Origin of the sequence: Lactobacillus sp. PV037, assembly GCF_014522345.1 — a bacterium.
GTDB lineage: Bacteria > Bacillota > Bacilli > Lactobacillales > Lactobacillaceae > Lactobacillus.
In genome coordinates this window covers 1,326,443-1,384,113 of sequence record NZ_CP041987.1, presented here as the reverse complement: position 1 = coordinate 1,384,113, position 57,671 = coordinate 1,326,443, and the positions used below count along the sequence as shown (strand labels likewise).

The window sequence follows — 57,671 nt, the reverse complement described above, 5'->3', positions numbered from 1 at the left end:
ATCGTGGTAACTGATACTATTAAGCATAGTAAATATCCAGATCGAATGGTACGATTATCTGTTGATCGTTTACTTGCAAAGGGAATTGATTATATTTATAACGATAAATCAATTCACCAAATTTTTGATGAACAAAATAGAATTAATGATTAAGCAAAAAGCTTGGGATGAAAATCTCAAGCTTTTTCTTTTAGAAAAATTTGTTTCTTGCCTTATTAATCTCTATAATTAAACTATTACACTAACAAAAATATAGTAGGAAGGTGAGAAATACATATGGCTAAAAAGGAAACTCAAAAATTAAATCGTTCCCTGAAAAGCCGTCATGTAATGATGATTGCAATTGGAGGGGCTATTGGAACTGGGCTGTTTTTAGGCTCGGGTTCAGCCATTAAAAGTAGTGGACCTTCAATTATTTTATCTTATTTGGTAGTAGGAATTATAACTTTCTTTATGATGCGTGCCTTGGGAGAATTAATTCTTTCTTCTCCTAATCAATCGTCATTTATTAGTTCAATTAAGACCTATTTGGGGGACAGAGTAGAATTTGTAGCTGGTTGGACCTACTGGGCATGTTGGCTCAGTTTAGCGATGGCAGATTTAACAGCAACAGGAATATATTTAAAATATTGGTTTCCTGATTTACCTCAATGGGTGGGACCGTTAGTAATTATTTTAATTTTATTATTAATAAATCGTCTAAATGTTGGACTCTTTGGTGAGCTAGAAAGCTGGTTCTCCATGATTAAGGTATTAGCAATTGTAGCCTTAATTGGTGCCGGACTAATTATGATTTTTCTTCATATGCATGTTGGTGGAAATACAGTATCTTTAACTAATATTGTTTCTCATGGGGGATTTTTCCCCAAGGGGTTCAGTGGCTTTTTAACTTCATTTCAAATGGTGATTTTTGCCTTTGTAGGAATTGAAATTGTAGGTTTAACAGCAGGTGAAACTGCTGAGCCGGAAAAGGATATTCCTAAGGCTATTAACAGTTTGCCACTTAGAATTGGGCTCTTTTATATTGGTTCAATGATTGCAATTATGGCTGTGCAACCTTGGAATACAATTAAGACAACTTCAAGTCCGTTTGTTCAAGTATTTAGTGCGATTGGAATCCCAGCTGCTGCAGGAATTTTAAACTTTGTGGTTTTAACTGCAGCTATGAGTGCTACTAACAGTGCTATTTTTAGTACAAGTCGTTCTCTGTATGCACTTGCTTATAGCGGTCATGCACCTAAAAGATTAGGAAAAATAAGTCGTCATGGCGTTCCTGACCGTGCGCTTACTTTTTCTTCATTAATTTTATTTGTAATTGTCATTTTGAACTACGTTATGCCAGGAAAAATATTTGATGTTGTTTCTACAGTGTCAACAATTAATTTCATCATGGTCTGGTTAATTATAATGTGGTGTCACTTAAAGTATCGAAAAGCAAAAAGAAATGAATTAGGCCAATTTCAGATGCCAGGAGCACCGTTTACTGATTGGCTAACAATTATTTTTTATGTGGCAATTTTAGTGATTTTATTTGTGATTCCAACTACAAGAATTCCTTTAATCTTATCTTTAGCTTTCATTATCTGTTTAGCAATAATTTTCAATTTTGTTAAAAAATCAGGAAATGTAAAAAAATAAGGCGTATATATAGCTATTAAAAAAACATTGCTGATATAATGTTACTGATTAGAAATTAAGAGAAATGAAGGGGATAAAGTATGGCTAGACAAAAAAATATGCAAAGACGGAGAACTATTCTAAGAAATACCTTCTCACTTTTACGTCAAGATGGTTTAAAAAATGTTTCTTTGCAAATGATCGCAGATGAATCTGAGATTTCTAAATCATTACTTCAATCTTACTATCCACATAAAAGTAAATTAATGAATGAAATTGTGACTAGTTTTATGTCAACAATTTTAAAAGTGGTTAATAGTGAAAAATTTGCAAATGTAAGTGTTTATGCAAAAATGAAATTGTTTATCTATATTTTGCTTGAATTAGGTGAACGAGATGAAGGAATTTCACGCCTACTAAATAATGTCCTTAAAAGTGATGATTCCCTTGAAAAATGGGGTCAACTACTTGATAGCTGGCTAATTGAAGAAGGTGTGAAAGACGAGTTAGGTACTGATCACCAAATTAAAATTGGACTCAATTTTATTGTTAGTGGTGGTGGAAGTATTTTTCTCAAGCAAAAGGAATTACAGGTAACTCCAGAAGAAATTTCAGACATCATGGTAAAAACTTTCATGTCAACTTTCTTGGATTACCCAGATGTTAAGACAAAAGAAGCTTTGGAACAAGGTAATAAAATTATTGAAAACTTTGATATGGATAAAGTTTTTGAAGCTATCAATACAATGTTTACCGAAAAGTAATTAATAAAGGGGTCAGCAGATGCAAGTAGGTTCGCGTAGTGAATTACGACGGATCAATCACGCTCAAAATCTTCATAATAAAAAATCGCTTATTTTATCATTTTTTATTTTATTGACATTAATTTTTAGCTTGGTAACTTTTATGAATCCAAGCTTTATGAAAAAACAACTCGCTAAAGAAAATAATAGTGTAGTGGTTGAACGTTATATCAATGATAAGTTTGATAATTTTGCCAATTCAATTAATGCCAATCGTAATGGAGATACAAGCAACATTCTAACTACTAAACAAACCAAGCCAATTGCAGATGCAATGATCGATTATACCTTGGGCTTTCATTTGTTTAGGACAGAAACGGCAAGTGTTGCAGAAGAAATTAAGACAGTAATTTTTACTAAAATTAATGATAATTCTTCAACAGAAGCGCAATCCGTTAAAAAGATTTTAAAGAAGAATAATACGCAGGGGATATATGCAATTATTACAGGATTTAATCTATCCAACCTTACTTTAGCTGCAAATATTGAAACTTTATTTGTTTTAGTAAATGTTTTAATAAGTGTATTATGTATTATTTCTTTAATTGCTATTCTAAAAGATATGATGCTTCACCTTTCAGGCAAAGGATTTTTCCATACTTTAAGTAGTGCAGGAATGTGGACAGGAGCACTGAGCATTATTATTTACGGTATTTTGGCTTTAACTCCAATGCTGTTTAGTGTGGAAAGTTTACCTTTAGCAATTGGATATTGGTTAGAGATTGCTAGTGGTATTTTCTTAGAATTGGTAATTATAGGTGTGGGATTATTTATTATTAGTACAATTTGCTGGCAACTAACAAGCTCAAATTAAAAGCATAGATTCAGTTAAAACTGAAGCTATGCTTTTTTCTATATTAAATTATTCGTTAAAGAGACAGGTTGTTTTATCCACTGGTTAGGTCCTAAGTAATACCAAGCGGTCTTTCCAATGATAATACTTTGGCCATAAGGATAACTCCTTCCAGGAGTTAAATGAGTAAAAGTAGGATGTTGCAACATTAAATAGGGACTTGAGTAAACTGTTGTATCAATATTGTTTGTTCCAATTGAAATTACTCCAGCTTTAATCTGAGGATTCGATGTAATATAAAAGTTTCTATACCATTGATTAGTACCTAAATTATAATACTTTGTTCCATTTTGATAAGAACGACCAAAGACTACTGGATTAAGTTGTCGCTTATTATTTAAAGTATCTCTTAATTTATCTGCTTCTAAAATTAAGTTTGGATCAGTTGTAATAACTTCTTCATTTAAAGAGGTAGAAGATTGATCATCATTAGATGAGTTGATATTAAAAGTTGGTAAAGCAAAGTTCATGTCAGTTGATGAATTTGTATCATTACGTGGCAAAATACCGTTATTACCAGTAGAAGAAGAATCAGAAGTATCAGTATCACTTTGATTTTGGTTTAAATCTACTTTAGGAATAGGAGAGATATTGTAATTAGGTGCTACATTATTAGTAGCAGAACTTGGTGTTGAAGTAGGAGATTCAGAAGAGACAGCTCCTAATTTAAAAAGCTTAAAGGTATAATTTTCAATTCCGTTTATCTTTACGCTGTAAGCATGTCCATTGACCAATTTAATATTACCAGGGAAATAAGTTAAGATAGTAGCAAAATTACCATATCCCTGACTAGAATAATTATGGACTTTAGTAGCAGCTGAGCTAGAACCAGTGTCTAGATCAGTAATAGTGATTTTAGGAGTTTTACTAATTGTTTGATCAGATAAATATAAAGACCAAGCAACATTTTCTCCTTTAAGAAGTTCGATTGGGAAGACACCAGCACTTGGATAGGTTACAGAAGGTGCACTAGGTGAGTTAAAACTGTCAGTTGCATAAGCTACTTGTTGAACAGAATAGCGATAACCATTGGTTCCATAAGCGGCTCCTAATCCAGTTGTAGTTAAACGTGTAGAAAGTAGCCAAGCGCGGTGACCAGTGTCGCTGCCATCTAAGTTATAACTATCGGTGATTAAATCACGAATAACTTCTCCAGGAGATTGATTAGCGACATTAAAATTTAAATTTGAACTAGCTGAAATATTTTTGGCGATTGACCAATACATCTTACTAATAAAATTGGGGCGTTTATCACTTGGTAAACCATGTTGGTTTACGAAAGGATCTGCATTAATTGCGGCCATTACACTAGCCGTAATTTGGGCATTTTCATTGTCAGTAGGATTACTAGTAATAGAAGTTAAGCCAAATAAGCTACGATAAAAATTAATATAATCTAATTGGGTTGAAAGATAAGAAGAATTTAAACTACCGGGTGAAAAGGGCTTAGTTAAATTAGGAGCACTTGCATAAAGATTACTCTTTGAATAAGCTTGCTTAGGAAGATTGGCATAGCTTTGTTGAAAAGATTTAATTTTATTATTTTCTGCTTGGGTAAAAGTAGCCGCATTTACTTGAATAGTAGGGGGTTTTACTGCTGGAATAAGGAATGCAGCACTAATTAAAGTAATAGAAATTGCTCGCTTAAATTGCATCTTAAATCAACATCCTTTCATGTCTTAATTATAGTTAATTTTTAAATTTTTTAGCAAGAAATTGAAATATTTTTTGACTTTTTTAGAAAAAATTATCACTCTGGTAACTTGGTTATGTATAATAAGGATTTAGGGGCTAATAAGGAGAAAAATTATGTCTAATAAAATTAAAGTAGGGTTGATTTTTGGAGGGAATTCTTCAGAATATGAAGTTTCCATTATGTCAGCTCATAATATTTATAACGCAATTGATACTAATAAATTTGATGTTTATCCAATGTGGATTACTAATGATGGCTATTTAGCGGGAGACGAAGATTCACGCAAGGTACTTGATGATCCAAAGATGACCGTTACAAATCCACATCAAGTAAAAAATATTTCTAATTTAATTCAGTTAGAAGATCGTCCTGAAATTGATGTCTTTTTCCCAATTGTGCATGGAAACTTGGGTGAAGATGGTTCATTGCAAGGTCTGTTTAGAGTAATTGATAAGCCATTTGTTGGAGATGATGTCTTAGGTGCTGCAATAACCATGGACAAAGAAATGACCAAGATCTTAGCACAACGTGTTGGCGTAAAAGTAGCAGACTGGATTAGTATTAGCCGTTATGAATATGACGACAAAGAAAATAAAAAGCTTGATTATAACTATGTCTCACAAAAATTAGGAAAAGATTTGTTTGTTAAACCTTCTAACCAAGGCTCATCAGTAGGTGTGCACCATGTTTTAAATGCGCAAGAATATCAAGCAGCATTAAAAGATGCTTTTAAATACGATGATAAAGTCTTAGTAGAAGAAACTGTTCATGGAAGCGAAGTAGAAACTGCAGTTTTAGGAAATGATAAACCGATTGTTGCTGGAGTGGGACAAATTACTAATGCTAAAGATTCATTCTACACTTATGAAAATAAGTATGATGATAATTCTACTTCACAATTACAGATTCCAGCCGATTTGCCTGAAGGAATTGTCGAAAAAGTTCGTTCGAATGCCTTAAAAGTGTTCCAAGTTACAGAGTGTAGCGGTATGGCGCGGATTGATTCAATGCTACGTGATGGTGATAATGAAATTATTTTGACCGAAGTAAATGCTTTGCCTGGTTTTACAAATATTTCAATGTATCCTAAGTTATTTGAAGAAGTAGGAATTCCTTACACTGAACTAATTACAAAATTGATTAATCTAGGAATTGAACGTTATAATCATAAGAAGACATTACTGCATAAACATGAGTAAGAAAAACGGGGGAGAAGATGGCAGAAAAAGATAATAATTTGGAAGGCTTTGAATCACCTGCTCAAGCTGCTAAAAGCTTGGGTATTAGTGTAGCGACGCTGCGTAAATATTCATTACTTATTGAAAAAGTTACAGACAATAGAGATTACTATCAACGTACAAAACAAAAAGCACGTTTATATAGTAAAAAGAATCTAGAAGAATTACATAAGTTACAAGAATTATCTAAGAATGATGATTTAACGCTACAAGAAGCTGCTGAGCAAATTTTTGAAGTTAATGGGAAAACTACCAAGTCTGAAAAGAGCAAGAATTTACCCGATAACAAAGTAAATACTAAAACAATGGTAGATGCTCAAGAAGTTATTAAACTTTTAATGATGGTAAAAGAGACTATTACTGGTCAAAATGAAGCAATTCAAACTTTGCAAAAGCAAGTAACTCGTATTGAAGATCAAAATCAAAAGTTGATTGCGGCTACAAAGCAGTTGCCACAACCTGAAGAAAAGAAATCTAATAAGGTTGCTTCATCTCAGACAGTTTCTAGTTCACAGACAGCTAATACCACTTCAGCAGAAAAGGTTAGTCCTAAAGCTGCTGAAGAAGATGCCTTAAAGAGCTTGGCCCATGTGAATCGAAGTTTAGCGCAAATGCAAATGAAGGTTAAAAAGAAACATTGGTGGGAAAAATTATTTAAGTAAAAAGCATCACGCATTATATTGCGTGATGCTTTTATTCTTCTATGTAATCTTCTAGAGTAAGGGATTCAGCAATTAAAATTTCATTGTAAAGTGTTAAAAGACATTTTTGATATTTACTTTCCTTTTGAGCAATTTCTTCCAAATAATTACGTTCAATAGCAAAGACGCGGTAATAAGCTAGACGCTCTAAATAGCGCTCTTCTGAAGATAAACTGGGTTGATCAATTGTACGAAAGATTTGACGAAGAGAATCAGGGGTATTGATAGCTTGTTTTTGTAAAAGTAGGCTAAAAAGGATATGACGCTTTACTTTTTTAGGTAGGTACATATGGTGAACAGCAATGATTGCCTGTTTAACCATTTCATTTCTAAACTTGATAGTCATTCTTTGAGATTCATAGTCACTAAGTTGGTGAGGCAGAATGAAAGGAAAAATAATAGTTGGAATAATCATACTAAGCAAAATCAAAGTAGCTTCAGACATCATTAATAAATTGTAGTTTGATTGCCCGAGAAATTTTTGAGAAATGGTGAGTGCCAAGGCTAAAGTTACCGCTCCATGAACACCACCTAAGGCAAAAATTGCAGCATTTTTACTATCAAATTTCATGATAAGAAGGCTGTATAAAAATCTAACAATTAAATTAGCCAAGTAAATTATTGTTCCTACAGCTAACCAAAGCCAAATCTGAGAATTTAAAATCCGGTTGTATCCAATGCGAATAATCATTAAACCTAAGATTACAAAAACAATACTGTTAAAAATTTCTGAAATTAGATTCTGAAGATTGCTACCAATTTGAACTTGTCGTGGATTAAGTAAGACAGAATACTGTCTTTCAGCATTATGAAATAAACCAGCAACTACAACAGCAATAATTCCTGAGACGCTAAGTTCTTCTGCAATTGCATAAATTAAAAAAGGACTTAGTAAGTAAATAATATTTTGAGCATTGAGAGCATTAAATCGAGATCTAGTTAAAAATTGCCGAAACATAATAAATATCCAGCCGATTACAAAACCAATTGCGGCTCCCCCAAGAGAGGAAAAAAGGAAATTTTGGAGAGTTTGGCCGTAGTTGATAGTGCCATTTTCAAACCATAGTAAGGCCATGTCCAATAAAATAATTCCAGAGGCATCATTAAAAAGTGACTCAGTTTTAAGTGAACCTTCTACCTTGTGGGGTAAAATCAAATTATTAGTAACCGATTCAGTCGCAGTTGCATCAGTTGGAGCACTGATACTGGCAATAATAAAGGAAAGAGCAATGCCAAGATTGCCTAAATAATGGATACTAAATCCCGCAGCAATTACCGCAAATAACACCATAACAACGGTAATTCCTAAAATACTCTTAAATCGATTGCGAATATTGTAAAGTTGCGTTTTTTGCCCCTCAAAAAATAGTAAAGGTGCAATAATTAGTTCCATAAATGTTTCAGAATTAAATGGCGCAACATGATGATTTAAAAATGGGACTAATGCAAAAATAACTCCAATTAGCATACTAATGTAATTGACGGAAATTTTTTCTAGTGCCTGTGCAATGATAATACTAATCGCAGCTGCAAAAGTCAGGTAAAAAGTAGAGATCATTAATTCCATTTTTATTTAAACCTTTCTTTAATTGTTCATCAAAAATAATAGTAGCATAATGGAATTGAGAAAAAAATAAAGGTGTAATTTAAGATGCAAAAAAAATATCGCTGGAGTTTAGTCATTTTTCTAGTGGGAATTATAATTACAGGAATTGTTTATTTTACCACTGCTTTTTCTAGTCAACCAATTGGAGAAATAATTACTAAGCCTAAAGATAGCTTAATTAATAAAACGGAAGATAGTTATCAAAATAAGGATGAGCTACGCCAACAAACATTTAAAATTCGCATCCTGAACGGAAAAAATAAGGGAAAAGTATTTTTAGTAGAAAATGAGTATGCAAAATCACAAGTTATTACCCAAAAATACTATTCTCATCAGCGAGTAATTGTTGCTTTTTTAAAGGGAAAAGCAAAGGTGTTATCTCCTAAACGAGACTGGGTTTTCTGTTTAGCATTTACGGTTGTAGTAAGTTTAATGTTTGCAATCATGGGCAAATCTGCAAAAATGTTGCTCCTATCACTTTTGCTAAATGCAATCATTTTTTACTATGTAGTAAAGTTAGATATTGCTACAAATGGGGTAAAAGTTTTGTGGATTTATAGTCTAGCTAGTATAATTTTTACCTTTTTATCACTAGTGTTAGCTCAAGGCTTTAGTAAAAAAATGCTGGTAACCTTTGTAGCAACACTTTTAGGGGTCTTTGTGGCTTTTGGCTTAAGTTATGTGATTATGAAATTAACTAATGAAAGTGGGATGAAATATGAAGCAGTAGAATATGCTACGCAGGATCCCAGAACAATATTTTTAGCTCAAAGTTTATTAGGAGTCCTGGGAGCAGTGATGGATGAAGCAACCGATATTGTATCAAGTCTGTATAATTTAAGCCGCCACAAGCCAAATTTGACCTTAAAAGAGCTTGTCTTAAGTGGCCGAACACTTGGACAAGAAATTATGGGCCCCTTAATTAATGTCTTAGTGTTAATCTTTATGGCTGAAGCTCTCCCAATGGCAATTTTATATTTGCGAGATAATAACACCCTCAAGTACACTTTTGAATTTGCCCTCTCTTTAGGGATTATTCAGAGTCTAATCTCTGCGATTGGAATTGTACTAACTGTAGTTTTTGCGACATTATGTAGTACAGTCTTTTTAAGAGAAAAGAGGGCATAAAGGTGAGTACTTTAGTAGCGTTGTTAATTTTTTTACTAGTATTAATTGTGTTGGTAGGAGGAAAGACAGGACTAAAAAGTTATTTAAGTATTGTAATTAACACTTGTTTAATAATTCTAGTGGGACTCTTGATTTCCTGGGGCATAAATATTTTTTGGATTGGGGTAATTTTTATTCCTTTAAAATTATTGACAATTATCTATTTGGGTACTCATGATTATTCTTTAGCGAAGAATTCGTTTTTAACGGCGTTATTTGTAAGCTTAATTGTAATTGCAATAATTTTAATATTCCAGTCCTTGGCCCAAAGCGCTGGTTTTGGAGACCAAGCAAGTGAAGAATTAGTGGGATTATCTGTTAATGTAGGAATAAGTTTCCCACAAATTGCGATTATTGTAGCTATTTTTTCAACTTTGGGAGCAATTGCAGAAGCAAGTGTAGCAATCAGTGCAGGGTTGCTTGAATTAAAGCACCATGATCCAAGCATAAATCGGGATGAAATTTTAAAAAATGGTAACTTACTTGGAAAAGATGTTTTAGCTACTGCCCTCAATACAATTTTATTTGGGATGTTTGGAAGTTTTTTACCACTATTTATTTGGTATATGCGGCTTAATTATTCCCTTTTTGAAATTTTAAATGATAAACTTTTTATAAGTGAAAGTTTAATTATTATGTATTCATTTATTGGCGTTTTGTTAACAGTTCCGCTGACAACCCATTTGCTGGCTCACACTTTAACACAAACTAACAAAAAGTGAGGTAAATATGGAAGTTCAAGAATTAAAGCTAACTAATTTTAATAACCGTGAATTTAGCGTTACCTACTATCAATTACAAAAAAATCCTAGTTTGGTAATGAAAAAAAGACCATTAATGCTTATTTTCCCTGGTGGATATTTTACCCATCTTTCTTTAAGAGAAGGAGAACCTGTGGCAATGGCCTACGCTAGTTATGGGTTTGATTGTGCGATAGTTTCGTATAATTTATTAACAGATCCAGGAAAAATTTATCCTGATGCTGCTTTAAGTGGCTTGACTGCTTTGAAATATTTCCGAGATCATAGTGAAGAATTAGGTATTAATCCTAATCAAATTATAACGATTGGTTTTTCAGCTGGTGGTAGTGTAGTAAGTGCAATGAATGTAATGGCGGAAAATCCTAAATGGGGCAAAAAGTATGGCTTCACACATGAACAAGTAGCACCTAACGCTACCATTTTGGGTTACCCTCTGATTAATATCAAAGAAGTGAGTGTGCCAATTACCCCGGAAGCAGAAACTAAGCTGCCTACAGATCCAGAATTACTTAATACAGCTTTAGGTGTTACTAAGCAAACCCCACCAACTTTTATTTTTCAAGCAGATAATGATCCTGTAGTTTATATCAATAATTCAATTGAATACATTACAGCTTTGCGTAATCATAATGTGCCTTTTGAAGCCCATTTATTTGATCATGGCCGTCATGGCTTTTCTTTGGCTCGACCAGACTTAGAAACACAAGGGAAAAGTTGGCAGGTAAATTCTCATGTAGCCCATTGGTTCAATTTAAGTATTGAGTGGCTAGAAGATCTAAAAATCAAGTAAACAAAAAACATGAATCTTTGGAAAAGGATTCATGTTTTTTGCTTTAATCTTTAGCAGTGAAGAAGAAGATTTCTTTAGCAGATGCATAACCATCTGTAGTAAGTAAAACACGCAGTTTAATTGCTTTAGCACTTAGATCGCGCATTCCAATTACTTTGTTTTTAGCGTCATTAGGCCAATTAAATTCTTTACTAAAGTCTTCAAAGTGTTCGCCGTCTTTAGAAATGGCATATTGAACACGTAATAAATGTCCTTTATGATCTCGTGAACGCGGAATGTAAACCATTCGGCTAAGTTTGTAGAGATTATCAAAGGTAAAAGTTAATTCTAAGGGATGGTCAGGAGAAACTTTTTCACTAGTTAACCATTCACTACCTAGGCGAAGATCAGTTAAGTTAGCTAATGGAAATTCATCTTCAGAAGCTAAATTACTCTTTACCTGTAGGTTTTTGATAGCATAATCAAGTTGATCGGGCTTAGTCATCGTTCCAAAATACTCAGTCCAGTCAGATACTTTGTTGCCAATCTTGTTTCTAATGCGGAAACGATAACGTGTATTTGGCGTTAATTCATGGAAAGTGAAAGTATTACCAGTAATATTAGTGTGAATAATACCATTAACTTCAATATCAGCCATTAACTTATGATTACTATTAAATTGCTGATTAATCCAAGAGACAGTAATACTCCGCGAAGATAGACGATCGGTTAAAATTGATGCACTGCGTGGCGCAACCATCGCAGAGTCAATAATGGCATGGTTTTCTAATTGATTACCATAGTTAAAATTATCTACTTTAATGGTGATTTCATCTTCGGAAATATCATGACTTTTGACTTTGATTAAAAGTGCAGGTTGAAGTTGACCAGTGAAGTTGCCAAATTGTTTAAATGGCATGTAATCTTGCTTAAAGAAATAGCCTGTTGAAGCTTCATGGAAGTCGGCTTCATTTTTGTATTCAGGAAGGTCGATCAAAGTATCGTTAATGTAAGCTTCTACATGTCCTGGGTAATGATCGGCCATAATAGTTAAGGCAGTTGTTTGACTAAGAGCAAGTTTAGAATAAGAACCAGTAGTTGGTTTAACTACAACTTTTAATTTAACGCCATCAAGTTCACTAGTAACTTGAGTTTGAGCAGCTTCGCCTTGTTGGTATTTAGTACTAATGCCGTCATCATCGTAAAGGATATTAGAACTCTTGCCTTGAGGAAAGATCATCATTTGGCGCAAACTTTGTTGAATAATTGCCCCTCCACGAACAAAAACAGGTAAGTGCCATAAAGGATAGGTAAGTTGTGAGTAGTAACGTCCACCAAGAAATTTTTGACCAGTTAAGGCATCTACCCACATTGTACGGTGATTAGGAAGGTAAAGATCATCTTTAATTGAATTACCATTTCCATCTTCACGACCATTGGTAATAGGCGCAATTAAGAAATTATCCCCGAGCATAAATTCATGTTTTATTTGACTGGTATAATTAATTTTTTCATGTGGAAATGATAAAAAGAGAGCTCTAACTACTGGCATCCCATTTTGGGCCTGCCGGGTTAATGAGTATAAATAAGGAGCAAGTTGTGTGCGTAGCTTAAGATAAGCTTGATTGATCTTAGAAATTTTAGAATTGTAGGCAAATGGTGTTTTTTCGGTTGTTCCATCCCCATCGATACTAAATAAAAGAGGAGTAAATACTTTCCATTGTAAATCACGTACACTAACTTGAGCGTTCCCACCGCTGAAGCGTCCATCAATTGCACTTCCGATATTAGGTTGTCCAGAAAGGGATAAGCCAATAAAACTACTTATCTGGGTAGCGATTTGTTCCCATTCACCACCTACTCCTCCCAGGTAAGTGGTGGCTAAAGTTTGAATTGCACTCCAGCCATTAGTGGCCATTACCCAAGGACGACCATCATCATTTTTTTGGACTAAGTTGTTGCTAATTTTAGCGATATTTTGGAGTAATTTGCTGTTGCCAATTTTGGGAGAATCAGTTTTTGCAATTACTAAATCAGGATTAGCCCCCTTTGGTAAGTGATTATAATATCCTACAGTAATCCCCTTTTCTTGGGCAAAGTCGCTAAAATTTTTAACTTGTTCTTCATCAAGGGGACTGTCACTTTGATAGTCAGGAACAATCCATTTTAACGGAAGATTTTTGGCAAGATAGCGTTCAATCATTGCTCGGGCAGAAAATTGATAGTATTGGTTACCATTAAGGTCGGCAGGATAAACTTTTTCACTATCATCTTTACTTGCTCTTTGGTAATTAATCCCATCTTCAAATTTAATCGCACTCCGTTCTTTAGGATCAGCGCTTTTCCAAAAAGTATCAGAGAAATTACCAATATAGCCCAAGCCAAGGGCGTATTTAGGTAAAAAGAGTGGGGTACCCGTTAAGACGTAATATTGTTTGATTAGATCAGCAGGTGTATCGCCAATTAAGTAAAAGGTGTCATAAATTGACGTGTTATGGGTGATAACGGCTTCTGTGTCATCATCAGCTCCAAAGTTGTAAACGCCATTTTTCCAAGTATTGCGCAATTCCGCAAAACCAGCATTGGACCAAAAGAAACTTTCAGGTAAGGCTACTCCATCTGGACCTGTTAAGTTGGTATTAGCTATTTCAATTTTGTGGCCTTTATGACTAAAGTGACCGTTTTGCATCCCACCTCCGTAATAGAATTCATTTTTATTTTGAATTAAAATTTCGGTACTTGAATGAGGTCCGATTTGCAAAGGCATTTTTTGTCTTAAACGGTAACGGTGAAGATTATCATCAAAAATGCTGAAAAGAGCAGGATTTTTTTGAAGACGAAGTGAATAGTGGGCGCTTTTTATGGTAAAAGTTTCATCAGTGGTTAATAACTGTGATTCTTCAAAGGGTATCAGGCTAAAATCCTTGATTGGGATAGTTAATTCAGGATCTAAGGGAGCAAATTTTTCACTTGGATCTAAAATTAGACGAAATATTCCATTGCTTACAATATAGAGACGCGCCTTTTCTCCAGAGGCAAATTGTAATTCATAAAAACGTGTCCCTTTGGCGACACCAACTAACCGACTAACAGAATGTTCTTGTAGATTATTTAATTCAGACATAATTTTATTCCTATAAAACTAATTTTTTCTATAATTTCAAGTATTTATAGTTCCATTATAGCGGAAATCAAAAAGTATTTCTTTTTCGTTTGACATTCTTAGAAAAAATAGCCTATTATTTAATTAAAAGGTCTATACCAAAATATAAGTGAGGGAAAATAAATGTCATATTATATTCATGCAGATAAATTCTTTTTGGAAAATCGAACTGAAAGTGGAGGTTACCTAGAAGTTCAAGATAATGGCAAGTTTGGTTTTTACTTGCGTGAGGATCAAAAGCCACTGACAGCAGAAATCAAAGAATTTCCAGGGAAATGGGTCGCACCAGGGTTAGTTGATACTCATATTCATGGCTCACTTCATGAAGATGTTATGAAAAGCAATTGGGAAGGGATTAACAAAATTTCAGAAGGATTGCTGAGCGCAGGGGTAACAAGCTGGCTACCAACTACGGTAACGGCACCGGATAGTGAATTAACTCGCGTATGCAAGATGTTTGCAGACCACCAAGGTCAAGAAACAGGGGCTAAAATTCAAGGGATTCACTTTGAGGGTCCATTTTTTACAACGGAACATGCTGGAGCAGAAAATCCTAAATATATGTTAGACCCCGATATTGATTTACTAAGAAAATGGCGTCAGGCCTCTAATAATATGTTAATTAAGATTTCACTAGCTCCTGAACGCAAGGGTGCGCCTGAATTTGTTAGAGCTGCTGTTAAAGAGGGCATGGTAGTTGCTCTAGGGCACTCAAGTGCTAGTTTTGAAAAAGCAATTGCTTGCGTAGAAGCAGGAGCTAGCGTTTTTACCCATGCTTATAATGGAATGGATACAATGAGCCAACATGCTCCTAGTTTAGTGGGAGCAGCTTTTAGTTCACGTTTGACTACTGCGGAATTGATTTGTGATGGTCATCATGTTCAAGAACCAGCTGTTAGAGCTTTGATTAATGCTAAGGGATGCGAACATATTGCATTGATTACTGATTGTATGGAGGCTGGGATGATGCCAGATGGTGATTACATGTTGGGAGAATTACCAGTTTATGTAAAAGATGGCATGGCTCGTTTAAAAAATGGTGATAATTTAGCTGGTAGTATTCTTCAATTAAAAGATGGTGTAAAAAATGTAGTTGATTGGAATATTGCAACTGCTGAAGATGCAATTATGATGGCGACTTATGTCCCTGCCAAAAGTAGTAAGATTTTAGAAAAATGTGGCTCAATCATGCCTGATAAACCTGCTGACTTTTTAATTCTTAATCCTGATTTAACTCTAAAGCAAACTTATCTAAATGGAGAATTAAGATACCAAGCATAAAGAAAAGGAATAGCTTTCTCAAAGCTATTCCTTTTAATCTTACCTTTTAATAAACTGCACCATCGTAAAAGCCGAAGCGAGGTTGATTAAAATTGAAATCTTTTAGATCACTCATTTTAATAATGTTGTCTGCTACTCCCCAACTCATTAGGTTAATTGATTCGCCAAATAAGTCGTCTGGAATTACTAAAAGAATATATTTACCTTGTCCATGTGCATAGCCAAGTTCCATTCCTAAACCAACATCTTCTTCTTTAGGTACATAAACTCCAAGCATCACATCACTAGTTTTAATTCCGATTAAATCACCATTGTAGGTTGCTTGAGCCCATTCTTTATCATGAAGGTATTCTGGGTGTTCATCAACGCGAATACCTTTGTATTGGTTTTGAAGAGGTACATAACTATTTTCTAAATCAATAGTAGGATTTTCCTTCAAAGCTTTCATTGCATCGTTGTATGCCTTGTTTTGAGTGTCAGTAAACCAACCAGCACCAAAATAAACAGTTTTTTGGTTAGACATGAGTTTAAACAACCTTTCTTTTAATAAAACTAACTTTAGTATCAGCATAACAAAAAAATTTTAGAGATAATAGACTTGACATTTTTTAGGTGATTTTTCGATTTTTTAATTAACTTAGATTATAATGGATAAGAAAAGAGAAGTTTTTAATAATTTGAATAAAAATCTAATATAAGGAACCAATTTTATGACAAAAGAACTTTTTAGTAAAGACGCTGTATTTGTGAGTGAAAAAGAAAACCAGAGTGAAGTTTTTAAAGAAGTCGTACCAAAATTACAAAAACTTGGTCTGGTAAAAGAAGATTTTTTAGAAAATCTATTAACTAGAGAAGATAAATACCCAACTGGAATTTCTTTGCGACCACTTTCACGCCAATTACCGAATATTGCAATTCCTCATACTGAGGGGAAATATGTTAATACTTCAATGATTATTCCAATTGCCTTGAAGAAAAATATTGAATTTAAAAATATGGTTAATCCCCCTGAAGACTTGCCTGTTAAATTTATGTTTATGATTTTAAGTGAAGATTCAGATATTCATGCAAAAATTTTGGGTGATATTATGGATTTTTTATCAGAACAATCAGCTGAAGATTTAATAGAGTTGTTTAATAGCAAAACTCCAGCAGAGGTTTATGACTATCTGAAGAGCAACTTCAACTTTAGAAAGAGTGTGGAAGCGATTGGATAAGTTAAAAATCTTAGTAGCAACTGGAGCAGGTCAAAAGGCTAATGAATGGATTAAAGAAGTTGTAGAAGGAACTTTTAAGCAAGAAGTTTTAGTGGATACAGCAGATTTTTCAACAGTAACTGAAACTGTACTCAACCATTATGATGCGTTTTTAACTGCTCCTAAACATGTCTTTAAACTTAAAACTCAGACTCCAATTGTTGAAGCTAGCGGAATTTTATATCGAGTGCCATCACTAGGTCGAGCTTGTTTGGAGGACATAGCTGAATTGCTCAAAAAGACAGAAAAAAAGCGTTCGTCAAACTAAAGACGAATGCTTTTTAGTTATTTTGGGGATAATTAGGACTAGAAAAAACTAGAGAAAAGGCATCCCAGCGAATGTAAGCAACATGATAATAGAGCGGGGTAGAAGTTGTTTGAGAAACAATTGTTTTTTCTTGATTAACTACTAAAGAAGAAGGTTCAATTTTTAAATTTGCACTTACTTCTTCAGTAGGATGAACGATAGTTAATTTATCTGAAAATGGTTCATCTTCTAAATGGATGCTTAACTTATTCTTAAGTAAGTAAAAGATGCTCTCAAAATTATTTTTGTCTTTTAAAAGATCGTCTTCTACTTCGTCAGCAGGAAGATAAGTAAAGTAAACAGCAAATGGTTGTCCCTCTTTGTAACGAATACGCTTAACAAGATAGTAGTGATCGTTAGGAGTTAATTTTAACTTGTTAAGGATAGTGGGATTGTTGCCTTCAACTACATCTAAAACTGTCATTTTGTCATAAGGTTCTTTTTCTGAGTTGATGCTATTTCCACGAACACTTAAATGCACCAAACTATCACCTAAAGAATAAGAGACAAAGGTCCCTTTACCTTGGTAGCGAACTAAGAATCCTTCTACAACTAATTCTCGTAATGCGCGAATTACTGTGATTGAAGAGACATTAAATTTGTCTTTTAGATCGGCTTCACTATAAAAACGATCACCATATTTAAACTTACCACTTTTAATTTCTTGTTTTAATTTATTTTGAATTTCAACATACTTCGGCATAGCCATCGTATTAAATTACACTTCCTTAAGATAAATTCTTCTAAGATCCATTAAATCTGCTGTACTTAATTTCATAACGTTACGTAGATAATCATGGATACTACCATAGTTAGTGTTAATTACACTAACCGCATGGTCTAAGTATTCAGGATGTACTGATTGAATATCATGAATTGACTGTAAGACTCCTGCTGCTTGACCTTCTTTTTTAGCTTCTTGGACCATATTATTAATGAAGTCTTTTGTAGTAATATTAGTTAAAAGGTAGTCTTGTTTAATAGTTGATAAAGGAACCCCTAAAGCTGATAAAACTAGGAAGGCACCAAAGCCAGTTCTATCTTTTCCAGCAGTACAGTGGAATAGTAAAACTTCATTTTCTTTATCATTAGCTAGTAAATAATCAAAGAATTTTCGATAAGCATTTTGAGCAGTGTCACTATTGATCATATCTTCATATGCTTTAAACATGTGCTTAAAGCCAAATTCAGGATCTTTTTGGGCACTTTCTTTTAAAGTGAATATTCCCTTTGAAGCATTAGTTAAATCTTCACTAAAAACTGGATTGAATTCGTAGTGAACATTATTAGGTAAGCGATCAGGAGAGTCATTTTTCTCTTTTGAGCTTCTAAAGTCAATATCATATTTAAGACCGTAATCGGCTAAAAGATTGATATCTTCTTCACTTAAAGTAGCCAAGTTACCTGTTCTGAGGAGTTTGTTGTATTTGATTTGTTGGCCAGTATTTGTTCTGTAACCACCTAATTCACGGAAATTGCGGCCAGAAGAAATTCCAATCAACTTTGTATCGTAATTTTCGCTCATATTTTTGACCTCTTTTGTATAATATATGATGTTACTAAGGTTAATTGTAGCATGGATTTATTAAAATATATAGACATATTATTGTTGAGGTTGTGTAACCGTTTTTTTGGAAATTATGTTAAAATAAACCTAAATATATCGAAGTAATATAGGGGATGACAGGTATGGAAGATTACAATAATATTTTAGTACCAGTTGATGGTTCAGAAACTTCAGAACGTGCTTTTGATAAGGCAGTTAAGATTGCAATTGATAACAATGCTCATCTTGATCTTTTGAATGTAATTGACACGCGTCAATTTATGGGAGAAATGCAAGATACTTTAGTTTCGGGTGATACTATTTATCAAATGACTCAAGATTCAGAAAAGTATCTAGAAAGTTTAAAGCAATGGGCTAAGGAAACCTTTGATTTTACTGATATTGCTATTCACATTCGTTATGGTTCACCTAAGAGAATTATTGCTATTGATTTTATTCAAGATCATGGTAATGATTTAACTATTATGGGAGCTACTGGTATGAATGCTTTAGAAAGAATGTTAATGGGAAGCGTAACAGCTTATGTTAACCAACATTCTTTATCTGATGTGTTAATTGCTAAGACTGACATGGACAATCAAAAAGTTGCCAAGAAAAAAAGAAAATTATTTAAATAAGCAAAAACTACCAAGATTTAATCTTTGGTAGTTTTTTAGATTTAGCCTATCATTTTAGTGAGGTGGTAAAATTGATTGAAAAAAATGTAGAATTACAATTAGCTTATGAACTTGAAAATTTACACCATGTAGTTGTTCAGGCTGCTGATGTAGGAGCAAAATATGTTTATGCGCTCCAGTTATTACATGGTCAAACAGATATTATTGTTTATCGTACTGAGCCTAATGGCAAACATGTTATCTATAATGAAGATGCACCAATTTTATATTTGACTGGTAAGGCAGGTGGACATACTCAAACTTGGAAATATAGTGGAGAAAGTGGCTGCTGGCTAGTAGGAACTAAGCCCAAGCCTCATGGCAGTATCGCATGGACAACTCAAATTGCGCGTGTACGTTTAGATGGAAGTGGACAACAATATACTTCTAATACCCAATTGCCTCGTTTATCATACTTAAACCGAGCAGGATCTGGCTTTGGCGATAACAGCACTGTTTATCCAGGCGCGGAACTTGAAAGAGTAGAAGCAGCTGTGTCACCAGATTACAGTAAATTATTAATTGCAAGTATTGATATTCATCATACGGGATATTTTGCTTTGTATAACATGAATGAGGTTAATCAGGCTTTAGATGAAGCAGAGCAGACAAGTAGTGATGTCAATATCCAGAATTTTAATTGTTTAAGTGCATTTAAAATTCCTAATTTTAATAGTGAATATATTCCTTCAATTCAAGGATATGATCTTGATGAAAATGATAATATTTATATTTCTTGTCAACCAGGACCAACTAAAAGTTTTTTAGGGTTTGCCAAGCAAGGTAAGCCACGCGAAATTGTTAAGATTCCTTGGGGTGAAACTGATCCAAATAATTGGGAAGTTGCCAATCTAGACCATAATTTAACGGTAGATGCTTTAGGATACTGTACAGAGTTTGAAAGCATTCATGTGCATGATAGTCAAAATATCTTTTTAACAGTGGCTTATCATGAACGTGATGGCTTAACGACATTGATGAATCGAATTTATAAAGTTACGGGATTCGGCGATTAAGCTAAGAAGTGTTTGGGAAAAAATAATCTTTTAGTCTAAATTGAATAAATAGATAAAACAAAAGTGCTGATATATCAACGTTTAAAAAACGAAGATTATCAGCACTTTCTTTAATTTAAGAGTTTTTTCCCAGACTCTTCCGGGCAATTTTCATTAAAAATTATTTTTCGAGCGTTTGCACATTCTATCAGATTTATCTCCTCATTTAACTTCTTCTTTTAAAACCTCTTTTCTTTGCTTTATAAAATCTTCTAAGTCTTCTAAATCTTTTGATTGAGCATAATTAATAATAAAATTTTTGGCCATTGATTTATAACTATACTTTTTAGCCTTTTCTTTATTTTTGGCGTTCCATTTGTTGCGTGCCCGTTTCTGTGCCTCAGTTGCCATAATGTCCCCGCTTTTTCTTATATAAGAAAGGGCAAGCCGTTTTGACCCGCCCCGATCCTCATCGCTTACGCTTGATAATTGTAGCAATTAAAGCTATAATCATAAGTAAAGTTTGAGGGTCAAGAACAATTTTAATCGTCATAGTCTTGCCCTTTCTTAATTAGCCGAGGGTTCCACAAAGCCCTCGGCTTTGTTGTTCCTCGGTAGGGTTTCAGTTTTACCATTGCTTCCACCCTACATATATTATTATATACCTTTTAACGTATAAATCTCAACACTCAATTAATATTTTTTGGAAACGGATAGGGCGCAAACCCTATCTGTTTTATTTCTTTCTTACACTTGATATCAATAGTTTCTAACATCAATCTGTCAATTAGGGAGTTGTCTCCGTCCCTTAAGAATTTTATCTATTGCTTTCAAGGTGGATCTGGAATCTTTGGTTTTTAAAATACTCTACCATTTGATATGAACCCCGAAATTCGGACAAGAATTTCGAGGTTTTTTATTATGACTAAACTGTCTAAACAAGATAAAATTGATATTTATAATAATTGGAAATATTACGGTAAATCTTCTCTTCAATTAGGAAAAGAATATGGAATTACCTCTGATAGTCTTAGATACTTATTTAAATTAATCGATAAATATGGATTAGAAATCCTAGATAAGCCCTATACTTTTTATTCAATAGAATTTAAAGAAAAGGCAATTAGAAGGGTTCTTTCAGGAGACGAAACTATGTCCCAAATATCATTAGATCTTGGTTTACGTAGTAGGGCCATGCTTTACAATTGGGTTCGCAAATACAAAGAAAATGGGTATAATGTCATTAATCATAAGAAAGGTAGAAGATCTAATGCAGAACAAAGACAAACAGATTCAAGAACTTCAAAAGCAAATCAAGGACCTCAAACAAAAGAATTTAGAGCTTACTGTCGAGAACGAATTTATAAAAAAATTAGATGCCTTAGTGGCACAAAGAATCAGAAACCAAAAGCACAAGAAATAGTTTCTGCAGTCACACAGCTAAGGCAAGAACTTCATGTGACTGTGAGTTTTGTGCTTAAAGTGATCAATTCTAAACCTGACCTTCCTCACCTATCTAGGAGTAATTATTACTATGTTCAAGGACATGATGATAAAGATAGGAAAAACCAAAATATCATGGAAAGGATCAAAGAAGTATATGAAGAGCACAAACATCGCTACGGTTATAGAAGAATTACTGCACAACTTCAACGTGAAGGACTTAAAATCAATCATAAGAAAGTAAAACGTCTAATGACTAAAATGCACTTATATGGCATTGCCATTAGACGTAAGCATAAATATTCAAGCTATCGTGGAACTGTAGGTAAGATCAAAAGTAACTTGATTAAACGTAATTTCAAGTCTGTAATTCCAAATAAAAAGTGGTATTCAGATGTGACGGAATTTCATTTGAATGGTGAAAAGCTTTATCTATCCCCAATTATGGACGGTTGCACACAAGAGATTGTCTCTTATACTCTAAGTCGTCATCCTGTTTTAAAGCAAGTAATGGATATGTTAAAGCTGGCCTATAAAAAGTATCCGGCCCTTAATGGTTTAGTATTTCATACTGATCAAGGCTGGCAATATCAACATCCTCTCTTTCAATCATGGCTTAAAAATCATGGCATAACCCAAAGTATGTCACGTAAAGGTAATTCTTTAGATGATGGCATGATGGAGGGTTTCTTTGGCATACTTAAAAGAGAAATGTTTTATGGATTCGAAAATAATTTTAGTAATTTAGATGAGTTAGAAGAAGCCATCAAAGAATATATTGAATATTACAATACTAAACGAATTAAAACTGTACTAAAAAATCGCACACCGATTGAATATCGGAATGCGATTATGAATCAAAGCTAATTAATAATATGTCCTAATTTTAGGGTTCATATCACATTTCGGTAAGTATCTTTCTAATAAGCCATCTTGTTTATTTTTACTTGATTTTTTGTAAATAACGACATATAATATTTTGTGTCGAAAATGACAAAAATGAAAGGTGGAAATAAAATGGCAAACTTAAATCATATGGATAAGAAATTTAAAACTTTAGATGACTTTATTGGAACTCACTTTATTTATACTTATGATAACGGTTGGGAATATGAATGGTATGCAAAAAATGACCATACTGTAGATTACCGTATTCATGGTGGGATGGTTGCTGGTCGCTGGGTAAAAGACCAACCAGCTCATATTAATATGTTGACAGAAGGAATTTATAAAGTTGCTTGGACTGAACCAACTGGTACTGATGTAGCACTTGACTTTGTGCCAAATGAACACAAGTTAAATGGGACTATTTTCTTCCCTAAGTGGGTACAAGATCATCCTGAAATCACTGTCACTTTCCAAAATGAACATATTGATTTAATGCATGAATCACGTGAAAAATATGATACTTATCCTAAAATGGTTGTCCCAGAATTTGCGACAATCACTTACATTGGGGATGCAGGGGTAGATAATGACGATGCAATTAGTCAAGAACCTTATGAAGGGATGACTGATGATATTCGTGATGGTAAGTTTTACGATGAAAACTATAAGCCATTGAAAAAGAATTAAAAAAGAATTAATGGTAGAATAAACCTATCTTATAAACTTAAAGAAGGATAGTTAATGCCAAAGAAAAGAATACTTCCATTTATTATTTTGGGAATTTTAAAACAAAATCCTGGTTTTACTGGGAAAGAAATCACCTATCAATTTAAAAATGAAATTGGTGAATTTTGGAAAGCATCCCACAGCCAGGTATATCCAGAATTAAAAAAGATGGAGCAAGATAACTGGATTACTAGTAACCAAAGTGATAAAAATGAGAAGGAAATCTATTACTCAATTACTGAGAATGGTGAAAAAATTTTAAATAGTTGGATCAGTGAGCCAATTACTCAAATTCCAGTTAGTCGAGATTTGTTTTCTTTAAAAATGTTTTTTATTAGTGACCCTACAGACCCAAGAATTAAAGAATTGGTTGAGGAAGAATTAGAGCTTTTAAAAAAACAACTTGATCATTTAAAGAAAAGAGAGAAAGCTGTCTTCAAGAATAAAGAAGATAAAAATTTGCATTATGGGCACTACGTAATTTTAAAGAGGGCAATGGCTCGATTACAGGGACAAATTGAATGGCTAAAAACGATTAAATAAAAAATGCGTTAAGATAATTTTCTTAAGGCATTTTTTTCTTGCACTAATTCAAAAGATATGCTTAAAGTAGGTAGAAAAAAGAAAAAAACTTGCTTTTTTTGTTATAATAGGCATTGTATTTCAAGGAGGACATTATGGATAATTTGACAACCATGACTTTAACTGATGAATTAGCTGCTAAGCAAGATGAAATTATCAGTGGTCAAGAAAGTCTTAATCTTTCAAAAATTTATGATGAAATTAATAGTTTAGGAATTTTAGCCAAGCCAATTCAAGATTATTTTGAAATGACACAAGATGAGTACTATAATAGTGAGTCTGATGGTAAATTAAATTTACTTCAGTTAAATGAAAAGTTGGGCTCATTAAGTGACCGTATTTTGACCAATCACGTGGATGGTTATGTAGATAAGGATGAAATTAACTTCACCTATAACCATGAAAATCCAACTACAGATGGAATATATGACCGAAAAACTGACTTTAATGTTTTACTTTACAGTTTGAAAGTAATCGGCGCAGTTAGAGCAATTGCACCTAATGAATTAAAAAAGGCTCTTTCAAAAGATGCTGTTTTATCATTAGGTCTTGCAGCACATGCTCTAGCAAATAATTAGTTGCTTGAGACTGAGAAGACCTTTTAGATAAGAAGTGTGCTTATGAGTATAATTAAAAAAACTAATGGAATAATTGACAAAATTTCTGGTGCTACAAAGAAGTTTATGCGTCCAAAGTCAGAAATCTTGTTTGATCCATTGCAACGCTACATGACAGTGGGTCAATACAACGTTGGAAAGCAAGAACAAACTCCTAATGGCCGTGATTATATTTTAATAGTATATAAAGATGATGAAGGGACACTTCATCAGGCTTTACGCGATCCTAATGCGTCTGATTTGGTTCCGGAATATATTCGAAGCTATGATAAGCGACTTGATCGTTTTCGGGCTTTTGTTAATAAGAAAACAGGCCGAAGATATATTGTAGAGCAATATTTAGATGAATTTTCTGAGCGCGTAAAAAAGCATACTCGACAGGGAGAAAATTCAATTAATATTGGAGTAATTACTGATACTCATTATAAAGATACAGATTCAGTTACTTTTTATGGCGCTAACGGTTTGCAGCATGTGAAAGAATTCAACTATCTTGAAGATTTAGGGTTACTTGATCTAAAGGCTCATTTAGGAGATTGGATTGATGGTTCAGATGCTGGATTAGTTAGTGAACAAGAATTGTACTCTTTAAGTCACGCTTTTAAGTCTAAAAAGACTAATTTTGCCATTATTAAAGGTAATCATGATGAAAATGATAAATTTGACGAACATCATAATCTAAAAGCAAGTTTCCCTGAAAATGAGTTTGAAGATATCATGTGGCCGGCAATGTATGCACAAAAGGGAATTAACTATATTTCGCGTAATCATGGAGTAGTGTATTTTGATAAAGGAGATTTACGGGTTATCACTGTAAATACTTCAGATACACCTTATCTTTTGAACGAAAAAGGTCAAAAAAAATATGATAGCAAAATTTCTTTAGCACTTCGCGAAGATCAGATGCAAGAAATTATTGAAATTCTAGAAAGTTCTAGCAATAAAAAAATTATATTTATGAGTCATGGTAGTCCTATTACTCATAAGGGAAGTAATGCCTTAAAGTATAACGGACGTTCTCTTCATGAGTTACTGGTTGCCTTTAATCAAAAAGAGAAGGGTTATCTTAACTCTCATGATGTACCGGCACAGTTTACTTTAGATAATGATTTTGATTTTACCCAAGTTAAAAATTCAAAGATTATTGCTTATTTCTGTGGACATCGTCACATTGAAGACCAATTTAGAATAAATGGGATACAATATATTTTATTTAATTGTTCAGCATTGATGGGTTCTAAACATGCTTTAACAACCCATTATAATAAACGCTGGAATCGAAAAATTGACTTACCCAGTGAGTATGCTGGATATGTTGTAAATGTTGATTTGAAGCGTAATTTGATGCAGATTTTTGGCTATGGAGCCGCTTCAAAGAGAAGAATTTATCGGATATAACACTAGATTTTGCATATTTGAGAGGGAAAATTATATGTGTGGAATTTGTGCAATTTTTGATCCTAGTTTAAAGGATAAAAAACATGCAGTTAACGAAATGATGGATACTATCAAACACCGTGGACCGAGTTCAGATGGAATGTATACTAATGATGAAGTTGCACTTGGTTTTAGAAGATTATCAATCATCGATCTTCGCGGTGGTAGTCAACCAATTTTTAATGAAGATAAAAGTCGGGCAATTATCTTTAATGGTGAGATTTACAACTACAAACCATTAAGAGAAGAATTGATTGCAGCAGGACATACTTTTACTACAAAAGCTGACACTGAAGTTTTACTTCATGGTTATGAAGAGTGGGGTATGGATGGCTTATTAAAGCGTGTTCGTGGTATGTTTGCCTTCATTATTTGGGATGATAATACTAAAACTATGTATGGAGCACGTGACTTCTTTGGAATTAAACCAATGTACTACTGGGACCATGACGGCAAGTTATTAGTAGGTTCTGAATTGAAGAGTTTTTTAGCTTACCCAGGCTTTGAAAAGAAGTTAAACAAAGAAGCTGTTAAGCCATACTTAATGAACCAATACAACGATTTAAAAGAAACTTTCTTTAAGGGCGTTTATCGTTTCCCAGCAGGTCATTGGTTTGAATATAAAGATGGGAAGATGAAGACCCATAAATACTGGGATGCAGAATATGTAGAAAACTCATTGAGTTTTGAAGAAACCTTAGAAAAAATCAACGAAGATTTAAAAGAAACAGTTGATCTTTATCATAATGCCGATGTACCAGTAGGTGCCTTCTTATCTGAAGGGGTAGATTCAAGCTTTGTAACAAGTTTACTTGACCCAGAAGATGTTTTCTCAATTTCATTTGATGATGCAACTTATGATGAAGCATCAAAAGCTAAAGCTTTAGCTGACATTAAGGGATGGAACTTCCATGCTGATAAGGTAAAAGCTGATGAAGCAATGAAAGATTTCCCAGAAATGCAATATCATATGGATGAACCAGATGCTAACCCATCAATTATTCCTCTATGGTATTTATGTAAGCTAGCTAGAAAGCATGTTACAGTAGCTTTATCTGGAGAAGGTGCTGATGAGTTATTTGCGGGTTATGTTAACTACGGGATGCATACTCATAACAATGTCATCAAAGTCTTTACTTCTGGTTTAAAGAAGTTGCCAAAAGGTGCTCGTGTGAAATTAGCTCATGGCATTAAAAAGATGCCTAATTTCCCAGGAAAAGTTCATATGTACACTAATTTGGCAGAACCAAGTGAATTTTATGTTGGCCAATCAGTAATTTATGATATGAATTATCCAACTATCTTTTCTTCAAAAGATGCTAATGGCATTTTACAAAAAGATTATCAAAATGATTTGACAGTAAATGGAATTTATCAAGAAGACTTTAAGAAGGTCAAAGATATTGATGCAGTAAAGCAAATGCAATATATTGATTTGCACCATTTTATGTTAAATGACATTGAACAAAAAGCTGATAAGATTTCAATGGCTCACTCACTTGAATTACGTGTTCCATATCTTGATAAAAAGATTGCAGAACTTGCAAATTCAATCCCAACTAAATATTTAATGAATCGTCATGATACTAAGTATGCTTTAAGAAAGGCATCTGAAAAAGTTTTACCTGAAGAATGGGCAAAACGACCAAAATTGGGATTCCCTACTCCAATTAAACAATGGTTAAAAGAACCAAAATTTTATAAGCAAGTCAGAGAACTATTTACAGCAGATTTTGTAAATGACATCTTTGATCAAGAAAAGATCGTGAAGTTATTGGATGATAACTACAAAGGTAACGGTTCAGCACGTAGACAAATCTGGGCTATCTACACTTTCTTAGTATGGTACAAGTTATTCTTCGTAGATTACGAAAACACAGTTAAGAAATACCAACATGTTCAACCAGAAGTAGCAAACTTAATTGCTAATGGTAAGTTAGTGTAAGAAATAAAAAAAGGAAGTACTAATTTTGCAATCTAAATTTACACCAATTCTTTTAGGTAGTGACATCAATGTTTATGGGATGGCACGCTCATTTAATGAAGCATATGGAATTAAAGTTCAAGCTTGGGCAGCAACTCAACTAGCAGCAACTCGCTATTCAAAAATAGTAGATGTTGAAGTTCATGAAGGCTTTTCAAGTGATCCAGGTTTTATGAAGGTCATGAAGCAAAAAATTGCTGAGTACAAGGATCATCAAGAACCTGTAATTTTAATTGCTTGTGGTGATGGTTATGCGGAGCTTTTAGCAAAGCATAAAGAAGAATTGGAAGAAGCTTTTATTGTTCCTTATATTGATTATGACCTCTTAGAAAAATTGATTTCTAAAGAAGGATTTTATGAAATTGCTGAACAATATGGCTTACCATATCCTAAGACAAAAATAATTACAATGGATGCTTATAAGAATAACACTTATCTAGATGTACCTTTTGATTTCCCAGTAGAATTGAAGCCTGAAGATCCAGTTTCTTGGCTTAAGTGTCAATTTGAAGGACGAAAAAAGGCATTTACTATTCATGATGAAGCTGAATTGAAAGACATTGTAAATAAAATTTATACTCATGGATACACTGAAGATTTAATTTTGCAAGATTTCATCCCTGGTGACGACTCAAACATGCGTGTATTGAATGTTTATGTCGACAAGAATCATAAAGTTAAGATGATGTGCTTGGGCCATCCTTTATTAGAAGACCCAACACCACAATCAATCGGAAATTACATGGCGATTTTACCTGCTTATAATCAAAAACTTTATGATACAGTGCAAGCTTTCTTAGAAAAGCTTGGTTACACTGGGATGGCAAACTTTGATATGAAATATGATGAACGTGATGGTGAATTTAAATTCTTTGAAATTAATTTACGTCAAGGACGTTCAAGTTTCTACGTTACCTTGAACGGCTATAACTTAGCTAAGTGGTATGTAGAAGATTATGTTAACGATAGCTTAGCAGCTGCTCCAACTGTTTATGGTAATAAAGATGAAAGTAAGTATGTTCTTTGGTTAGGAGTGCCAGTTAAGATATTTGAAGAATATGCTTATGATAATCCGGCTAAAAAGTTAGCAGAAAAATTAATCAAAGAAGGCCGTTATGGCACTACCGTCTTTTATAAGAAAGATAGTAGTTTAAAACGTTGGCTTTTAATGAAATATATGTTCCATAACTATAAGAAGCGTTACAAGACCTACTATCAGGTAAACAAGGGACAATATTTTGAAACTAAAAAGTCATAAACTTCTGAAAAAAATTAGTCTAATGAAAAGTGTCTAGAATTTCTAGACGCTTTTTGTATATTTGAAAAAATGTTAAACTAAAGACTAGTCTAAATTGTAATAACTGGAGGAATTATGCACTTTAAAAAGCAGCCGCAACCGGCTGATGAAATTAAACTTTATTGGTTGTTATTAGGAGAATTATTAACTTGGATTGGTGCCAGCTTCATTTGGCCCTTAACGTCTGTTTATTTAAATAAGAGACTTCATGTTTCCTTAGCAATGATTGGAGTGGTTTTACTTTGTAATTGTTTAGGAAATGTAGCCGGCTCTTATATTGCAGGTAAAGCCTATGACAAATTAAATCCTTACTATTTAATTATTGTAGGAGCTGGATTAGATGCCCTAGTCTTATTTGGGATGGGACTTAATCATACTTGGCCTCTATATTGGTTTTGGATGATTTGTACTGGTATTTTAGGAGGCTGGAATGGTGCCTTAATTAATTCAATTGCCACTAGCTTAAAATCAAAACCAGGACGTTATGTCTTTAATATGATTTATTTCGCCCAAAACTTAGGAGTGGTGCTAGGGACTTTAATTGTTGGTTACTTATATGATTATTCAGTTACCCTCTTATTTATGATTGCAGGAGGACTATTTGCGTTTGTATGTGTAAATGCAATTATTAATTATCGACCAATTATTAAATACCACCATGAGCGAATGGCAAATAAAGAAGAAGGACAGAAACAGACCATTCAGCCAATGCCTAAGGCTAATTTAAAGTTAAGTATAGGATTTTTTATTACCTTGGCAATAATTTGGCTGATGTATATGAACTGGGAATCAAACCTTTCAGTTTATATGGTATCGTTGGGGATTCCTTTTCATCTCTATAGTTTGCTATGGACCATTAATGCGGGAATTATTGTTTTAGTGCAACTATTTTTGAGTCGGTTCCCTAATACCTTTAAAAATCTATTTCATCAAGTTATTTTTGGAGTTAGCATGTTTGCAATTTCTTTTGTGACACTGGTGTTTGCAAAAGATTACGCCCATTTTGTTTTTTCAATGGTCACTTTAACTTTAGGAGAAGCAACTTCAATGCCAGCGATTCCCGCTTATGTGAATGACTTGTCTCCAGTTTCAAGTAAAGGAAAATACCAGGGCCTTACCTTATCAACCGCTTCAATTGGAAGAGCTTTTGGTCCTTTATTTGGGGGATTAGTAATTGATAAATTTGGCTATATTGATTTCTTTATTGTAGCAGCGATTGGAATTTTCTTAATGATCGTAATGTTAGTACCACTTCATGCTCACTTAAAAGCACGCCTAAAAGTTTTCCATTAAGCGCAAAATTTGGCAAAAAGATATTTTTAGGTAAAATAATATAGTGAAATTAGAAAATTATTAGAGAGGAAGATAACCATGACCAACTTAGATATTCGTGGCGGTGCTGGTGATATTACTAAGCCAGATGTAAAGGTACGCCCACAGGATAACTTATACTTAGCAGTAAATTCGGAATGGCTTGAAAATAATGACATTCCTTCTGATCGTTCACGGATTGCTCGCTTTGATAAAATTGATATTGAAATTGAAAAGAAACTTATGCAAGACTTTGCCGACTTTGCTAGCGGTAAAAAAGAAATTCCAGCTGTACCTAATTTAGAAAAAGCGGTTGAATTTTATAAATTAGCAGCAGATTTTGATAAAAGAAATGATGATGGGGCAGAACCAATTCAAGAAGATTTAAAGAGATTAACTTCTTTAAATAGTTTAGCTGAAATTGGCACAAAAGAATTTTATACTAGTATGTTTGCACTACCATTTAGTTTTAGTGTTAATCCAAATATGAAAAATACTAAAGAAAATATGGTAGATTTCAATGCACCAGGGTTAATTTTGCCCGATACAACTAGTTACCAAGATCCAAGTTCTGAAAAATTATTGGCTGTGTACAAGCAACAAGCACTTAATTTGCTTAAGATGGCGGGAGTAGCTAGCGAGCAAGCACAAGAATATGTTGAAAATGCGCTAAAGTTTGATGCTCGCTTGGCTAAGGTGGTTAAATCTAGTGAAGAAGCTGCTGACTATACTGCTAGTTATAATCCAACTAAGTTAGCAGATTTTACCGCCAAAATTAATAATCTAGATATCAAACAACTACTGACCGATCTTTTTGGAAAGATGCCAGAAGTGGTTAATGTTACCGAGCCGCGTTACTTAGAGCACTTTGATGAACTAGTTAATGAGGAAAATTTTGCGGAAATTAAGGGCTGGATTATTACTCACTTCATTAATAGTGTCGCTAGTTATTTATCACAAGACTTTCGTGAAGCAGCTTTTCCATTTAGACAAGCCTTAAGTGGACAACCAGAGCTTGCTAGTCAAATTAAACATGCTTATAGAATGGCTGATAGTAGTTTCAGTGATGTAGTTGGCGTTTACTATGGCCAAACTTACTTTGGTGAAGCAGCTAAGAAAGATGTAGAAGACATGATTCATAAGATGATTGATGCTTATGAATCACGCATTAAAAATAACGACTGGCTTTCTGAAGAAACCAAGCAAAAGGCAATTGTAAAATTGCGGGCACTAATTTTAAAGATTGGTTATCCAGATAAAATTGAAAAAATTTATGATAAGTTACAAGTAAATCCAGCAAGTTTATATGAAACTGTTAAAGCAAATAATACTAAGGCAGTAGAAGAGAATTTAGCTAAACTTTACAAGCCAGTAGATCGTACGACTTGGCTAATGCCAGGGAATTTGGTTAATGCTTGCTATGATCCGCAAAGAAATGATATTACTTTTCCAGCTGCTATTTTGCAGGCGCCATTTTATGATGTAAATGCAGATCGTGCAACTAATTATGGTGGGATTGGAACAGTTATTGCCCATGAAATATCACATGCTTTTGATAATAATGGGGCAAAATTTGATGAATTTGGAAATCTAAATAATTGGTGGGCCAAAGAGGATTACGCTGAATTTAAAAAGCGTACCCAAGCAGAAATTGATCTTTTTGATGGGATTAAATTTGGCAATACAGTCTTAAATGGGAAGCAAATTGTTTCTGAAAATATTGCTGACCAAGGTGGTCTTACTGCTGCAATTAGTGCAAATAAGAGTGAAGGTGGAGACGCTAAGAAGCTCTTTGAAAACTTTGCACGAATTTGGGGCGGTAAAGAATACCCAGAATATCGTAAAATGATTGTTTCAATCGATGTCCATGCTCCAGGTCCAGAACGTGCTAATGTTCAATCACAACAACAAGAAGAATTTTATAAGGCATTTGATGTTAAAGAATCAGATGGCATGTGGATGGATCCAGAAAAGAGAGTAATAATCTGGTAAAAAGAATTCCCGTTTTGGGAATTCTTTTTTGAAAGGAAGTAAAAGATGGAATACTTTGAAGTTAAAGGTGAAAAAATACCAAAGCTAGGTTTTGGTACTTATAAGATTGCGCCGGCAGATACTAAGCAAGCAGTTAAACAGGCCTTAAAGCTTGGTTACCGACTAATCGATACAGCGCAATACTACCGCAATGAAGCTCAGGTAGGAGAAGCAGTACGTGAAAGTGATGTAAAACGTGAAGATATTTTCATTACCACTAAGGCAATGACAGATGGTTATGAAGCAACGAAGTTAGGAATTGAAGATTCCCTACAAAAAGCAGGATTAAGCTATTTTGACTTAATGATTATTCACTGGCCAATGGAAGATTCACTTGGCACTTATCGTGCAATGGCCGAAGCCTATCATGAAGGGAAATTGCATCATATTGGTTTGTCTAATTTTAATATCAACCAGACAAAAGAAATAATGGCCAATAGTGACGTAAAACCATTACTTGATCAGATAGAGACTCACCTGAACTTGCAGCAGGGAAAGATGCATGAATTCTTAACTAGAGAGGGAATTATCCACGAATCTTATAGTCCTTTAATGGAAGATGCGCCTGCTATCTTAAAGCACCCAGTTTTGCAAAAAATTGGTAAAAAATATGGTAAAACTGGCGTCCAAGTTATGTTGCGCTTTTTGACTCAGGAAGATATTATGGTTATTCCCCGTTCTGTTAACCCTAAACATATGCAAGAAAACTTTGAAATTTTTGATTTTACTTTGACACCAGCGGAAGTAGCTGAAATTAAAGAATTAGATAAGCGTCAGCCAATTGATGGCTGGCCAGCAACCATGAGAGTGGACGAATAAAAAAAGAATTCTCAATTTTGAGAATTCTTTTTGTTTGTTTTAAAGCTTGTCTTCTGTGCGTAATTTACGTTTTAATTTTTCAAAAGTTTTAGGTGGAATTCGTTTAATTCCCACGGGATGCTGATTTCCTAAAATTAATGGTACGCGTTCAATTACGGTGTCTGCGAAGTCTAAACCAAACCAAGAAGCTGGATTAGAAGACATATTTTGTAAACCAACACGAGCTTCTACAAGCCATCTTTCATAGCCACGGAGTTGCGTTTGTGGGCTGATCACATCATTAACGATAACAAATGAAAAGTCCCCAACGTCTCGTCCTGGAGTAGTAGTGTATTCTTGTGGTTGTGGTTCAATTGTTCCATCGGCAATTAAGTCATGGACAATTTGACGTAGGTAAACATTAACCCGTTGTTGTTGCTTGAACCCTAAGAATAGTTGTACATTAATTACGTTTTTAGTCCCATAAGTATTAACTGCGTATTCAGCAGTAAATGGTTCGTTAGTGACATTTACTGTTACAAACCAATAAGCACTAGCACGTTTAGGACGTTTATCCAAAATTGAATACAAGATTTCACGTTTAATGAATTTATTATATTTAACTTTAGCCATGTAAACCAAGTTTGTAGCATAAGTTGGGTAGTCTTCATCGTGGCTTAATGCAGTTAACATATCGATATATTCATCTAGACGAACATAGGCGTTACGTCCTTCGCGTTTATCACGAATTTTATTACCGTAGAACCAGATGTACATTACGATTCCGATTACTCCGGCAATAATTAATGATACATAACCACCATGAGTAAACTTGCTTAAACTTGAAAGCATAAACATGATGTCTAAAAAGCCAAAGAAGATTAAGAAGATCCAATTCCAAATTGGATGTACTTTTTTAACAACGAGCCATTCGTAGAGAAGGATTGTAGTAGCGAGCATTGAAATCGTGATTGAAAGTCCATAAGCTGCTTCCATGTGAGCAGAAGTTCGGAAGAGTAACACAATTGCAATTGTAGCTACGCAGATCATTTTGTTAACAGCTGGAATATAAATTTGTCCTTTTTCTGTTGAAGGATAAATAATATTCATTCTTGGTAAAAATTTTAATCCAGTTGCTTCAGCAACTAAAGTAAATGATCCTGTAATTAAAGCTTGTGAAGCAATAACTGCTGCAATAGTAGCTAAAATGATCGCAGCTAAACGGAGGTTAGAAGGAATCATTTCATAAAATGGGTTAAAGTCACCAGTGGTGTGGTAGTTTGGATTGTTTAAAATCCAAACCCCTTGACCAAAGTAGTTAAGGGCAAGACAAATAAATACAAAAGGCCAAGAGCCGATAATATTTGCTTTTCCTACGTGACCAACGTCAGAATAAAGAGCTTCTGCACCAGTAGTTGCTAGGAAAATTGATCCTAAAATAGCTAAACCTGCCTTATTATAAGGACTAAAGAGCACTTTAATTGCATAATAAGGGTTAATAGCTTGCAAAATTGACCAGTCAGCCGACATGTTGATAAAACCCATAATTCCAAGGAAAGCAAACCAAATGAACATAATAGGTCCAAAGGCTTTACCAATGATGCTAGTTCCCATCCGCTGAATCCCAAAAAGAATTAGTAAGATGATGACAGTAATTGTAATAACCATTCCTTGCGTGGAGACAGGGACATTGCCAGCTCCAAACTCAATTCCTTTAAGTCCTTCAACAGCTGTTGTTACAGTAACAGCAGGAGTTAAAGTCCCATCTGCTAAAATAGCGGCCCCACCAATTAATGCCGGCAGGACAAGCCACTTAGCACACTTTCTAACCAAAGTATATAACGCAAAAAGTCCACCTTCACCATGGTTAGTAGCTTTAAGCGCAATTACTACAGTTTGAAGAGTAGTAAGCAAAGTAACAGTCCAAAGTACTAATGAAATTGACCCAATGATGAAATCACGGCTTACATGGCCAATTCCACCATTTCCTTCAACGATTGATTTCATAACGTATAAAGGACTTGTACCAATATCTCCATACACAATACCAATAGCAATTAACAGCCCGGCCGCTGTTGCTCTATTGCGCGTTTTTTCTTTCATTATTTTTAGTACTCCTTGAATAAAAATAGGAAATTAAAATTAAAAGAAGAATGATAGCCACTCTTCTTTAAACATAATTAATTTTCGACTATTTAAGCACCACTTGCAAGCATTTCAAAGAAATAAATGTAAAATATTTTGTGTATAGAGAAGAAAGTAATTGGTTTTAAAGAAAAAATGAAAAAATTAATTAAGTTTGTTGACATAGTTTATTAATCTTGTTAATATAATTACAACAAAATATTAAAAAGCAATGAGAAGATGAGTAATCATTTAACCTTTTTACAGAAAACTGGAAGTTGATGAGAGCCAGGAGAAGAAGTGAGTGATGAAGATGGTCTTTGAGCTTGTATACAAGGTGAGCATTTTTGTTAGCTGAGTACGTTTAATGCACGATAAGGCATTTGAGTATTCCATTTTGGAGCACTTATTGAGGATCTTACTATGAAGTAAGATTAAATTTGGGTGGTAACACGTTGCAGACGTCCCTGAAAGTCAGATGACTTTTAGGGGCGTTTTTTGTTTAAGTATTATATTAAAGGAGAAATCTATTATGGCAGAAGTTGAAAGTTTTACATTAGATCACACAAAAGTTAAGGCACCTTACGTTAGATTAATTACTGTTGAAAAGGGCAGCAAAGGGGATGAAATTAGTAATTTTGATTTGCGTTTAGTACAACCGAATGAAAATGCCATTCCAACAGCTGGTCTTCATACAATTGAACACTTACTTGCAGGTTTATTAAGAGATCGTTTAGATGGAGTAATTGACTGCTCACCATTTGGTTGCCGCACAGGATTCCACTTGATTACTTGGGGAACCCCATCAACAACAGAAGTAGCTAAAGCACTTAAGTCTTCTCTAGAAGAAATTGCTAATAAGATCCAATGGGAAGATGTTCAAGGAACAACAATTGAAAGTTGTGGTAATTATCGTGATCATTCACTCTTTTCTGCAAAAGAATGGTCAAAAAAGATCCTTAGTGAGGGAATTTCAGATAAGCCATTTGAACGCCATGTGGTTGAATAAATAGGAGAATCAAAATGAAAAAATTATTTAAGAATTTAAAAGAAAAGTTGTTAACGCCAATTGTAAATCAGAGAAAAGCAGGAAATAGTTTTCACAAATTGTATGTTAGCCATAATTAGGTGATAAAGATGCAGTTTAGACAAAAAAGAATCCGAAGACGCATTGCCTGGATTAGTTGTGCGATATTAATTTTGATAGCTGGCTGGTTTAGTTTTGGCCCTAGTCCTCAAGCAAAACAAAATAAAGAAGTTGTAATTGCAACCGTTGGGGAATCAGATGCAGATGCTAAATTGTGGAAGAGCATTGCAGAAACAGCGAAAGAAGATTATGGAATTACAATTAAAGTAAAAGATGTGACTGATGCGACCGCATTAAATAAGATGGTGGCTAGTGGAGAAGTGGATATGAATGCTTTTCAGCACTATGCTTATTTGAAGAGTTGGAATAAGGCTAATCACCAAGACTTAGTAGCAATTGGTAAAACTTATATTGCTCCCCTTAATTTATATTCGAAGAAATACCAGAGTTTGAGTGAAATACCAGATGGTGCTACAATTGCAATTCCCAATGATGCTTCAAATGAATCAAGAGCCTTGTATGTTTTGAAAAATGCAGGCTTGATTAAAATTAAACCTCATCAAAGCTTAGCTACTGTAGCGGATGTGACAGATAATCCTAAGCACTTAAAACTAAAAGAAGTTTCTGGCGATCAAAGTGCTCGTATTCTTTCTAGTGTAGCTGCGAGTGTGGTTACCAATACTTATGCTGTACCAGCTAAATTAGAGCACAATATTATTTATCATGAAAAGTTGGATAAGGATTCTGCTCCTTGGATTAATATTTTAGTCACGCGTAAGAAGGATAAGAATAAGAAAATATACCAAGAAGTTGTGAAGGCTTATCAGACTCAAAAGACCAAACAACTTACTAAAAAATATTACAATGGTACTCAGCTTCCCGCTTGGGATACTAAGCTAAAATAAAAAGACTCCCGAACGGGAGTCTTTTTATTAAGACATTGTTTGAGTAATTTGGTTACGTTGGTCATCGTACCAATTATCCCAGTCAGCATAAGTTTTCATGCTTTCAGGATCAGTATTAGTCTTTTCTTTAATATTAGCTAAAATGTCTTTAAAGCGGTCTGCATGAACATTTAAGATGTGCTTGATCAAAGTCTTACGACTAAAGATAGCATTATTAGTAATGTAGATGTTAATTTCAACTACATCATGATTACCATCAAAGGTATCCATGATTTCAAGATCGCTTTCTTCGAATTTGGAAATGTAAAAGTTAGCAAACACCTTTAGGTAATCTGGTTGTTCAGGATATTGAACAGCAGGCATTTCTACACGTTCAGCTTCTGGAACAACTACCTTAAATTTGTCGTCTTCTTCTACAGCTTCTTGCTCGTTTTTAGTGTTGTTTTGAGTATCTTCAGTCAAAGTTAAGAACTCCTTTACTGTGGAAATAGTGTACAAAAATTCAATACTATGTTACAGGGAAAATAGTAAAAAATCAAGTTATCTATTTATTATAGTTGTCAACGTCACTTTGAGTGTAAGAATCAATAGTTGTGTGACCAGAGTTAGCAGCACTCTTCATGAAATTAATTACATCTTGATCAGACCATGAAGAAGTATCAGCACCAATATCATCTAATTTAGCACGGACTTGATTGATAGTACGTGAAGTTACAGCTTGACCATCAATTGTATCATCACTACTGTTAGTTGCAGAAGAACTAGATGATGAGCTATCTTCACTACTTGAACTTGAAGAACTTGTTGATTCTTCACTAGAAGACTTAGATGATGATTTGTCTTTAGCTGAGCTAGAAGAAGTTTCGTTATTATTACTTTCCTTCTTAGCTTTATCTAAAATATTTTGAGCTTTAGCACGAATATCAGTGTAGTATTCCTTGTATTGCCCATCAAGATATGGTTGAGAAAGAATTTCAGTCGCATACTCTTGAGCTTGGTCGTAGTTTTGGCTATCTAAAGCAGTTTGAGCCTTCTTATAAAGTGGAGTAAGTTCATTATCTAGGTTATTTTGAACTTCTTCAGCAATTCCATAAAGCTTCTTAGCTTGGTCAGTCATAACAGAGTAACCGCCCTTTTGCCCAATAGCTGAGTTTAAGCTGCTAAGAGAACTTTCGTAGTTATAATTGTTAATACTTGTCTTAGCCTGATCTAATTGGGCAGCTTGTTCAGCGTAAGCTTGAGCTTCTGTAGTATTTTTAATTTTACTTGCTTGATCAAATTTTTCTTTTGCTTCATCGTAGTTTTGAGCTTTGGCAGCCTTTTTACCAGCGGCCATTAATGCAGTATAGCTGCTAGAGTTAGTATTTGGAGCAGCTTGGTTGCTGCAAGCAGTAGTGGTAAGCATTGCACCTAAAGCTACAGTTGCAGCTAATAATTTAGCTTTTTTCATAGTTAAAAGATTTCTCCCTTCATTGCTAAATATTTTGCTCTTCTATTATATCAGAGTGTCTAGGAAAAATTCTCATAAGTCAGAATTACATTTGAAATTTTCCATTAGTAACAGTGTATAAAAATATTAATGTTTGTCGCAGAAGTAAGCAAAAACTTTAGGAAATATTAAGGGAGAGGGTGAAGTATAAACTATAATATAATAGGAAAAATAATCTAAGAAGGAAATTTTGAGAATAAAAAGGCGAAATCTTTAAACTTTTGCAACGTTATTGAAATATAAATATAGAATATGAAGAGAAAAATAAGAAGCTGTAGTTGCTGAAAGTATGCGCTAGAAAAGGATTTAAAGAGAAAGTAAATAACAAAAAACAATATTACACATAGATTAAATAGTAAAAAAAGGCTTGTTAGTCTTTGAATTTGGGCGAAAACAAGATATAATGTATAACGTGGTAAGTAATAGGAGGGATGCTTCAGGCGTGTGCCTGTACAGCATGCTAATTGTTTATCTTAAAATGACTACCTCGAAAAACACTATTTTCGATTTAAGATTAAATGATTTTGTACATTATAGGCAAATCCACAAATGAGCCTTTATCCTATTACATTTTATTGATTTATCAAGGAGGAAAAGACCACATGAAGAAAAATATTAAAATCGCTAGCGTTACTGCTGCTGCTTTATTAGCAGTTGCTCCAGTAGTTGCTACTGGTACTGCTAACGCTGCTGTTACTGTTAATAACACTACTGCTACTCAACCAGCACCTACTCAAACTGCAGGTACTGTTACTGTAAACATTTCATTAGATGCTACTGCAGGTAAGACTACTGTTGGAGAAGCTACCAAGAGTGCTAAAGTTACTGTTGATGGTGCAACTGTTGCTAATAGTGCAACTGGTACCGGTGCTTACAAGGTTGAAATTGCTAAAGCTGGTACTACTACTGCTTTAAATGATGCAACTAAGTTAGAAGCTAACCAAGCTTACGTTGTTTTAGTTAACGGTATCAAGCTTAAAGGTTTAACTACTGGTAACACTTACTCAATCGCAGGTGGTACTGTTGCAGGTAAGACTACTCAAACTGCAGAAGAATTAAACGCTAACAACGGTGTAAACTTTACTAGTGACTCTTTCTACGTATTTGACAAGAGTTTAACTGGTACTCCAGTTGTTACTAACAACGACAACAAGATTGTTTCAAGTGGTTCTATTGCTTTAGGTAATAACACTACTGTTGCAAGCTTAGCAAAGGCTATTACTTCTGCGTACAAAGTTCAAATGCCAAGTAGTGGTGAAAAAGTTGCAAAAGCTTTAGATTGGTCAGCATCAGCAGTTGAAAACTCTGTAAGATCAAGTTTAAAGAATGCTAACGTAAATGTTGAAAAGGATGGTAGCTTCACAGCACCAGCAACTAACTTTACTGTTAACTTAACTGGTTACGCTTCAAACGGTAAAACTGTTTCATTCCCTGTAACTGTAACTGTTGCTAACTCAACTACTACTGCAAGTGATGCACCAGTATTTAGTACTACTAACAATGATTACAAAGCAGTTGCAAACAGCACTAACGCTTGGAACTTAAGTCTTCAACTTAACTCTGCAACTAACGCACAAGCTATTGCAAATGCATTTACTGCAAAGATTGACGCAACTTCAAACCTTACTACTAGTGTAAAGGTTGATTCAAGCAACTTAAACACTGCTGTTGCAGGTAAGTACACTGTTGTTCTTTCAGCTACTAACCCATCAAACAACAAGACTACTAAGGCTACTGTAAACGTAACTGTTGGTGACCCAGGTGAAACTAAGACTGTTCAAGCTGGTTCAGAAACTGCTAAGGTAGTTACTATTGATGGTAACAAGGTTACTGAAACTTCTACAACTTTAGCAAACGATTCTAAAGTTGCAACTTTCGGTACTGTAACTGTTGATGGTGTATCATACACTCGTCTTAACAGCTCAAGCTCAAACCAATTCGTAGCAACTAAGTATGTTGATGGTTCAATCAAGGAAGAAAAGAAGACTGAAAAGACTATCATGCACAAGGCTCTTATCTACGATAAGGATGGTAAGGCTACTAAGGAAAGCATCGGTGCTTACAACAAGGTTACTGTTTACGGTGATATCGTAACTATTAACGGTGCTAAATTCTACAAGCTTGGCGAAAACCGTTTCGTTAAGGTTGGTAACATCGATGGTACTATGCGTACTTTGAAGCACAACGCTTACATCTACAACAACAAGCTTAAGCGTGTTCAAAAGAACACTGTTCTTAAGAAGGGTTCAGAAAAGAGAACTTACGGTAGTGCATTCACTATCAAGGGTAAGAAGGTTTACCGTATCGGTGAAAACCAATACGTTAAGGTTGCTAACTTCAAGTAATTTTAATTAACTAATTACTCTCAAAAAGACGATACATTGTATCGTCTTTTTTTGTGCTCATTTTTATGTGAAAGCAGAGATAAATTACACTTGGAGTAAATAAGAAAGAAAAAGTTGTAAAAGAATATCCAGGAACTAAAATAAAAAGAATAATGTTATTTTATTTTTATTCTATTTCTGGAATTTAAAAATATTTTAATTAAGAATTATTTTCTTCTCACCTAATAAATAACCAAAAACTTTGAAACAATAGGTTTTTTAGTGGTTGGCAAATCCCTGGAAGAAAGCTGTTTAGCAGAAATTTAAAGTAAAAATTTGAAAATAATTAATAACAAAATCGCTTACAATCGAAAAAAGTGTTATTAAAAATTTAAATTTTCCTTTTTTTGCGTTACACTGTATATAACAAGTCTGAAAAGATGTGGGAATAAAAGTAATAAATTACAACTAAAAGTTTATTTAATGTTTCTAAAATATTACTTTTCTGTTTCAAAACATGTGTTTGGTTGTATATTGACTCAGACGACTATATGATATAAATGTGTGTAAAAAAGAGGAATAAAAATTGAGTAAGAAGACATTAACAAGCATTGCAACTGCAGCTTTAATTACAACTGCAGGTATAACTGCTACACACCATGTAAAAGCTTTAAACTCCGATAATGATAATGTGGTTAAGGCAGCTACAAATCAACAAAATCAACAGTTCATTAATAAAGCAGCATCAGCTGCGGTAGAATCATCATCTAAATATGGAACTTATACTTCTGTAATGATGGCTCAAGCTGCTGTTGAATCTGGGTGGGGACAATCCAGTTTATCTCAGAGTCCAAATAATAATTTATTTGGTATCAAGGGAAGTTACAATGGTCAATCTGTAACGGTTAAGACTGGAGAATACATTAATGGTAGTTATAAGACGGTTAATGCCTCCTTTAAGAAGTATCCTTCTTACACCGAATCTTTTAATGACAATGGTTCATTAATTCGTAAAGATATGGGTTCAACGTATTCTGGAGCATGGGTAGAAAATGCATCAACCCCTGAGCAAGCTACACAACAAGGCTTGCAAGGCAAGTATGCAACTGCACCTAACTATGCAAGTACTTTGAATTCAATCATTGAAGCTAATAACTTCAAACAATATGACCCGGTTACTACTAATGTCAACGAAGTTAAGAAAGTTGTCAAAACAACCCCAATTACTGATGCACCCGTTGATAGTGACGTTGGAAAGCAAATTGGTACAGCTCGTGTTGGACAACAAATGACAATTAGCAAGTACATTACTTATAAGAATGGTGTAACCCATGCTTTAACTCAACTAGGATGGGTTAATAATTCTGCTTTTGGTGCAAGTGCCACGGTAAAGACCACCACTCAAGCTACCAAAACAGTTGTACAAAAGCCAAAGAAAAAGAAAAGTTATACTTATATCAAGACTAGTGAAGTAGTTAAGATTACAAATGCCCCGACAGAAGGAGCACCTGTTTTGAAGAGTCCAAATGGTAAGAAAAACGGGAAAACTTTACCACTAAATAGTACTTGGAAAGTAAATGGCTATGCAATTGTTAAAGGTGTTCGTTACAATCATATTGGTTCTAAGCAATGGCTAAGTTCTATCTATACTAATCCTGCTAAAGAAGTAAGCCAGGCACCTAAAGAAAAGGAAGAAAGTACTGTAAAGAAAACGACTTCTAAGAAGACCAAAGTTGAAAAAGACTACGAAAAGGTTGAAGGAAGTTTCATTGTAACTGCAAAAAATATTGAAGTTTGGTCAGCTCCAACTGGTAAGAAAACAGGTCAATTACTACCAAAGGAAAGTGATTGGAAGATTACTGGTAAAAAAGAAATTAAGGGTAAGACTTGGTATCGTTTAGGTAAAACGAAATGGATTCAGTCTACTGGAATTAAAGTGGATAACTTGAAGAAAGTAGCTGTAAGTCAAGCACCTGCTAAACCTAAGACAAAAGTTGAATATCCTGTTTATAAGTCAACAGGGGTAGTAACAATTAATTCAAAACCAAATTACGGTGTTCCTGTTTACACTAAGCCTGGTGAAGATGCTACAAAACGCATTCTTTCTAACGGTACTAATTGGAAGTTTTTCAAGATAGCCGTCATTAAGGGCGAAAAGTGGTATAACTTAGGTGGAAACCAATGGGTACCTGAGAAGTATGTATTGGTTCGCTAATTAAGATAGTAAATTTAATTATGGATAATTTTTGCGGAGGATTTCATGCGTTCAGCAAATAAGAAATTTTTAAGTGCCTTAGCTTGTGCGGGTATGATGGCAACTACAGCAGTTGTTGGAGTAGGTAATATTGTTACTTCAAAAACTACAACTGTTCAAGCTGCAAAGTCTAGTGTAAGCAGTCGCTCTTACGGAGTGGATGTTTCTAGTTTTCAAAGTACCGACCTTTCAAAGCATGCAAATGCAGGTTCACAATTTGCAATTGTAAAAGTTAGTGAAGGTACATCATATCGTAATCCTAACGCTGCTGGTCAAATCGCTAGTGCGAAGTCAACTAATATGATGCCAATGGCATATCACTTTGCAACTTTTGGTGCTAACAGTAGTGCAGCAGTTTCGGAAGCAAATTGGGCTGTTAAATCTGCTCAAGCTACTGGATTACCTAAGGGTTCATACATTGCATGTGACTGGGAAACTGGTGATGGAAATGTAGTTACTGCAGGTAAAGATGCTAGTGCAAATGCAATTGTAGCTTTTATGAACAAAGTTAAAGCAGCAGGTTACAAGCCACTTTTATATTCAGGAGCTTACTTATTAAAGAGTAATATTAATACTGCAACGGTGTTAAATTCATATCCTAATTCTCTTTGGGTAGCTTCATATGCTACTATGGGTCGAATTGACAATCCTGATTTTAATTATTTCCCAAGCATGGATGGAGTAGCAATTTGGCAGTTTACTGATAACTGGCGTGGATTATACGTTGATGGTAACATTTCCTTATTACCACTTTCATATAATGATGCAAGCACCCAAGCACCTACTCAATCTAAACCAGCTACTAGTTCAAGTGCATCATCTAAGCCAGCTACTAGTTCAAGCTCTACTAAACCAGCATCTACTACTACCACTACTAATACAGTTGTAACTACTCCTAAGACTATCATGTATAAGAGTGTGATTTACACTGAAAAGGGTGAGTCAACAGGTAAGTTCTACTCTGCATATACTCCAATTAAGGTTATCGGTGGTGTGGTTAACATCAATAATAAAGCTTACTACAAGATTGGTGATAACCAATATGTACGTGTTTCAAATGTAGATGGTGTATCTAAGAACTTAAGTCATAATGCTTATGTTTATAATAGTAAAGGTCACAAGACAAGCGCACCAACAATTAAGAAGGGTAGTGCTTTGAAGGTCTACGGTAGATCTCGTGTTATTAATGGAAAATCTTACTACCGCGTAGGTAAGGGCCAATACGTTAAAGTTGCTAACTTTAAGTAATAATAAGTTTAAATAAAGTCACTAGGAAACTAGTGACTTTTTCGTTTGGTATAATTGGGGTGGAAAAAGAAATCAGGAGGGAATAGCTTAGATGATTTATACTTTAACTTTGGATACTACTGAAAATGTAATGGGAAAGGGAATTGATATTTCTTTAATTTTAAAAAAATTAGGAATTGATTCTCTTGCAACTGGTATTATTCAAGAAAAGAAAGCCAAAATTGAGAAAGAATTAGCAAATGCAGAAATAAGTAGTCATTTTATTGATGCAAGTACAGAAAGTCCTGTTACTGCTAAAAGTCAGCAAGCTTTGTTAGATTACTTAAAGGAAGAATTAAAAGCAGGAGATATAGTAGTAATCGCTGGTAAATTTGCACCAGGAATTGCGCCAACTTATCTCATTGATTTGGCAACTTTAGCTACCAAAAAATCAGCATATTTAGTAATTGATAGTCCTTATCAAGAAGTTCGAGATGTTTTACCACTGCATCCCCTTTTACTTAAGCCAAATGAAACTGAAATCAAGGCTTGGTTTGATCAAACAGATAAATTATTGACTACTAAACAATTGTTAGATTTAGCTCATGATTTAGTAGCTGACGGTGCCGATCATGTTTTGCTTTCCTTAGGAAAAGAGGGAGCAGCTATTGTAAATATGACACATGCATTTATGGCTCATGCACCTGAGGTTGAAGAAGTAGATCCTGTGGGTGCTGGTGAAACACTTTTAGCTACTTTTTTAGCAGGGATGATGAAGAACTATAGTCCTGTCCGTAATTTAGCTGATAGTATTGCAGCGGCAACAGATACAGTGCAGGTAAAGAGATTAACCAATTTTGAAACTACGCCAGCTTTACAACGTCAAATTATTTCTCGAAAAATAAGTTTTGAAGATGAACAAGGTAGATAAAGAAGAGCAAATTTTGAAGATGAGAATTTTTTTGGTATGATTTTCACATAATAAAACTGTGGAAGGAGTCATGGGAAAATCATGGGACAATTTTCAATTTTTGTAGTTTCTTTAGCCGCCTTAACGATTCCAATAGTAATGGCTCGTTTAAAAGTTACTACAATTCCCACAGCTGTTGCTGAAATTATAGTAGGGATTGTCTTAGGACATTCCGCCTTAAATATTGTTGAAGAAACAACAGCCGTCAATTTGTTATCAAACTTAGGGGTTACTCTTTTGATGTTTCTATCAGGGATGGAAATAAATTTTAACCTATTTAAGCGAGATGATACCCAAACCAAAGCACAAGCCAATCCTGCAAAAATTGCTATTTTATCTTATATTTTAGTAACTATTACTGCAGTAATTTTGGCAGTAATTTTGCATTTTACTGGTTTATTTAGCGATATAATGCTGGCAACCATCATTTTTATGACTGTTGCTTTAGGAGTAGTTATTGCTACCTTGAAAGAAAAAGAAATTTTATCACGACCTATTGGACAAACTATTTTGTTAACAGCTGTCTTAGGGGAAGTAATTCCTTTATTGCTTTTAACAATTTATGCCTCAATTAATGGTGGCAATGCTGGTCAATTATGGTTGATCATTTTACTTTTTGTAGTAGCGATAATTTTATTAAATCGTTTTAAAAAGCCATATGAGTGGTTTACCGAAATTTCTAAATCTACTACTCAGCTTGATGTACGCTTAGCCTTCTTTTTGATTTTTACCTTGGTTACAGTTGCTGAACGCGTAGGTGCTGAAAATATCTTAGGGGCGTTTTTAGCGGGGATGGTAATGAAATTATTACAACCTAGCGAAGCGACCATGGACAAATTAACCTCAATTGGGTATGGGTTCTTTATTCCAGTTTTCTTTATTATGACTGGAGTAAAACTTAATCTTAAATCATTATTTGCACATCCCAATGCCTTAATGTTGATTCCAATTTTGGTACTATTTCTAATTTTAGCCAAGCTACCAATTTTGTTAGTATACGGAAGAAATTTTGTTAAAAGAAACGCAGTTGCTGGTACATTTTTAATTGTTACCACTATTACAATTGTGTTGCCTACTTTAGAAGTAGCACGTAAGTTAAAGGCGATTACCTCAGTACAATCTGATGCTTTCATTTTAGCAGCGGTAATTGTTTGTATCTTTGGTCCGATTTCGTTTAATTCAATTTTTAAATTAACCAAAGAAGATAAGATTAAAGAGCGAGTAACTATTTTTGGGGCCAATGTAGTGACAGTACCTGTAACGCAGGAACTATATGATAACTGGTACAATATCACCATGATGACCAATATTAAGGACAATTACAATACCTACAAGAGTAGATTGCCGAAATTAAAGTTAGTTGCTGGTTTAGATGAGGAGCAGTTAAAGGCAGCTGGAGCTTTTAATTGTGAAATTTTTGTAGCAGGGCTAGAAAATGATACCTTGAATCGCCGTCTGGGCTTACTAGCTAAAAGTAATGGTGTTAAAAGGGTAATTGTAATTCAAAAGAAGGTAATTGAGTCACCAGAAATAGAAGAATTGCGTAATGAAGGAGTGGAAATTTTCAATGCCTTTAATGCCGAAACTTCTGTTTTACGGTCAATGATTGAATCTCCATCAATTGTGGCAATTTTACGCAATACTAAGAATGGACTTTATGAAATTACAGTCCGCAATCGTAAATATACAGGCCGCAAATTAATGGATTTACCGTTTATTAATAAGATTACGGTAAGTTACATTTTACGTAAAAAGCAGTGGCTCACGCCTCATGGTAATACAATTATTGAACCGGGAGATCGGTTGATTTTTACAGCACCAATCGAAGAGGTAACAAAGATTAGGAAAGAACTAGGTAAAAAGAATTAACGAGCAACTGGACTAATAAAGATGTTCAGGATATAATTGTAATGTAAAAGATTATCTGGTCTTTTCTTGCCGAAAGGCAGTTATAGTATAGAAACACATAACTCGTAGAAGGTAAGGAGTTCCTTACCTTTTCCATAAGAAAGCACTCTTTTTCAATAAGTGAGAAAGAGTGCTTTCATTTTTAGGCAATAAAAAAGATTCCGCTTCGGAATCTTGTTCTATTTATTTTTGCTTACTTCAACAGCATTTTTAGAAATCTTTTGTGGGACAACTAAATTCTTATATTGACCAAAGTCATCGTAGTTTAAGTTCCAAGTGAAGTTAGCGTTATTCAAGGCAGTAAACTTAGCAGAGAAATTCATTGAAACAAGTTTTTTATCTGATTTGTTGTAAACGTATTGAATTTTTAAATTGTTAAGTTGAGCTACATTGATTGCACGAACAATGTTCATGTTTTGACCACCAGGACTATTCATACTATCAACTACTAAGATATTCATTGCCTTCCAGATTTCACTACTAGTGCCAGAGTAAGTTACAGTGTAAGAAGAATTGTTCTCTTTAACTTTAGCTTGTTCTTTCATTAAATCATTAAGATCACTAAAAGTATCAGGGTCAAAGCGACGAGTTACTTGACTACTATCAAAGTTATTAGCATCAGAACTAGTTACAATCCATTTTCCATGGTTACCTTGTAGTAGCATGTAAAGCTTTTTGTCAGTTAACCAAAGTTGCTCAGTCTGCGTTTTTGACTTGTTAGTAATTTTGTAGCTTGCGTAAGTAATTTGATCAAAATTATAATTACCAGTAAGACTAATTGCTTGCTGTAACTTTTTAGACTCAAGGTTTTGTTCAAAATGTCCATTTTGAATGCTTTTACTAAAGCTACTTTTATCACCAATTAGACTTTTAGCGGAAGGTAAGGTAGAAGTAGAAGAACTGTTTTCCTTTTTTCCACAAGCGCTTAGTACTAATAAGCATGAAAGAACAGCAAATAATAAGAAAAATTTGTTTTTGTGTTTCATAAATACAACTCCATTAAAAAATATTACATCTATAATTTTACACTTTTTTGAGAAAAAAAGTTTTTTCTAGGAATATCTATGATTTTTTTTAAGAAAGCGTGTAAAATAGTTAGTGAAAAAAGTTTTTAAAGGAGAATTCATTTATGTCCAAATTAGTATTAATTCGTCACGGACAAAGTCAATGGAACCTTTCAAACCAATTTACTGGTTGGGTTGATGTTGATCTTTCCGAAAAGGGTGTAGAAGAAGCTAAGAACGCTGGTAGATTACTTAAGGAACACGGCCTTGAATTTGACCAAGCTTACACTTCAACTTTAACTCGTGCAATTAAGACTTTGCACTACGCACTTGAAGAAAGTGACCAACTTTGGATTCCAGAAGTTAAGAGTTGGAGATTAAACGAACGTCACTACGGTGCACTTCAAGGTTTAAACAAAGAAAAGACTGCTGAAAAATACGGTGATGACCAAGTTCACATTTGGCGTCGTTCTTACGATGTTTTACCACCAGCTATTGATGATGATTCAGAATACAGTCAAGCACATGATCGTCGTTACGCTCACCTTGACCCACACGTAGTACCAAAGGCAGAAAACCTTAAGGTTACTTTGGAAAGAGTTATTCCATTCTGGGAAGATGAAATTGCTCCTAAGTTACTTGATAACAAGAACGTTATCATTGCAGCTCACGGTAACTCATTACGTGCTTTAACTAAGTACATCGAAAACATTTCTGATGAAGATATCATGGATGTTGAAATGAAGACTGGTGAACCAGTTGTTTACACATTTGACGAAAACTTAGATGTTGTTAACAAGGAAAAGCTTGACAAGTAATCTAAGATAAAAGGTTAAACCGCTTGAGGTTTAGCCTTTTTTTAGTGCTTAAAAGTCGAATTTTAGCTTGTATCGGCATATAATTAAAACTAAAAGGGGGTTTTAAAATGCATATCAATTTAATTTTAAAGAAGTATGATGATTCAGAGAAAGAAATAGTTTTCAGTATTCCAACTGACTTTTCATTTCATACTTATCCCCATTATTTAATTCATCAAATGAAAAATGGTCGCATTCTTTTAATCCCATATATTGAAAATCCCTATACTTCGGAAATGAAGTTTGAAGGGATGGAAGATAGAGAGCAAGATGATTGGGAAAATCTTGGTTTAGAAGAGTTTGGTAAGGAAGAGTACGATGATTAGATTTAAGCAAGGAGATATTGTTTGGGTGGATTTTTCTCCATCAGTTGGACAGGAGATGCGAGGAAAGCATCCCGCAGTAGTTATCTCTTCAAATTCCTATAATGAAAAGACACATTATTTAATGGTTTGTCCCATTACATCACATGGGAATGATTTTCCGACTTATGTAGATTTAGAAGGATATGCCGTTCATGGACGAGTAAATGCAGCACAGATTCAAACTTTTTCTCGTGAACGTTTGCTTGATGAAAAACCAGCTGGCCATTTGCGGCCAGAAGATTTATTCCGCGTCCAACACATGCTTGAGTTTGCTTTGCAACTTGATTAATAATTTTGAATATGAAAAAAGCCGATAGAAATCAATTGATCTCTATCGGCTTTGTTTTTATTACCAACTTGCTTTTTTAACGCCAGGAAGTTGTCCTTTGTGAGCTAATTCTTTGAAACGTAAACGAGACATTCCAAATTTACGCATGTAGCCGTGTGGACGTCCATCTTGTAAGTCACGATTGTGGTAACGAACTGGACGAGCATTGCGAGGTAATTTAGCTAATGCTTCAACATTTCCAGCAGCTTTTAATTCATAGTATTTTTTAATTAATTCACGTTGCTTTGCAGCTTTAACAATTTTTGATTTTTTTGCCATATATCTGTCCTTTCATATTAAATTTGATATAGCTCTTATTTTTAGTAAGTCTATTATAGTGCCTTTTGATTTTTTTGTCAAAAATGAGCAGTGTTTCCACTGCTCATTTCCCAGGAAATTATTTTTCTTTTTTGATAAACAAGCTTAATAATAAGCCAAGAATTACTAAAACAATAGTAAAGTAAAAGCCGTAGTGAGCCCCATTAGTAAAGGCAACTGCCTTGTTAGTTGTATTAGCTGCTTGTTGTCCAGTAGCTAATAAGATAGTAGCAATAGCGGTAGCAATTGCTCCAACAATTTGTTGTAAAGTGTTCATAATAGTACTACCATCAGCAGATTCAGGTCCTTGAACAGCATTAAGCGCATAAGTTTGAGCAGGGGACATTGCAAGCGGAGCGCCGATCATTAAAATAACTTGGGCTACGATGATGTACCAAATTGAAGAAGTTGTAGTTGTGAAAGCCAACATTAAAGCTCCCACTAAGGCAAGAATAAAGCCAATAAGAGCTGGAAATTTAGCACCAATTTGGTCGTAAATGCGACCGGCAATGGCAGAAGTTAAAGCATTGATTAAGCCACCTGGTAACATAATAATTCCTGTTAAGGCTACTGGAAGTAGGCGACCACTTTGAATGTATTGGGGTAAAAGATACATAGCAGAAAGAATGATTGCAAAATCTACCATAACAATTAAGGCTCCAACCCTAAATTGCGAAATTGAAAAAATCTTCAAATTGAGAATTGGATTTTCAAGGTGAAGTTGGCGATGAGTGTAAAATGCTAGCACAATAATTGCTCCAATAATTAATACCCACACAAGAGGTGAAGTAAGCCCCATATCGCCTGCTAAGCTTACCCCACTAACTAAGGCAGCAAATCCAACAACTGATTCTAAAATAGAAACGAAATCAATTCTAGGTTTAGTAACTTCATTGAGGTTAACTAAGCTAGTAAAGGCAAAGATTAATGCTACTACTAAGAAGGGCACAAACATCCAGAAAATCCAATTCCAGCTTAATTTACCTAAAATTAACCCAGTAACCGTTGGACCAATAGCTGGTGCAAGCATGATAACCATGGCACAGGCTCCCATTGCCGCTCCCAGTTTTTCAGGTGGGAAAATTAACATTGCAGCGGTAAACATTAATGGTAAAACGATTCCAGTTCCGATACCTTGAATCATTCTTCCAGTTAATACGATTCCAAAGTTTGGTGCAATTGCAGAAATAATCGACCCAATTAAGAAAGCAAAAAGCCCAAAAATAACTAATTTTCTTGTTGAAAACCACTTGGTAAGTAAGCTAGATAGTGGAAGGACGATTCCGATTACTAGCATATAACCAGTAACTAACCATTGAATAGTTCCTGTTGGGACTTTAAAAGTTTGCATTAATTGGGGAAGGGCAATGTTAAGAGACGTTTCAGATAACATTCCTACAAATGCTCCTAACATAAGGGGTAACATCGCAAGCCAAGGATTTTTAGTTTTTACAATGGCCTGATGAGATTTTTCATTATTCAAAAAAATTCCTCCTAATAAATACCTAAATTTTTGCGTCGCTGATTATCATATCGTATTTTAAAAATTTTCGTAAGTATTTTTTTAGCAGTCTGATATTATAGAAAAGGAATTAATATTTTGAAGGTGAAAAAATGAAATTTTTAAACACAGTCAGCAAGCAAAAGATTGTTGCCAGTTTGCTAGGGATAGTCACTGCAGCTTTAATTTATTTCCCTCATTATGCTTTAACTGATAATCATACAAAATTAAACTGTAGTGTCTTTTTAATTTTGGGGATAGTTTTACTTTGGGTGCCTACAGAAAGTTTGGCAGCTTTGTTTGCAGTAGATCTCTTTTTTGAAATTGGGCTAGTACTCTTACTAGTATTTATCTCAACAATTACTTCTTTACATACCTGGCCAATCTATTTATTAATAATTTTAATTTTAGCTGTTTGGATTGGAATGGTTTTGTTAAAAAATCAGTCCTTGACGTCAAAAAATAGACAGGTAGTAGCAATTAGGCTCATTAGTATGTTAATATTTGCTATTTTGGCATATTTAAGCGGATTTTACGCTCTCCTAATGGCGAGCCCAGTTGGTCTAATGGTGTCGGGGATTACAATTTATATTGGTATAGGATTATTTATATATTATTTAATTTTAGCAGCAAGTATTTGGCAAAACTGGTTTAAAGGAAGTATTTCCTGGGTAATGATAATTATTGCAATTGTCTTCCATATGTTTTTTGCTTATAATCTTTCTCCAGAAACGATGCTAATTCCGGGGATTTGCGAGGTAATTATTGTCTTACTTTTACTAAGAATGAACATGCTTTTGGAAAAATAATAAAAAAGTACTTGCAATCGCTTACTTGAAGTTAGTATAATTAATTATTATTTGACTATGTAATTTTAGGAAGGTAACGATTAATGAAATATATTCTACTCTTTATTCCAGCAATTGGTTGGGGGCTAATGCCACTAGTAATTGCTAGTATTAAGAAAAGTACTGTATATAACCAAATCGTAGGTACAGTTGCAGGTGCTTTTATATTTGGTGTAATTTTAATGGCAATTGTTCGCCCAACAATTACTTGGCCACTATTTTGGATTTCAGCGCTAGCCGGAGCACTCTGGGTAGTGGGGCAAGTTGGACAGTATATTTCCTATGAAAAAATTGGGGTTTCAGAGACAATGCCAATTTCCACTGGATTACAGCTGATTGGGGTTCCTTTGGTAGGAATGATCTTTTTTGGCGAATGGGCCAAGACTCAACAAAAAATCTGGGGCTTTTTAGGAATTATTATTTTGATTGTTGGGGTTGTGTTTACTTCTTTAACAGATCAAAAGACTGAAGAAGGTAATAAGAAGAACCAAGTAGCAACCATTATCTTACTTATTGTTACTAGTTTGGGTTATATCTCATCCAGTTCTTTACCACAAACTCCAATTGCAGTTCAAGGAGATAGTATTTCCTTCTTCTTTGGCCAAACTGCTGGAATGCTTGTAGCAGTATTCATTTATACCTTAGTGACTGGCAATGTTCATGCCTGGGTTGAAAAGACCTCTCTTCAAGGAGGAGCAGCTGGATTGCTTTACGGAATTGCGCAACTTGCTTATGTCTTTTCTGTTAAAGATAATGGTGTGAACCTATCCTTTGTTATGTCTCAACTTTGTGTAGTAATTTCTACCTTAGGTGGTATTCTTTTCTTAAAGGAAGCAAAATCAAGAAGAGACCTTATTTTTACAATTATTGGTTTAGTATTAATTATTGCTGGTGCAGTAATTACAAGAATCTTTTAAATTAGAGCATCCGTAAAGGGATGCTTTTTTTGTGGTTAAAAGTTTGTGTTTGACAGTAATAAAAATACGTGATATTTTCAAATTGAGAGAAAGTTAAAGAATTTATTAAGATAGTTGTTACTTTTTAGATATTAAAAGGGTTAACAAGCTAGGGGTTAAAAAATTAATGTTAATAATAGAAAATAGTCAATTTGAAGTTGGAATTAATGAAATGGGAGCACAGATTACCCATTTTGTCCAAAAAAGTGATAACTTCGATTGGATTTGGAATGGAAGTGAATGGGCAGAACATTCGCCAATTCTCTTTCCAGCAGTTGGTAAATCTTATAACAATCAATATGTAGTTGATGGAAAAAAATATAATATGCCTGTTAATGGCTTTGCCAATAATTATCAATGGACTGTGGTAGACAAAGGTGATGATCGAGTAAGTTTAATGTTGATGGATAATGAAGAGACTTATAAAATATATCCATTTAAATTTTCTTTGATGGTTACCTATGCCTTAGTTGCCACTGGTTTGGAAGTCAGTTTTCATTTAAAAAATTTATCTGCTTCTCCAATGCCGTATGCTTTAGGAATTATGCCTGCTTTTAATCTATCAGTTAGCAATGAAAAGTTAAATTTTGATGATTATGAATTAAAATTTATACCAGAGACACCAAGTTTAACGCAATTTTCAGTAAATAAAGAAGGATTAAGAGCTGCAAATGCGACTGAGGTATTGGGACTTAAGGAGAGTACCTTAGCTTTAAGTAAGGCGGTTTTTGATTATGGACATCTTTATATTAATTCTCCTGGATTAACCTTAGTCATTTTGTCGACAAATAAGAATAATATAGAGAGAAAAGTTTCTATAAGATTAGAAGACTTCAGTGGGATTGAGTTGTGGAAATCCCCGGAAACCGACCAATTTTTAGCCATTGCACCAATTAATGGATTTCCAGATATGGAAGAAAATAACCCAAGTTGGAGTGAAAAATTAGGTAATAAAATTTTAGAACCAGAGCAAGAGATTGATTTAAAGACTACCATTAGCTTGAATTAATTAGTACAATGTGAGAAACCACATTGGCTTTTTTTCTTAAGAATTTTAAAGACTTTGCCACAAAAGAAGATCGGCCGCCTATCTTTGGTATAATGGTTTTGTTTTTGAGAAAGCAAAGGAAAATTATATGGATAATGACAATAAAAATCAAAAATTACCAACTCGGCGAGAATTGAGAGAGCAACGTGAAAAGAATCAACCTAAAAAGCATCATCTTGTTGCCTGGGTTGTAGGAGTGTTAGCTACAATTCTTGTGATAGCTGCTTGTTATGGTGGCTATGTTTACCATAAAACCAAAAGTGCAATTGATGAAACTTATGATCCTACCAATAAAGTTACGCAGGATAGTTTTAATGGAAAAGAAAGTTTTTCTATTTTGTTATTAGGAACTGATACAGGAGCATTAGGAAGAACAGATGTCCGCGGTAATACTGATACAATGATTATTGCGACAGTTAATCCAAAAACAAAAACTTTCAGTATGATGTCAATTCCACGTGATACAATGGCGCAAATGATTGGTACGCAAAACTTTAGTGTCCATAAGATAAATGCTGCCTATAATATCGGTGGAGCAGGTATGGCTTTAAAAACAACCTCAACCCTTTTAAATGTTCCTTTAAAATACTATGTTGAAGTTAACATGGGAGGATTAGAGAAGTTAGTGGATGGTGTTGGCGGTGTTGATGTGGATGTACCGTTTACCTTTTCATATGGAGGTTACACCTTTAAAAAAGGAAAGATGCATTTAAATGGTAAGCAGGCCTTAGCCTATTCAAGAATGCGTTATGACGATCCAAGAGGAGATTACGGCCGTCAATTACGCCAACGCCAAGTAATTATGTCTATATTACAAAATAGTATGTCATTAAATACATTGAAAAATATTAATGAAGTGACTGACTCTGCTTCAAAAAGTATCCGTACTAATTTGACTTTTAATTCAATTATGAAGATTGCGAAAAACTATCGTGATTGTATTAAAAATATGAAGAGCGACTATCTTCATGGTCGTGGCGCTATGATTGGGGATGCTTCTTATCAAGTAATGAGTGATACTGAGTTACAAAGAACTTCAGACATTGTACGTAAAAGTTTGGGCTTATCACCAGTTAAATTAAATAATAACGAAACTTATCAAAATTCAAAAAATACTGATTTTGATTGGAATAGTGGCGATAGTAATCAAAAATACTATGTTTACGAACCAAATAGTGATGATTGGTGGAATGGCGATAAATTAGAGTCATAGGGGTAGTTTAAGTGAATAATTTTTGGATGTATTTTTGGTCAATTATAATTGGCTATGGATTTGGTAATATTTTATTTGCCATGATTATTGGAAAAGGTCTTTTGCACAAAGATCCTACTAAGTTTGGTTCGGATAATCCTGGAACAGCGAATATGGGAGCCGTTTTAGGCAAAAAGTGGGGAATTTTAACTTGTATTGGAGATTTAGCTAAGACATTAATTGCTTTTCTAATTGTAAGTTTTCTTTACCAGTGGAACTGGTTAGCAATTTGTTTTTGTGGTTTGGGGCTTATTTTAGGCCATTCATTTCCCATTTGGAATCATTTTAATGGGGGAAAAGGTGTTGCCGTTAGTGCCTTATGGATTGTGTACTTCAATTGGAAACTAGGTTTTTTATGGCTAATTGTAGGGTTAATTTTAGTAATTTTGATGAAGAATTTGACAATTCCACCACTTGTTTATATGTATGGGTTTAGTATAAATATTTGGATCCTTAATGGTTGGCAATATGGGGTGCTTTTCTTACTTGGAAGTTTGATTATGACTTTTAAATTTAGAAAAGACATCGTCGATTTCTTTGCTGGCAGAGGGAAAAGGGTCGATATTTTGACCACAATCAAGAAAAAATTAGGAAAAAAGGGATAAATTTGAAATAATCCCTTTTTCTTTATAAATATGTAATAATTTTAAGCTATAATAACTTAGTAATTGTCCTGAGATGATTAAATTTTAATTATGGAAGAGAAAACATGGATACAAAAAAGAAGAACACATTAACAGTGGGGCAATTTTTTGCTCTTTTGTTAGCCACATTTATAATGTTGGCACAAATTTATTCTTTTGGCGGTAGTTTAGCACGCTTTCCTTTAGGAAGTATTTTGAAATTTATTCCTACTACTGCAGAGAATGCCACAATGATTTTTGTACCAATGATTTTTGGTGCTGTTTATAGTAAAAAGAAAGTTCACCCAGCTGAAGCTTTTAGATACTGGATAATGGCTGTGGTAACTTTGGTGATTTTTTATTTAGTTTATTTCTTTAAGTCACCAAGCTCATTTACCATGTGGAAGTTATGGGGAGTATTTTTCCCAGTCTTAACTAGTACCTCTGTTTTATTAGCAGGGTTAATTTTTAGTATACTTGCGCAGCCATATATTTATGAGTTGCAAAGAAAATTAACAACAAAACAAAATGTTCTATTATTGGGATTGTTAACTTTAGTTGGCTTTGCGACTAGTGCAGGTACACTTAACTTTAAATACTCCATTTTTGGCTTATATTTCATTTTATATTTTGCCTGGGGAATGTTTTTAGTAAATACCCCCTTAAGTCAAAAAGCTAAGATATGGTCAATAATTAGTGGAATAATTTCATTTTTTGTTGTAATTATTGGGGT

General features: G+C 34.1%; 53 protein-coding genes (2 of these 53 running past the window's edge). 40 read left to right on the top strand and 13 right to left on the bottom strand.

The features are described 5' to 3' along the window. The 4 genes from FP435_RS07425 to FP435_RS07410 all read left to right on the top strand — a co-directional run. A protein-coding gene (locus FP435_RS07425) for a ribose-phosphate diphosphokinase (protein WP_265483652.1) crosses the window boundary here: on the top strand, positions 1–153 show its end. The gene continues 837 nt to the left of window position 1, outside the view; the window shows 153 of its 990 coding nt (coding positions 838–990); the start codon falls outside the window, past its left edge; the stop codon is at positions 151–153. 123 nt (positions 154–276) lie between these two features. After that, positions 277–1,638: an amino acid permease gene (locus tag FP435_RS07420; protein WP_265483651.1), complete on the top strand. Its 1,362-nt coding sequence runs from the start codon at positions 277–279 to the stop codon at positions 1,636–1,638. A gap of 80 nt (positions 1,639–1,718) precedes the next feature. Beyond that, entirely contained in the window at positions 1,719–2,381 is a 663-nt protein-coding gene (locus tag FP435_RS07415) for a TetR/AcrR family transcriptional regulator (RefSeq protein ID WP_265483650.1), read from the top strand. A 19-nt stretch (positions 2,382–2,400) separates the two neighbouring features. Further along, the gene (locus tag FP435_RS07410) at positions 2,401–3,234 is read left to right on the top strand and encodes a hypothetical protein (RefSeq protein ID WP_265483649.1); all 834 of its coding nucleotides are present in this window, start codon (positions 2,401–2,403) and stop codon (positions 3,232–3,234) included. Between the two features lie 38 nt (positions 3,235–3,272). Here FP435_RS07410 and FP435_RS07405 read toward each other — a convergent pair whose 3' ends face one another. Continuing rightward, on the bottom strand, positions 3,273–4,928 hold the full coding sequence (locus tag FP435_RS07405; protein ID WP_265483648.1) for a CAP domain-containing protein: 1,656 nt from the start codon (positions 4,926–4,928) through the stop codon (positions 3,273–3,275). A 154-nt stretch (positions 4,929–5,082) separates the two neighbouring features. Between FP435_RS07405 and FP435_RS07400 the strand changes: the two genes are divergently transcribed. Further along, on the top strand, positions 5,083–6,168 hold the full coding sequence (locus tag FP435_RS07400) for a D-alanine--D-alanine ligase family protein (protein WP_265483647.1): 1,086 nt from the start codon (positions 5,083–5,085) through the stop codon (positions 6,166–6,168). A gap of 17 nt (positions 6,169–6,185) precedes the next feature. Further along, a complete protein-coding gene (locus FP435_RS07395; protein WP_265483646.1) occupies positions 6,186–6,869 on the top strand; it encodes a MerR family transcriptional regulator in 684 nt (227 codons plus the stop codon). Between the two features lie 31 nt (positions 6,870–6,900). Here the strand turns inward: FP435_RS07395 and FP435_RS07390 are convergent, their stop codons facing one another. After that, positions 6,901–8,475: a cation:proton antiporter gene (locus tag FP435_RS07390; RefSeq protein ID WP_265483645.1), complete on the bottom strand. Its 1,575-nt coding sequence runs from the start codon at positions 8,473–8,475 to the stop codon at positions 6,901–6,903. Positions 8,476–8,559: 84 nt separating this feature from the next. Between FP435_RS07390 and FP435_RS07385 the strand changes: the two genes are divergently transcribed. From FP435_RS07385 to FP435_RS07375, 3 genes are read left to right on the top strand one after another with little or no spacing between them, the layout of a single operon-like run. Continuing rightward, a complete protein-coding gene (locus tag FP435_RS07385; protein ID WP_265483644.1) occupies positions 8,560–9,642 on the top strand; it encodes a YibE/F family protein in 1,083 nt (360 codons plus the stop codon). A 2-nt stretch (positions 9,643–9,644) separates the two neighbouring features. Beyond that, on the top strand, positions 9,645–10,403 hold the full coding sequence (locus tag FP435_RS07380) for a YibE/F family protein (protein WP_265483643.1): 759 nt from the start codon (positions 9,645–9,647) through the stop codon (positions 10,401–10,403). A 7-nt stretch (positions 10,404–10,410) separates the two neighbouring features. Continuing rightward, complete coding sequence (locus FP435_RS07375; RefSeq protein ID WP_265483642.1) at positions 10,411–11,232, top strand: alpha/beta hydrolase; 822 nt, start codon at positions 10,411–10,413, stop codon at positions 11,230–11,232. A gap of 43 nt (positions 11,233–11,275) precedes the next feature. Here FP435_RS07375 and FP435_RS07370 read toward each other — a convergent pair whose 3' ends face one another. Next, positions 11,276–14,335 (bottom strand): TIM-barrel domain-containing protein, encoded by a 3,060-nt coding sequence (locus FP435_RS07370; RefSeq protein ID WP_265483641.1) that lies wholly within the window; start codon positions 14,333–14,335, stop codon positions 11,276–11,278. A gap of 162 nt (positions 14,336–14,497) precedes the next feature. Between FP435_RS07370 and nagA the strand changes: the two genes are divergently transcribed. Further along, a complete protein-coding gene (gene nagA / locus FP435_RS07365; RefSeq protein ID WP_265483640.1) occupies positions 14,498–15,655 on the top strand; it encodes an N-acetylglucosamine-6-phosphate deacetylase in 1,158 nt (385 codons plus the stop codon). A gap of 46 nt (positions 15,656–15,701) precedes the next feature. Here the strand turns inward: nagA and FP435_RS07360 are convergent, their stop codons facing one another. Beyond that, entirely contained in the window at positions 15,702–16,178 is a 477-nt protein-coding gene (locus FP435_RS07360; protein WP_265483639.1) for a nucleoside 2-deoxyribosyltransferase, read from the bottom strand. Positions 16,179–16,365: 187 nt separating this feature from the next. Here FP435_RS07360 and FP435_RS07355 point away from each other — a divergent pair, with 187 nt between their 5' ends. Together FP435_RS07355 and FP435_RS07350 are read left to right on the top strand one after the other, a co-directional pair. Then, entirely contained in the window at positions 16,366–16,872 is a 507-nt protein-coding gene (locus FP435_RS07355; protein ID WP_265483638.1) for a PTS sugar transporter subunit IIA, read from the top strand. Continuing rightward, positions 16,865–17,179, top strand: coding sequence for a hypothetical protein (locus FP435_RS07350; protein ID WP_265483637.1), 315 nt, complete (start codon positions 16,865–16,867; stop codon positions 17,177–17,179). The genes FP435_RS07355 and FP435_RS07350 overlap by 8 nt, the downstream gene beginning before the upstream one ends. A 13-nt stretch (positions 17,180–17,192) precedes the next feature. On the opposite strand, the gene FP435_RS07345 is transcribed toward FP435_RS07350, so the two are convergent. Next, positions 17,193–17,927: a GntR family transcriptional regulator gene (locus FP435_RS07345; RefSeq protein ID WP_265483636.1), complete on the bottom strand. Its 735-nt coding sequence runs from the start codon at positions 17,925–17,927 to the stop codon at positions 17,193–17,195. 9 nt (positions 17,928–17,936) lie between these two features. Further along, on the bottom strand, positions 17,937–18,743 hold the full coding sequence (locus FP435_RS07340) for a tyrosine-protein phosphatase (protein ID WP_265483635.1): 807 nt from the start codon (positions 18,741–18,743) through the stop codon (positions 17,937–17,939). Positions 18,744–18,907: 164 nt separating this feature from the next. On the opposite strand from FP435_RS07340, the gene FP435_RS07335 reads away from it, so the two are divergent. Together FP435_RS07335 and FP435_RS07330 are read left to right on the top strand one after the other, a co-directional pair. Beyond that, positions 18,908–19,402 (top strand): universal stress protein, encoded by a 495-nt coding sequence (locus FP435_RS07335; protein WP_265483634.1) that lies wholly within the window; start codon positions 18,908–18,910, stop codon positions 19,400–19,402. Between the two features lie 71 nt (positions 19,403–19,473). Further along, entirely contained in the window at positions 19,474–20,457 is a 984-nt protein-coding gene (locus FP435_RS07330; protein ID WP_265483633.1) for a class III bacteriocin, read from the top strand. Positions 20,458–20,658: 201 nt separating this feature from the next. Here FP435_RS07330 and FP435_RS07325 read toward each other — a convergent pair whose 3' ends face one another. Further along, entirely contained in the window at positions 20,659–20,847 is a 189-nt protein-coding gene (locus FP435_RS07325) for a hypothetical protein (protein ID WP_265483632.1), read from the bottom strand. Between the two features lie 510 nt (positions 20,848–21,357). Here FP435_RS07325 and FP435_RS07320 point away from each other — a divergent pair. The 10 genes from FP435_RS07320 to FP435_RS07275 all read left to right on the top strand — a co-directional run bounded on the left by FP435_RS07320 (position 21,358) and on the right by FP435_RS07275 (position 33,571). After that, complete coding sequence (locus tag FP435_RS07320; RefSeq protein WP_265482988.1) at positions 21,358–22,746, top strand: IS3 family transposase; 1,389 nt, start codon at positions 21,358–21,360, stop codon at positions 22,744–22,746. A 168-nt stretch (positions 22,747–22,914) separates the two neighbouring features. Then, positions 22,915–23,454, top strand: a complete 540-nt coding sequence (locus FP435_RS07315) for a phenolic acid decarboxylase (RefSeq protein ID WP_265484656.1) — start codon at positions 22,915–22,917, stop codon at positions 23,452–23,454. Between the two features lie 54 nt (positions 23,455–23,508). Beyond that, positions 23,509–24,036 (top strand): helix-turn-helix transcriptional regulator, encoded by a 528-nt coding sequence (locus FP435_RS07310; RefSeq protein WP_265483631.1) that lies wholly within the window; start codon positions 23,509–23,511, stop codon positions 24,034–24,036. Between the two features lie 134 nt (positions 24,037–24,170). Continuing rightward, positions 24,171–24,653, top strand: coding sequence for a hypothetical protein (locus FP435_RS07305; protein WP_265483630.1), 483 nt, complete (start codon positions 24,171–24,173; stop codon positions 24,651–24,653). Between the two features lie 42 nt (positions 24,654–24,695). Then, positions 24,696–26,090 carry a metallophosphoesterase family protein gene (locus tag FP435_RS07300; protein WP_265483629.1) on the top strand — a complete coding sequence of 465 codons (1,395 nt, stop codon included), beginning with the start codon at positions 24,696–24,698 and terminating at the stop codon, positions 26,088–26,090. 34 nt (positions 26,091–26,124) lie between these two features. Further along, the gene (asnB, locus tag FP435_RS07295; RefSeq protein WP_265483628.1) at positions 26,125–28,074 is read left to right on the top strand and encodes an asparagine synthase (glutamine-hydrolyzing); all 1,950 of its coding nucleotides are present in this window, start codon (positions 26,125–26,127) and stop codon (positions 28,072–28,074) included. A gap of 25 nt (positions 28,075–28,099) precedes the next feature. After that, positions 28,100–29,371 carry a carboxylate--amine ligase gene (locus tag FP435_RS07290; RefSeq protein WP_265483627.1) on the top strand — a complete coding sequence of 424 codons (1,272 nt, stop codon included), beginning with the start codon at positions 28,100–28,102 and terminating at the stop codon, positions 29,369–29,371. A 114-nt stretch (positions 29,372–29,485) separates the two neighbouring features. Next, positions 29,486–30,703, top strand: coding sequence for an MDR family MFS transporter (locus FP435_RS07285; RefSeq protein WP_265483626.1), 1,218 nt, complete (start codon positions 29,486–29,488; stop codon positions 30,701–30,703). Between the two features lie 78 nt (positions 30,704–30,781). Beyond that, a complete protein-coding gene (locus tag FP435_RS07280) occupies positions 30,782–32,713 on the top strand; it encodes a M13 family metallopeptidase (RefSeq protein WP_265483625.1) in 1,932 nt (643 codons plus the stop codon). 45 nt (positions 32,714–32,758) lie between these two features. Continuing rightward, the gene (locus FP435_RS07275; protein ID WP_265483624.1) at positions 32,759–33,571 is read left to right on the top strand and encodes an aldo/keto reductase; all 813 of its coding nucleotides are present in this window, start codon (positions 32,759–32,761) and stop codon (positions 33,569–33,571) included. A 39-nt stretch (positions 33,572–33,610) separates the two neighbouring features. Here FP435_RS07275 and FP435_RS07270 read toward each other — a convergent pair whose 3' ends face one another. Beyond that, positions 33,611–35,653: a KUP/HAK/KT family potassium transporter gene (locus tag FP435_RS07270; RefSeq protein WP_265483623.1), complete on the bottom strand. Its 2,043-nt coding sequence runs from the start codon at positions 35,651–35,653 to the stop codon at positions 33,611–33,613. Positions 35,654–36,206: 553 nt separating this feature from the next. Between FP435_RS07270 and FP435_RS07265 the strand changes: the two genes are divergently transcribed. Further along, positions 36,207–36,683 carry an S-ribosylhomocysteine lyase gene (locus FP435_RS07265; RefSeq protein ID WP_265483622.1) on the top strand — a complete coding sequence of 159 codons (477 nt, stop codon included), beginning with the start codon at positions 36,207–36,209 and terminating at the stop codon, positions 36,681–36,683. Positions 36,684–36,811: 128 nt separating this feature from the next. Then, entirely contained in the window at positions 36,812–37,666 is an 855-nt protein-coding gene (locus FP435_RS07260; protein WP_265483621.1) for a MetQ/NlpA family ABC transporter substrate-binding protein, read from the top strand. A gap of 27 nt (positions 37,667–37,693) precedes the next feature. Here FP435_RS07260 and FP435_RS07255 read toward each other — a convergent pair whose 3' ends face one another. Next, positions 37,694–38,128: a hypothetical protein gene (locus FP435_RS07255; RefSeq protein WP_265483620.1), complete on the bottom strand. Its 435-nt coding sequence runs from the start codon at positions 38,126–38,128 to the stop codon at positions 37,694–37,696. Positions 38,129–38,210: 82 nt separating this feature from the next. Beyond that, positions 38,211–39,116, bottom strand: a complete 906-nt coding sequence (locus tag FP435_RS07250; RefSeq protein WP_265483619.1) for a hypothetical protein — start codon at positions 39,114–39,116, stop codon at positions 38,211–38,213. A 641-nt stretch (positions 39,117–39,757) separates the two neighbouring features. On the opposite strand from FP435_RS07250, the gene FP435_RS07245 reads away from it, so the two are divergent. From FP435_RS07245 to FP435_RS07225, 5 genes are all read left to right on the top strand, one after another. Further along, a complete protein-coding gene (locus FP435_RS07245; RefSeq protein ID WP_265483618.1) occupies positions 39,758–41,500 on the top strand; it encodes an SLAP domain-containing protein in 1,743 nt (580 codons plus the stop codon). A 565-nt stretch (positions 41,501–42,065) separates the two neighbouring features. After that, positions 42,066–43,694, top strand: coding sequence for a glycoside hydrolase family 73 protein (locus tag FP435_RS07240; RefSeq protein WP_265483617.1), 1,629 nt, complete (start codon positions 42,066–42,068; stop codon positions 43,692–43,694). Positions 43,695–43,739: 45 nt separating this feature from the next. After that, positions 43,740–44,981 carry an SLAP domain-containing protein gene (locus FP435_RS07235; protein ID WP_265483616.1) on the top strand — a complete coding sequence of 414 codons (1,242 nt, stop codon included), beginning with the start codon at positions 43,740–43,742 and terminating at the stop codon, positions 44,979–44,981. A 91-nt stretch (positions 44,982–45,072) separates the two neighbouring features. Further along, positions 45,073–45,891 (top strand): PfkB family carbohydrate kinase, encoded by an 819-nt coding sequence (locus FP435_RS07230; RefSeq protein ID WP_265483615.1) that lies wholly within the window; start codon positions 45,073–45,075, stop codon positions 45,889–45,891. 81 nt (positions 45,892–45,972) lie between these two features. Beyond that, positions 45,973–47,799 carry a monovalent cation:proton antiporter family protein gene (locus FP435_RS07225; protein WP_265483614.1) on the top strand — a complete coding sequence of 609 codons (1,827 nt, stop codon included), beginning with the start codon at positions 45,973–45,975 and terminating at the stop codon, positions 47,797–47,799. 218 nt (positions 47,800–48,017) lie between these two features. On the opposite strand, the gene FP435_RS07220 is transcribed toward FP435_RS07225, so the two are convergent. Beyond that, complete coding sequence (locus tag FP435_RS07220; protein ID WP_265483613.1) at positions 48,018–48,824, bottom strand: DUF6612 family protein; 807 nt, start codon at positions 48,822–48,824, stop codon at positions 48,018–48,020. A 143-nt stretch (positions 48,825–48,967) separates the two neighbouring features. On the opposite strand from FP435_RS07220, the gene FP435_RS07215 reads away from it, so the two are divergent. From FP435_RS07215 to FP435_RS07205, 3 genes are all read left to right on the top strand, one after another. Beyond that, entirely contained in the window at positions 48,968–49,660 is a 693-nt protein-coding gene (locus tag FP435_RS07215; protein ID WP_265483612.1) for a 2,3-diphosphoglycerate-dependent phosphoglycerate mutase, read from the top strand. Positions 49,661–49,767: 107 nt separating this feature from the next. Then, the gene (locus FP435_RS07210; RefSeq protein WP_265483611.1) at positions 49,768–50,025 is read left to right on the top strand and encodes an AbrB family transcriptional regulator; all 258 of its coding nucleotides are present in this window, start codon (positions 49,768–49,770) and stop codon (positions 50,023–50,025) included. Beyond that, positions 50,018–50,353, top strand: coding sequence for a type II toxin-antitoxin system PemK/MazF family toxin (locus FP435_RS07205; RefSeq protein WP_265483610.1), 336 nt, complete (start codon positions 50,018–50,020; stop codon positions 50,351–50,353). The genes FP435_RS07210 and FP435_RS07205 overlap by 8 nt, the downstream gene beginning before the upstream one ends. Positions 50,354–50,413: 60 nt before the next feature. On the opposite strand, the gene rpsN is transcribed toward FP435_RS07205, so the two are convergent. Beyond that, complete coding sequence (rpsN, locus tag FP435_RS07200) at positions 50,414–50,671, bottom strand: 30S ribosomal protein S14 (protein ID WP_265483609.1); 258 nt, start codon at positions 50,669–50,671, stop codon at positions 50,414–50,416. Positions 50,672–50,789: 118 nt separating this feature from the next. Continuing rightward, a complete protein-coding gene (locus tag FP435_RS07195) occupies positions 50,790–52,136 on the bottom strand; it encodes a DHA2 family efflux MFS transporter permease subunit (protein WP_265484655.1) in 1,347 nt (448 codons plus the stop codon). A gap of 188 nt (positions 52,137–52,324) precedes the next feature. Here FP435_RS07195 and FP435_RS07190 point away from each other — a divergent pair, with 188 nt between their 5' ends. From FP435_RS07190 to FP435_RS07165, 6 genes are all read left to right on the top strand, one after another. Next, positions 52,325–53,020 carry a hypothetical protein gene (locus FP435_RS07190; RefSeq protein ID WP_265483608.1) on the top strand — a complete coding sequence of 232 codons (696 nt, stop codon included), beginning with the start codon at positions 52,325–52,327 and terminating at the stop codon, positions 53,018–53,020. A gap of 83 nt (positions 53,021–53,103) precedes the next feature. Beyond that, positions 53,104–53,976 carry a GRP family sugar transporter gene (locus FP435_RS07185; protein WP_265483607.1) on the top strand — a complete coding sequence of 291 codons (873 nt, stop codon included), beginning with the start codon at positions 53,104–53,106 and terminating at the stop codon, positions 53,974–53,976. Positions 53,977–54,142: 166 nt separating this feature from the next. Next, positions 54,143–55,024, top strand: a complete 882-nt coding sequence (locus tag FP435_RS07180) for an aldose 1-epimerase family protein (RefSeq protein ID WP_265483606.1) — start codon at positions 54,143–54,145, stop codon at positions 55,022–55,024. A 127-nt stretch (positions 55,025–55,151) separates the two neighbouring features. Continuing rightward, a complete protein-coding gene (locus tag FP435_RS07175; protein ID WP_265483605.1) occupies positions 55,152–56,276 on the top strand; it encodes an LCP family protein in 1,125 nt (374 codons plus the stop codon). A gap of 26 nt (positions 56,277–56,302) precedes the next feature. Continuing rightward, positions 56,303–56,920, top strand: coding sequence for a glycerol-3-phosphate acyltransferase (locus FP435_RS07170; RefSeq protein ID WP_265484654.1), 618 nt, complete (start codon positions 56,303–56,305; stop codon positions 56,918–56,920). 104 nt (positions 56,921–57,024) lie between these two features. Next, positions 57,025–57,671 carry the beginning of an LTA synthase family protein gene (locus FP435_RS07165; RefSeq protein WP_265483603.1) on the top strand. It continues 2,329 nt past the right edge of the window, so only the first 647 of its 2,976 coding nucleotides appear in the window; the start codon lies at positions 57,025–57,027; its stop codon lies beyond the right edge, outside the window.

What these genes read in the sequence shown, in the direction of transcription:
- FP435_RS07420 (WP_265483651.1), top strand. Translation starts at nt 277, where the DNA reads ATGGCTAAAAAGGAAACTCAAAAATTAAATCGTTCCCTGAAAAGCCGT.
- FP435_RS07415 (WP_265483650.1), top strand. Translation starts at nt 1,719, where the DNA reads ATGGCTAGACAAAAAAATATGCAAAGACGGAGAACTATTCTAAGAAAT.
- FP435_RS07410 (WP_265483649.1), top strand. Translation starts at nt 2,401, where the DNA reads ATGCAAGTAGGTTCGCGTAGTGAATTACGACGGATCAATCACGCTCAA.
- FP435_RS07405 (WP_265483648.1), bottom strand. Translation starts at nt 4,928, where the DNA reads ATGCAATTTAAGCGAGCAATTTCTATTACTTTAATTAGTGCTGCATTC.
- FP435_RS07400 (WP_265483647.1), top strand. Translation starts at nt 5,083, where the DNA reads ATGTCTAATAAAATTAAAGTAGGGTTGATTTTTGGAGGGAATTCTTCA.
- FP435_RS07395 (WP_265483646.1), top strand. Translation starts at nt 6,186, where the DNA reads ATGGCAGAAAAAGATAATAATTTGGAAGGCTTTGAATCACCTGCTCAA.
- FP435_RS07390 (WP_265483645.1), bottom strand. Translation starts at nt 8,475, where the DNA reads ATGGAATTAATGATCTCTACTTTTTACCTGACTTTTGCAGCTGCGATT.
- FP435_RS07385 (WP_265483644.1), top strand. Translation starts at nt 8,560, where the DNA reads ATGCAAAAAAAATATCGCTGGAGTTTAGTCATTTTTCTAGTGGGAATT.
- FP435_RS07375 (WP_265483642.1), top strand. Translation starts at nt 10,411, where the DNA reads ATGGAAGTTCAAGAATTAAAGCTAACTAATTTTAATAACCGTGAATTT.
- FP435_RS07370 (WP_265483641.1), bottom strand. Translation starts at nt 14,335, where the DNA reads ATGTCTGAATTAAATAATCTACAAGAACATTCTGTTAGTCGGTTAGTT.
- nagA (WP_265483640.1), top strand. Translation starts at nt 14,498, where the DNA reads ATGTCATATTATATTCATGCAGATAAATTCTTTTTGGAAAATCGAACT.
- FP435_RS07360 (WP_265483639.1), bottom strand. Translation starts at nt 16,178, where the DNA reads ATGTCTAACCAAAAAACTGTTTATTTTGGTGCTGGTTGGTTTACTGAC.
- FP435_RS07355 (WP_265483638.1), top strand. Translation starts at nt 16,366, where the DNA reads ATGACAAAAGAACTTTTTAGTAAAGACGCTGTATTTGTGAGTGAAAAA.
- FP435_RS07345 (WP_265483636.1), bottom strand. Translation starts at nt 17,927, where the DNA reads ATGGCTATGCCGAAGTATGTTGAAATTCAAAATAAATTAAAACAAGAA.
- FP435_RS07340 (WP_265483635.1), bottom strand. Translation starts at nt 18,743, where the DNA reads ATGAGCGAAAATTACGATACAAAGTTGATTGGAATTTCTTCTGGCCGC.
- FP435_RS07335 (WP_265483634.1), top strand. Translation starts at nt 18,908, where the DNA reads ATGGAAGATTACAATAATATTTTAGTACCAGTTGATGGTTCAGAAACT.
- FP435_RS07325 (WP_265483632.1), bottom strand. Translation starts at nt 20,847, where the DNA reads ATGGCAACTGAGGCACAGAAACGGGCACGCAACAAATGGAACGCCAAA.
- FP435_RS07320 (WP_265482988.1), top strand. Translation starts at nt 21,358, where the DNA reads ATGACTAAACTGTCTAAACAAGATAAAATTGATATTTATAATAATTGG.
- FP435_RS07315 (WP_265484656.1), top strand. Translation starts at nt 22,915, where the DNA reads ATGGATAAGAAATTTAAAACTTTAGATGACTTTATTGGAACTCACTTT.
- FP435_RS07310 (WP_265483631.1), top strand. Translation starts at nt 23,509, where the DNA reads ATGCCAAAGAAAAGAATACTTCCATTTATTATTTTGGGAATTTTAAAA.
- FP435_RS07305 (WP_265483630.1), top strand. Translation starts at nt 24,171, where the DNA reads ATGGATAATTTGACAACCATGACTTTAACTGATGAATTAGCTGCTAAG.
- FP435_RS07300 (WP_265483629.1), top strand. Translation starts at nt 24,696, where the DNA reads ATGAGTATAATTAAAAAAACTAATGGAATAATTGACAAAATTTCTGGT.
- asnB (WP_265483628.1), top strand. Translation starts at nt 26,125, where the DNA reads ATGTGTGGAATTTGTGCAATTTTTGATCCTAGTTTAAAGGATAAAAAA.
- FP435_RS07285 (WP_265483626.1), top strand. Translation starts at nt 29,486, where the DNA reads ATGCACTTTAAAAAGCAGCCGCAACCGGCTGATGAAATTAAACTTTAT.
- FP435_RS07280 (WP_265483625.1), top strand. Translation starts at nt 30,782, where the DNA reads ATGACCAACTTAGATATTCGTGGCGGTGCTGGTGATATTACTAAGCCA.
- FP435_RS07275 (WP_265483624.1), top strand. Translation starts at nt 32,759, where the DNA reads ATGGAATACTTTGAAGTTAAAGGTGAAAAAATACCAAAGCTAGGTTTT.
- FP435_RS07270 (WP_265483623.1), bottom strand. Translation starts at nt 35,653, where the DNA reads ATGAAAGAAAAAACGCGCAATAGAGCAACAGCGGCCGGGCTGTTAATT.
- FP435_RS07265 (WP_265483622.1), top strand. Translation starts at nt 36,207, where the DNA reads ATGGCAGAAGTTGAAAGTTTTACATTAGATCACACAAAAGTTAAGGCA.
- FP435_RS07260 (WP_265483621.1), top strand. Translation starts at nt 36,812, where the DNA reads ATGCAGTTTAGACAAAAAAGAATCCGAAGACGCATTGCCTGGATTAGT.
- FP435_RS07250 (WP_265483619.1), bottom strand. Translation starts at nt 39,116, where the DNA reads ATGAAAAAAGCTAAATTATTAGCTGCAACTGTAGCTTTAGGTGCAATG.
- FP435_RS07245 (WP_265483618.1), top strand. Translation starts at nt 39,758, where the DNA reads ATGAAGAAAAATATTAAAATCGCTAGCGTTACTGCTGCTGCTTTATTA.
- FP435_RS07235 (WP_265483616.1), top strand. Translation starts at nt 43,740, where the DNA reads ATGCGTTCAGCAAATAAGAAATTTTTAAGTGCCTTAGCTTGTGCGGGT.
- FP435_RS07230 (WP_265483615.1), top strand. Translation starts at nt 45,073, where the DNA reads ATGATTTATACTTTAACTTTGGATACTACTGAAAATGTAATGGGAAAG.
- FP435_RS07225 (WP_265483614.1), top strand. Translation starts at nt 45,973, where the DNA reads ATGGGACAATTTTCAATTTTTGTAGTTTCTTTAGCCGCCTTAACGATT.
- FP435_RS07220 (WP_265483613.1), bottom strand. Translation starts at nt 48,824, where the DNA reads ATGAAACACAAAAACAAATTTTTCTTATTATTTGCTGTTCTTTCATGC.
- FP435_RS07215 (WP_265483612.1), top strand. Translation starts at nt 48,968, where the DNA reads ATGTCCAAATTAGTATTAATTCGTCACGGACAAAGTCAATGGAACCTT.
- FP435_RS07210 (WP_265483611.1), top strand. Translation starts at nt 49,768, where the DNA reads ATGCATATCAATTTAATTTTAAAGAAGTATGATGATTCAGAGAAAGAA.
- FP435_RS07205 (WP_265483610.1), top strand. Translation starts at nt 50,018, where the DNA reads ATGATTAGATTTAAGCAAGGAGATATTGTTTGGGTGGATTTTTCTCCA.
- rpsN (WP_265483609.1), bottom strand. Translation starts at nt 50,671, where the DNA reads ATGGCAAAAAAATCAAAAATTGTTAAAGCTGCAAAGCAACGTGAATTA.
- FP435_RS07195 (WP_265484655.1), bottom strand. Translation starts at nt 52,136, where the DNA reads ATGTTACCCCTTATGTTAGGAGCATTTGTAGGAATGTTATCTGAAACG.
- FP435_RS07190 (WP_265483608.1), top strand. Translation starts at nt 52,325, where the DNA reads ATGAAATTTTTAAACACAGTCAGCAAGCAAAAGATTGTTGCCAGTTTG.
- FP435_RS07185 (WP_265483607.1), top strand. Translation starts at nt 53,104, where the DNA reads ATGAAATATATTCTACTCTTTATTCCAGCAATTGGTTGGGGGCTAATG.
- FP435_RS07180 (WP_265483606.1), top strand. Translation starts at nt 54,143, where the DNA reads ATGTTAATAATAGAAAATAGTCAATTTGAAGTTGGAATTAATGAAATG.
- FP435_RS07175 (WP_265483605.1), top strand. Translation starts at nt 55,152, where the DNA reads ATGGATAATGACAATAAAAATCAAAAATTACCAACTCGGCGAGAATTG.
- FP435_RS07170 (WP_265484654.1), top strand. Translation starts at nt 56,303, where the DNA reads ATGTATTTTTGGTCAATTATAATTGGCTATGGATTTGGTAATATTTTA.